The organism is Streptomyces sp. NPDC088354 (assembly GCF_044753585.1).
In the GTDB taxonomy this organism is placed as follows: domain Bacteria; phylum Actinomycetota; class Actinomycetes; order Streptomycetales; family Streptomycetaceae; genus Actinacidiphila.
Genome location: NZ_JBIVNJ010000009.1, coordinates 1 through 56,894 on the forward strand (window position 1 = coordinate 1; position 56,894 = coordinate 56,894).

The window sequence follows — 56,894 nt, forward strand, 5'->3', positions numbered from 1 at the left end:
TCCGGGTTGCGGTCGTAGCCGATGACCGTGTGGCCGGCCTGGCGGATGCGGGTGCGCATGTTCCCGCCCATCTTGCCGAGACCGATGAGACCGAGCTCCATCGTTGATCCTTCGTTCGAAGCCTGCCTGACCTAGGTCGAGCCTACGTCGGCCCCTGAGGGCCGACGTGACCGGACAGGCCTCGCATCAGCCGGACAGCCGGACCGGCATGATGAGGTACTTGTACGCGTCGTCCGCCTCGGCGTCGACCGCCGGACGGCCGCTCAGCAGCGCGGGCTTGGTGGACGTGGTGAACGACAACTGCGCCACGGGGGAGTCGATCGCGCTCAGCCCGTCCAGCAGGAAGGTCGGGTTGAAGGCGATCGAGATGTCGTCGCCGTCCAGCTTGGCGTCCACCCGCTCCACAGCCTGTGCATCGTCGCTGGACCCGGCCTCCAGGGTCAGCACGCCCTGCTCGAAGCTCAGCCGCACCGGCGTGTTGCGCTCGGCCACGAGGGCGACGCGCTTGACGGCCTCGACGAACGGGGCGGTCTCGATGACGGCGACGGAGTTGAACTCGGTCGGGAAGAGGGTGCGGTACTTCGGCAGGTCGCCCTCGAGCAGCCGGGTCGTCGTACGGCGGCCCGCGCCCTCGAAACCGATCAGGCCCTCGCCCGCGCCGGAGCCGGCCAGGGCGATGGAGACGGAGTCCCCGTTGGTGAGCGACTTGGCGGTGTCCAGCAGCGTCTTGGCGGGCACCAGGGCGACCGCGGAGATGTCCGGGGTCTCCGGCTTCCACAGGAACTCGCGGACCGCGAAGCGGTAGCGGTCGGTGGCGGCCAGGGTGACGGTGTCGCCCTCGATCTCGATGCGCACACCCGTGAGCACCGGCAGGGTGTCGTCACGGCCGGCGGCGATGGCGACCTGGGCGGCGGCCGCGGCGAAGACCTCGCCGGGGACGGTGCCGGAAGCGGTGGGCATCGCGGGCAGCGCCGGGTACTCGTCCACAGGCAGGGTGTGGAGTGTGAATCGCGAGCTGCCGCAGACGACGGTCACGCGCACACCGTCGGTGGAGATCTCCACAGGCCTGTTGGGAAGTGCCCGCGAGATGTCGGCGAGCAGCCGGCCGGAGACCAGGACCGTGCCGTCCTCCTCGACGTCGGCCTCGACGGAGACCCGGGCCGAGACCTCGTAGTCGAAGCCGGACAGGCTCAGCTGGCCCTCCTCGGCCTTCAGCAGCAGCCCTGCGAGGACCGGCACCGGGGGACGGGCCGGGAGACTGCGGGCCGCCCAGGCCACTGCCTCCGCGAGTACATCGCGCTCCACCCGGATCTTCACCGGAACCGCCTCCTGCTGTTGCTGGCTGTCTGTGGCCGAACTGTCTCTTGGCCCTGCTGGCCCTCTTGCCGGGGAACAGTCTGACAGCCGCCACCGACATGCGGTGCGCGTTGGGGTCAAGCCGGAGCGGGAGGGGTCGGGCGGTCGACGGCTCGTTTGTGCACAGGCCCCGCTTCGAAGCAGGTCTCCCGGTATCTATCCCTGGTCGTAGTAATAGGGGGTGTGGATACCGTGGATAAGTGGTCTCTGCGCAGGTCAGACCGCGTTTTTTATCCACCGCGCCTGTGGGTGGCGCCCGTGGACAAACAGCCCCGTCTGTGGACAGCCCGACGTTGTGCACACCCGATGCACAGGACAGGCCTGGTTCTCCCCAGCACTGTCCCCAGGAATACCCAGGTTCTCCCCAGCCCAACCCACCACGTTGGTGTGACGCGGTTCACTCCGACCGGTGAGAGGTCGTGTCGGGTTGCCGAACAGTGGACAGAACTGTGGAGAAGCCGGTCCCGGGTGGGGACAACCGCCCTGTTCCTGTGGGCGGCCGGTGGACAACTTCGTGGACGCCCCTGTGGGCGGTCGGCACGTCCACAGTCTGTGGATCCGGGTTGCCCACAAATCCACACGCCTCCCAGCAGGCGCGATGAGTCTCCCACAGCACCGCCTGTGGACGAGTTCTGGACAACTCGGGCATCCCCAGGCTGTGGACGGGGACAACCGGGCCGTTGCTGTGGAGAGACGTTCCTGTGGACGGCGTGCGGCCGGCGCGTTCGAACAAAGCGAAGCGCCCCGGGAGTTGGACCCGGGGCGCTGAGGACGCCTGGAGGCCGCCGAAGCGGTCGTGAGGAGGCCGCGATCAGCTCTTGATGCGGTTGGTGAGCTCGGTGACCTGGTTGTAGATGGACCGCCGCTCCGCCATGAGGGAGCGGATCTTCCGGTCGGCGTGCATCACCGTCGTGTGGTCGCGGCCGCCGAAGAGCGCGCCGATCTTCGGCAGCGACAGGTCGGTGAGCTCACGGCAGAGGTACATGGCGATCTGGCGGGCGGTGACCAGCACCCGGCTCCGGGAGGAGCCGGAGAGGTCCTCCACGTCCAGTCCGAAGTAGGAGGCCGTCTCGGCCATGATCGCCTGGCCGCTGATCTCCGGCACGGAGTCCTCGCCGCCAGGGATCAGGTCCTTCAGCACGATCTCGGTCAGCTGGAGGTCGACCGGCTGCCGGTTGAGGCTCGCGAACGCGGTCACCCGGATCAGCGCGCCCTCCAGCTCGCGGATGTTGCGCGAGATCCGGGAGGCGATGAACTCCAGCACCTCCGGCGGGGCGTTGAGCTGCTCCTGAACGGCCTTCTTGCGCAGGATCGCGATCCGGGTCTCCAGCTCCGGCGGCTGGACGTCGGTGATCAGGCCCCACTCGAAGCGGTTGCGCAGCCGGTCCTCCAGAGTGACCAGCTGCTTGGGCGGCCGGTCGGAGGACAGCACGATCTGCTTGTTCGCGTTGTGCAGGGTGTTGAAGGTGTGGAAGAACTCCTCCTGCGTCGACTCCTTGCTCGCCAGGAACTGGATGTCGTCGACGAGCAGGATGTCCATGTCGCGGTACCGCTTGCGGAACGCGTCCGCCTTGCCGTCGCGGATGGAGTTGATGAACTCGTTGGTGAACTCCTCCGAGCTCACGTACCGCACCCGGGTGCCCGGGTACAGGCTCCGCGCGTAGTGCCCGATGGCGTGCAGCAGGTGCGTCTTGCCGAGGCCGGACTCCCCGTAGATGAACAGCGGGTTGTACGCCTTGGCCGGCGCCTCGGCGACCGCCACCGCCGCGGCGTGCGCGAAGCGGTTGGAGGCGCCGATGACGAAGGTGTCGAAGAGGTACTTGGGGTTCAGCCGGGCGGTCGGCTCGGCCGGGCCGCCGGAACCGCCGGAACCCGTGCCCGCACCGCCGCCGTGACCGGACGGGCTGTGGCCGTTGTGACCGCCATGGCTGTTGTGGCTGTTGTGGCCTCCGTGCCCGACAGGACCGCCGCCGTTGTGGCCACCCGGCGTGCGGGGTGCCGGCATCGGGGGCAGCGGGGTCGTCGGGGGCTCGCGGCGGGGCGGGACCTGGTGCGCCGGTGGCATGTCGTAGCGCGACTGGGGCGACGGGTACGGCTCGCGCTCCTGGAAGTCGCCGAGCCGCTGCTGCTGCCAGTGGTCCTCGGGGTCGCGGGGCGGCCAGCCGCCGGGGGAGCCGGCCTGGTGCTCGGGGTACGCGCGGCGCATCCGCGGGCCTTCCCCGTAACCGTGCTGCGGCTCGTCGTAGGGGGAGGGCTCGGGCTCGTACGCCCCCTGCTGCGATTCGTGGAACGGCGGGGGCGGTTCGGGCGCGGACTCCTGCTCGCTGCCCGAGGCGACGGCGATGGCGATGCCCACGGGGTGACCGAACTCACGGCTGAGCACTTCGGTGATCAGTGGGAGGAGCCGTCCCTCCAGCACGCTCTTGGCGAACTCGTTGGGGGCCGAGAGCACGGCGGTGCCCGCGACCAGCGCGAGCGGCTGGGTGCGCTGGAGCCAGTCCGCGTCCTTCGGCTTCAGGTCGTCGCCGTCGACGAGAAGTTTCTGCAGGACCCTTGGCCAGACTGAGGCAAGATCGGCAGTTACGTCAGCCACAGGGCACGCTCTCTCGGTCGCTGGTCGGTGCCGATGGGTCCCACGAAGGTGTGGTTCTTGGGACGGACGGGAATGTTTTGGGGTTCTGCCACGGTAGTCAGCCGGGCCTGCCTGGTTCAAGTCGTTGTCCACAGGGTGTGCAAAACCACGTCCGGATGGCGGCGCCCGCCGGTCCCCGGACCGGCTGGTTTGACCTGATGCCTCAGCCGCGCGTACCGTAACCAGGTCGAGTTGTCGATGGCTGCTGCCGCCTGCCTACCGATGGGCGAGGATCACCGAGGTGATCGTTAAGCGGTGCACACCTGGGATGTTCCGCGAGTTTCTCGTGGGCGCACGGTGACAGCCAGGCGACGCCCCGCCAACACACGATTCATCCTGGAGCCCCCGAGTGAGCAAGCGCACCTTCCAGCCGAACAACCGTCGTCGCGCCAAGACCCACGGCTTCCGGCTGCGCATGCGTACGCGTGCCGGCCGCGCCATCCTCGCGACCCGCCGTAGCAAGGGCCGCGCCCGTCTGTCCGCCTGATCGCACCGAAGCGCGAGGTGTGATGCCGTGCTGCCCACCGAGAATCGGCTGAGGCGGCGGCAGGACTTCGCGAGCGCGGTACGTCGAGGACGCCGGGCCGGACGACCTCTCCTGGTCGTTCACCTGCGCACCGACAGTGAGACAAGGGACCCGCACGCGGCGGGGGGAAGTGCCCCCCCGGCGCGTGCGGGTTTCGTTGTCAGCAAGGCCGTCGGGGGCGCTGTCACCCGGAACCTGGTCAAGCGTCGGCTTCGTCACCTTGTTCGCGAACGTCTGTCCGTGCTGCCCCCCGGTAGCCTGGTAGTCGTACGAGCGCTGCCCGGTGCGGGTGACGCAGACCATTCACAGCTGGCCCGAGACCTGGATGCCGCCCTCGGGAGGCTCCTGGGGGTGGCGCGATGAAGTACCCGCTACTGGCGTTGATCAAGATTTACCAGTGGACCATCAGCCCGTTGCTCGGTCCGGTCTGCAAGTACTACCCCTCGTGTTCTCACTACGGGTATACGGCGATCGATCGGCATGGCGCGATCAAGGGCACCGCCCTGACCGCGTGGCGGATCCTGCGTTGCAACCCGTGGTCGCTGGGCGGCGTGGACCATGTCCCGCCGCGCAAGCGACCCCCGTGGCACGCTCGCCTGCGTGAAGCCCTTCGGGGCGACACAGCGGGCGGGTCCGTTACTCCCGAGCCCGTCGAGACCCCTAACGCCCAAGGAGCCTGACCGTGGGGATCTTGAACCCCCTCTACGACGCAGTTTCGTGGATCATCGTCCAGTTCCACTCGCTGTACAGCCTTGTCTTCGACAAGGACAGCGGCCTGGCCTGGGGTCTGTCGATCGTCTCGCTGGTGGTCCTGATCCGGATCTGCCTGATCCCGCTCTTCGTGAAGCAGATCAAGGCGACCCGGAACATGCAGGCGCTCCAGCCGAAGATGAAGGCGATCCAGGAGCGCTACAAGAACGACAAGCAGCGCCAGTCCGAAGAGATGATGAAGCTGTACAAGGAGACGGGTACCAACCCGCTCTCCTCGTGCCTTCCCATCCTGGCGCAGTCGCCCTTCTTCTTCTCGCTGTACCACGTCCTCAGCAACATCGCGAAGGGCAACCAGGTGGGCGTGCTGAACGCCGACCAGGTCGCCAGCGCCCAGAAGGCGCACATCTTCGGTGCCCCGCTCGCCGCGACGTTCCGGGACGGCGCCGACAAGGTCGCCTCGCTCGGTGCCTCGGTCACCGACGTGCGGATCGTCACGATCATCATGATCGTCCTGATGTCGGCCTCGCAGTTCTACACGCAGCGCCAGCTGATGACCAAGAACGTCGACATGACGGTGAAGACCCCGTTCATGCAGCAGCAGAAGATGCTGATGTACGTCTTCCCGATCATGTTCGCCGTCTTCGGTATCAACTTCCCGGTCGGTGTCCTCATCTACTGGCTGACCACCAACGTGTGGACCATGGGCCAGCAGATGTTCGTGATCCGCCGCAACCCGACGCCGGGCAGCATCGCCTACAAGCAGCGCCAGGAGCGCCTGAAGGCCAAGGGCCTGCTCAAGGAGGAGTCCGCGCCCGCCAAGGAGCCGCAGGACGCCGCCCCGGTCAAGCGCGCACAGCCCAAGCGGCAGACCAAGTCCCAGCGCCAGACGGGCGGCAGCGGTCAGCCGGCCGCGACCAGCGCCGGCAGCAAGCCCAAGCCCGCCGCGGTCAGCAGCAAGCCCAAGCCGGCCGGTGGTGGCGCCGGGGGAACCAAGCCCAAGCCCAGCAGCGGCGCGGACAAGCCGAACCTGTCGAAGAAGAAGTAGTAGAGGAGTCCCGCCGTGACGGACGGCAACACCACCGACGCGCTGACCCGCCTCGAGCAGGAGGGTGAGATCGCGGCTGACTACCTCGAGGGCCTGCTGGACATCGCCGACCTCGACGGTGACATCGACATGGACGTCGAGGGCGACCGCGCGTCGGTCTCCATCGTCGGCGAGTCGTCGAGCCGTGATCTCAACAAGCTGGTGGGTCGGGAGGGCGAGGTCCTGGAGGCGCTCCAGGAACTCACCCGGCTCGCGGTGCACCGGGAGACCGGTGACCGCAGCCGGTTGATGCTGGACATCGCCGGCTTCCGGGCGCGCAAGCGCACCGAGCTGACGGACCTGGGCGTCAAGGCCGTCGAGGAGGTCAAGGAGAGCGGCCAGCCGGTGAAGCTCAAGGCCATGACCCCCTTCGAGCGGAAGGTCGTGCACGACGCCGTCGCCGCGGCAGGGCTGCGCAGCGAGTCCGAGGGCGAGGAGCCCGAGCGCCGCGTGGTCGTCCTTCCGGCCTGACCGCTTTCCGGTTCCCCGCTGTGTGTACGTGGCCCCGTCTGCTCGCAGGCGGGGCCGAATGTTGTCACCCTGATGACGGTTCCCATGGTTCTCACGGTTCTGAGAGCCGAACGACGGAAGGACGGTTCTCGTGACGGAAGCAGCGGCGGAGCTCCCCCCGGCGCCGGAAGCGGCGCGGGAGGTCTTCGGAGAGCGTTTCGCGGATGCGGTCCGCTACGCGGAGCTGCTGGCCGAGGCGGGCGTGGGACGTGGGCTCATCGGGCCCCGGGAGGTGCCGCGCCTGTGGGAGCGGCATCTGCTGAACTGCGCCGTGCTCTCCGAGGTGATCCCGCACGGTGCCTCGGTCTGTGACGTCGGCTCCGGAGCGGGACTGCCCGGCATCCCCCTGGCGCTGACCCGGCCCGACCTCACGATCACCCTTCTGGAACCGCTGCTCCGCCGGACCACCTTCCTGGAGGAGGCCGTCAGGCTGCTCGGCCTCGACAACGTCGAGGTGGTGCGGGGCCGCGCCGAGGAGATGATCGGCAAGCTGCCTCCGGTGGATGTCGTGACCGCCCGCGCCGTGGCGCCGCTGGAGCGGCTGGCCGGCTGGGGGATGCCGTTGCTCCGTCCGCACGGCGAGATGGCCGTGCTGAAGGGTGACACCGCCGAGGAGGAGCTGAAGGCCGCCCGGGCGGCGCTGAGTCGGCTCGGCGCCGCGGAGACCTCCGTGGTGCAGGTCGGCGAGGGCGTGGTGGACCCGCAGTCCACAGTGGTCCGTGTGCTCGCGGGGGAGAGCCCCGGCGGTGTCCGTGCCGCGACCCGGCGAGCCAAGGCCGCGCGGGCGAACCGTCGGCGTCAGCGCTGAACATGACGTTCGCGACATCCCCTGGGTGTGCTCCATACCACCGGTCAAACCCGGACAACCCGGAGTGTCGGATAGGAAACGGATGCGCGCCTGCGCATCGTGTTTCACGTGAAACGGCGCTCTCTGCTTCCAGGAATCCTCGGTCGGGCCCGTGCGGCCGCCGAATCGCTGACCCAACGGGCCTCGGAATCGCTCGCTCCGGCGAGCCGACCGGAGGATTCATCCACAGGAGAACGGGCCTCACTGGTTCGCGACCCCGAAAGCATGGCAGGCTCTGTTCATTGCGAGCTTGTAGTCGAGGAGAGTGAATCCTTGCGGTCCGACGCCAACATCGCGGGACCGATGGCCGATCCGGTCCCCGGTCCCCGTACCGAGCTGTTCGGGGAGGATGTTTCACGTGAAACACCGCCCCCGATGGATGACACCCCCATCGGCCGAGCCGCCCAACTGGCCGTCGAGGCTCTGGGGCGGGCCGGTGAAGGACTCCCCCGCCCAGCCGAGACCAGAGTGATCGTCGTCGCCAACCAGAAGGGCGGCGTCGGCAAGACCACCACGACGGTCAACATGGCGGCTTCCCTGGCTCTCCACGGGGCCCGGGTGCTCGTCGTGGACCTCGACCCCCAGGGCAATGCCTCCACGGCACTGGGGATCGACCACCACGCCGAGGTGCCGTCCATCTATGACGTGCTGGTCGAGAGCAAGCCGCTCTCCGACGTCGTGCAGCCGGTCCCGGACGTGGAAGGGCTGTTCTGCGCCCCCGCCACGATCGACCTCGCCGGTGCGGAGATCGAACTCGTGTCACTGGTGGCACGGGAGAGCCGGCTGCAGCGGGCCATCGAGTCGTATGAGCAGCCGCTCGATTACATCCTCATCGACTGTCCGCCCTCGCTCGGTCTGCTGACCGTCAACGCCCTCGTGGCGGGTGCCGAGGTGCTCATCCCGATCCAGTGCGAGTACTACGCCCTGGAGGGTCTGGGTCAGCTGCTGCGGAACGTCGAGCTGGTGCGCGGCCATCTCAATCCCAAGCTGCACGTCTCCACCATCCTCCTCACCATGTACGACGGCCGGACCCGGCTCGCCTCACAGGTCGCGGAGGAGGTCCGTACCCACTTCGGCAAGGAAGTGCTGAGCACGAGCATCCCGCGCTCGGTCCGCATCTCGGAGGCCCCCAGCTACGGTCAGACCGTGCTGACCTACGACCCCGGGTCCAGTGGGGCGTTGTCCTATCTGGAGGCGGCGCGGGAGATGGCGATGCGCGGTCTCGGAAGCGGCAGTGAGTCGAATGAACAGAGCAGGTCGGAGGGGATCCAGTGAGTGAGCGACGCAGAGGGCTCGGCCGTGGTCTTGGCGCGCTGATTCCTGCCGCACCGAATGGTGCGGATCAGGCGGCCGCGACCGCGGTGGCGACGGCGGCGGCTGCGGCCGCTCCCGCCGTGGCGGTCCTGGCGCCGGAGCGGGGGATCGCGGCGGCGAAGGTGACCGCCCTCGCCGAGCACAGCGGGACCGTGGAGATCCCTGTTTCACGTGAAACGCAGGAGGGGTTCGGCGACCAGGGGCCGGCCCCGGTGGCGGGGGCCTACTTCGCGGAGGTGCCGCTCGACGCGATCACCCCCAACCCCCGGCAGCCTCGTGAGGTCTTCGACGAGGACGCCCTGGCCGAACTCGTCGCGTCCATCAAGGAAGTCGGCCTCCTCCAGCCGGTCGTGATCCGGCAGGTCGCTCCGGAGCGCTACGAGCTCATCATGGGTGAGCGCCGCTGGCGGGCCAGCCGTGAAGCCGGGCTGGAGCGCATTCCGGCGATCGTCCGCGCGACCGAGGACGAGAAGCTCCTCCTCGACGCGCTGCTGGAGAACCTGCACCGCGCGCAGCTGAACCCGCTGGAAGAGGCTGCCGCCTACGACCAGCTGCTGAAGGACTTCGCCTGCACGCACGAGCAGCTGGCCGACCGTATCGGCCGGTCCCGCTCCCAGGTCTCCAACACCCTCCGGCTGTTGAAGCTCTCGGCGCCCGTACAGCGTCGTGTGGCGGCCGGTGTGCTCTCCGCCGGGCACGCCCGCTCACTGCTCGCCCTGGAGGACGTGGAGGACCAGGACAAGCTCGCCAGCCGGATCGTGGCCGAGGGGCTGTCGGTGCGCGCGGTCGAGGAGATCGTGCACCTGATGAACTCCGAGACCGCTCCCCTCCGGAAGTCCGCGTCACCGCGGGCCGGGAGGCGGGTCTCCCCCGCCCTCACCGATCTGGCGCTGCGCCTGTCCGACCGGTTCGACACCCGGGTGAAGGTGGACCTCGGCCAGAAGCGCGGCAAGATCGTCGTCGAGTTCGCCTCGATAGAAGATCTGGAGCGCATCCTCGGCTCGATGGCTCCGGGCGAGAGCAACACCCTTCAGCGGTCGCTCACCGAGGAGACCGACGAAGACGAGGAGTGAGCCTGGCTCACCGCCCGGCCGGCCGCGCCGGCCCACCACGCGAAAGCGGGCCACATCCCCTTCGGGGGATGTGGCCCGCTTTTTGCTGGGCCGTTGGTGTTGTCCGGTGTCGGACATGTCCTCCCGCGGATACGATGCCTACGAGATGGAGCACTACCCCCTGAGGTGGGAGGCCCATGCGATCGGTGCGGCGCGCTGGAGTGGAGCACGATTGGCAGACGGCCGCTCTCCTGGCCGCGGGGCTGGGACTGGGGGCGGTCGGTGGCTTCGTCGGCAGTTGGGTCCACGACAGAAACGAGGGTCTGACCTCATGGGGCGTCGGCTCGTTCCGCTCACGCTGGACAACCTCCCGGATCTCCCCAACCGCTGCCGCTCGTGCGTCTTCTGGGAACTCGACCCGGTGAGCGGTGAGGCCGCGGTCCAGACTGGGAAGCCGGAGCTGGAGAAGGAGTCCTGGATATCGGCCGCCCTCCTGGAATGGGGTTCGTGCGGCCGGGTCGTCTATGTCGACGAGGTTCCCGCCGGCTTCGTGCTCTACGCACCGCCCGCGTACGTGCCGCGTTCCACGGCCTTCCCCACCAGTCCCGTCTCCGCCGACGCGGTGCAGCTGATGACGGCGCGGGTCATGCCGGGCTTCCAGGGACAGGGACTGGGTCGAGTGCTCGTGCAGACCGTCGCGAAGGACCTGGTGCGGCGCGGCTTCCGAGCGATCGAGGCCTTCGGTGACGCGCGTTGGGAGGAGCCCGCGTGCGTGCTGCCGGCGGAGCATCTGCTGGCGGTCGGCTTCAAGACGGTACGCCCCCATCCCCGATTCCCGCGGCTGAGGCTGGAGCTGCGGACGACGATCTCCTGGCGGGAGGACGTCGAGTTGGCGATCGACCGTCTGCTCGGAGCCGTGCAGAAGGAACCCGCGCTGCGGCCCCTGTGACAGCGAAAGGGCCCGCCCCCCCGGTGGGGGGGCGGGCCCTTTCGCTGTCCGTCGTCAGGTCGGCGTGTCAGTTGTCAGCCGTCAGCCGATGAAGTCGGAGAGGTCGCGCTCGATGGCGGCCTTCGGCTTGGCACCGACGATGGTCTTCACGACCTCGCCGCCCTTGTAGACGTTGAGGGTCGGGATCGACATGACGCCGTACTTGGCGGCGGTGACCGGGTTCTCGTCGATGTTCAGCTTGACGATGGTGATCTGCTCGGCGTGCTCGGCGGCGATCGCCTCGAGGGACGGGGCGATCTGACGGCACGGACCGCACCACTCGGCCCAGAAGTCGACGAGGACGGGCTTGTCGCTGGCGAGGACCTCCTCGTCGAAGGTCGCATCGGTGACGATCTTGGTGTTGCCGGCCACGGCTGTCTCCTCGGGGTGTTGTGCGGGTGCTTCGGTTGTGGTGGCGGGTAGGTCAGACTGCGGCGGTGGTCTGCTCGGGCTCGCGGGTGTGCTCCGCCTCGGCGTCGCTCAGGGCGGCGAGGAAGCGCTCCGCGTCCAGCGCGGCGGAACAGCCGGTGCCGGCCGCCGTGATGGCCTGACGGTAGGTGTGGTCCACGACGTCACCCGCGGCGAAGACGCCGGGGATCCGCGTGCGGGTGCTGGGGGACTCGACCTTGAGGTAACCCTCGCCGTCCAGGTCGAGGATGCCCTTGAAGAGGTCCGTACGCGGGTCGTGGCCGATCGCGATGAACAGGCCGGTCACCGGGAGCTCGGAGGTCTCACCGGTCTTGGTGTTGCGCAGGGTCAGACCGGCGAGCTTGCCCTCGCCGTGGATCGTGTCGACCTCGCTGTCCCAGATGAACTTGATCTTGGGGTCGGCGAAGGCACGCTCCTGCATGGCCTTGGAGGCGCGCAGGGTGTCACGGCGGTGCACCACCGTCACGGTCTTGGCGAACCGGGAGAGGAAGGTCGCCTCCTCCAGCGCGGTGTCGCCGCCGCCGATGACGGCGATCGCGTTGTCCTTGAAGAAGAAGCCGTCACACGTGGCGCACCAGGAGACTCCGCGGCCGGACAGCACGTCCTCGTTGGGGAGCCCGAGCTTGCGGTGCTGCGAGCCGGTGGCGATGATCACGGCCTTCGCGCGGTGCACGGTGCCCGCGGAGTCGGTGACGGTCTTGATGTCACCGTCGAGGCTCACCTCGATGATGTCGTCCGGGATCAGCTCGGCTCCGAAGCGCTCGGCCTGGGCGCGCATGTTGTCCATCAGGTCCGGGCCCATGATGCCGTCACGGAAACCGGGGAAGTTCTCCACCTCGGTCGTCGTCATCAGTGCACCGCCGGCGGTCACCGCTCCCTCGAAGACCAGGGGCTTCAGCGAGGCGCGTGCGGTGTACAGCGCGGCTGTGTAGCCCGCCGGCCCGGAACCGATGATGATCACGTTTCGGACGTCGCTCACGGGTTCATTCCTCGTCTCTGTCTGCCAGCTGCGCCGGTGTAGCGGCGGGACTGTTGTATCCGCCTAACGGATACTACGGGCCCGGCATTCCCAGCGCTCCGGCCCTAACGAGGGTATGTCTCCTCGCGCAGCAGAGTGCCCGTTGGGGACGGCGTGGCGGCCGAGCAGGAGGCATCCACGACGAAGGCGTCGACCAGTGACCGATCGCCGGGGTGCGGGAGGACGACGAGGTAGGCGTCCGCCCCCTCGTAGGCCCCTCGCCGGGCGGCCAGCGGTTTGCTGTCGTCCGGACGGTCGATCGCCCGCAGGACGCATGAGGGCGGCACACCGTTGACGTCCATGAGGGGGGACTGGGAGTCGGGCTTCTGCTGGACGTGGTTGCGCGCGGTGCCGGCCAGCAGCTGCTGGACCTGTGCGGCCAGGGGGTCGGCTGCTTCGCTCCGCTCGTCCGACTGGCCGGCAGTGGCCGCCGAGTCCTTGGGTCCGACAGCGGCGTCGGCGCTGCTCTGGGACTGCACGGACGAGGACTCCACCAGGGCGGCGCCGAGCCCGCCGAGGCCGAGGACGGCCATCGCGGAGACGGTCAGGACGAGTCCCTTGTGCCAGCGGCGGCGAGCTCGTGCCGGAGGCCGGCCGGGACCCGTGGCGGCGGCGGCCCGGCCGTCGGGTCCACGGCTGCCGGTGGGCGATGTTTCACGTGAAACAGGTGTCCCCGCCGTCACGGGCGATGTTTCACGTGAAACATCGGGGGCGGTGGAGGCCAGCAGGACTTCCGCGGCGAGTGCGGCGTCGATCCGGCCGGCGATGTCGGCGGGCATCCGGGGCGGGCCGGGCAGCGTCCCGAGCAGCCCGCGGATCTCTTCCAGGGAAGCCCGTACGTCCGCGCAGAGCGGGCAGTCGTCGAGATGGCCGCGGATGGAGGCGGACCGCTGGGGCGGCAGGATGCCCTCGGTGAAGTCCGAGATCTCGGAGACCTCGGGGTGCTCGTTCGTTCCCGTCGGTGACGTCATCGATGTCCACCTCCGCCCTTCGTGATCCCGTGACCCGGCCCGGACTCCGTCTCTGGGACGGATGCGTTCTCCGTCCGGTTCCTTCCCCCGCCCCGATCGGTGCTACCCCCGGTCCCTTCACGCAGATGAGTGAGCAGGGGCAACAGCCGGGCCCTGCCCCGGGCGCATCTGCTCTTGACCGTTCCCGGCGGGACGTCCAGGACGGCCGCGGCCTCCGCCACGGGGTAGCCCTGCATGTCGACCAGGACGAGGGCGGCGCGCTGTTCCGGCGGCAGCGTCGCCAGGGCCCGGAACAGCTCCCGATGGAGCTCGCCCCGCTCCGCCGGGGCCGCGGCCGACTCATGTGGTTCGAGGAGATCCTCGAACTGCTTCTCGTCGACGACCGACGAGGTCCGGCGGGAGGCCGCCTTGCGGGCGCGGTCCAGGCAGGCGTTCACGGTGATGCGGTGCAGCCACGTCGTGACGGCGGACTGGCCGCGGAAGGTGTGGGCGGAACGGAAGGCGGAGACCAGGGCGTCCTGGACGGCGTCCGCGGCCTCCTCGCGGTCCCCCAGGGTCCGCAGGGCCACCGCCCACAGCCGCTCCCGGTGGCGGCGGACCAGTTCCGCGAAGGCGTCCGGGTCCCCCGCTACATGACGGGCGAGGAGGTCGCTGTCCGCGACCTCCCCGCCCGTGTTCTGCTTCGGCACTCTCCCCCCAGTTCTTCCGCTAGCCGCTGACCTTGATCTCGGAGATCCGGCCGCGGTAGTTGCCCTGATCGGTGCGGGGGAGTTGGGTCAGCCAGACCAGGAGGTAGCGGGTCTTGACCGCCTTGCCCGGCGTGAAGCTCACCTCGCCGCCGGAGCCGGAGGCCACCTTGGTGAAGTCGTCGAGACCGGTCGGCATGGAGTCGGCGGTCGCGCTCGCGGCCATCAGGTCGGCGCTGGTGTCATCCCCTATGAAGTCGACCTTCACCTTGCCGACCTGCTGGACGCTGCCCAGATCGACGATGACGCCGACACCGGACTTCAGGCCGCCGAGGTTGGCCTGGGTGTACCAACTGGTCTCCCAGAAGGTGGACGGCTTGCCGTCGTAGGCGTTCGCCACGTCCCGCGGGTTCTCCGAACCGTCGGTGCCCAGCGGGTCGAAGTCCTTGGCGCCGGTGATGGCGATGGGCTTGCCGGACGTCAGCTGTGCGGTGCCGCTGGGGTCGTCGTCGCCCGTGGGCGGGGCGGTGCTCGTGCCGCCGTTCTTGGACTGGTTCTCGCGGTCCATCAGCGTCTCCGCGACCTGCCAGCTGCCGAGACCGATGGCGGCGATCAGGAGGGCCGACACGGACCACTTGAGGGCTCTGCCGGTACGGCCGGTGAGGGCCGGGGGCGGACTGGCCGGCAGGACCGTGGCGACGAGTGACGAGGGATGGGGGGTGGACTGGCGGTAGGCGCCCTGCTGGTAGGTCGTCCGCGAGTACGGGGCGGTGGACGGCTCGGGCGGCCGGATCTTGGGCGTCGCGGCGACCGCCTTCGCCAGCTCCTCCGGGGTGGCGCACGGACCCGGCTCGCGGGACGCGGTGGCGCCGTCGTTGACCAGGGCGCGCATGGCGAGCTCCGACAGCCCCCGGTGGATTCCCGCCCGTACCTTGTCCGGGGCGACGAGACCGACGTCCTTGGGCAGGCCGCTGAGCCCGTACGCGTCCTCCGCGTAGGGCCAGCGCTGGGTCAGGCACGCGTACAGCAGGGCGCCGATCGCCTCGGTGTCCTCGCGCTGCGGACGCTCGGAGCTGATGCCGCGCAGCGCGGCCGCGACGGCCAGACCGCGGATGCGGTACTGGCCGGCCTCGGTACGGAGCACGGCGTCCGGGTTGAGCCGCAGATGCGCCAGGCCTTCGCGGTGGGCGGCGGCCATGGCCTGGGCGACCTGGCTGACCATCTGGTAGGCCTCGTGCGGTTCCAGGGGGTCGGCCGCGATGAGCTCCGTCAGCTCGCGGGCGTCGGGGAGCCACTCATGGATGACGTAGACGAGGTCGTTCTCCTCGACGGCGTCGAGGACCTGGACGAAACGGGGGTCCCCGAGCAGCGCCGCGGAGCGCGCCGCGGCCAGCACCGGGCGGGCGCGGCTGTGGTCGGCGGGCAGGATGTGGATGCCCACAGCGCGGCGGAGCTTCTCGTCGAAGGCCTTCCAGCTGCTGAAGCCGTCGACACGGGTGAGGCAGTCCTCCAGGCGGTACCGCCTGGCGAGCTTGTGGCCGCTGTGGAGCTCCGGCGGCGCGTTCCTGGTCGGTGCTGTCTCCTCGGGGAGGGTCTGTTGCGGTGCGTCCTGCTCTTCGCTCAGGTCGGTCGCCTCGTCGGCAGTGGCATCGTCCGCGTGAGCGGTGAGCGGCTTGTCGCCGCTCTCGTTGGCCACTCCGACGGCAGCCGGGCTCCGTTCCGCCACCGTCGTTCCTGCCTCCCCATCCGTTGCAAGATCTGACAACACAGCCAAGGACAATTGTGCCAACAGTCCACCGCTGTGCACGACACGCGGGGGCGGGTGATGGTTGCCCCCGCGGCTTGAATCAGCGGCCCAGCCGGCCGCGGACCATGCCGACCATGGCCGTCATCTCCTCGATGCGCATGCGCTTGGCGGCGATGAAGAAGACTCCGCCGAGCACCACGCCGCCGAGGACCAGTGACAGCAGTGAGACGGCGGCGCCGTGGCCCAGCGAGTGCGAGACACCGTAGACGACCGCCCCGGCGGCAGCCGCGGCGGGGATGCTCGCGCCGAACAGGCGGGCGTAGGTGCGCACCACGCGCTTGCCGTCGATGTCGCCGCCGAGCCGGTGGCGCAGCCGCTTCACCGCGACGCCCACGCCGATCGTGTAGGCCAGGCCGTAGCCGGCCGCCATGCCGACGACCGCCCAGCGGGCGGGCAGCAGGAAGTAGCAGAGCGCCGCCGCCACCGCGTTGCACGCGGCCACGATCACCGTGTTGTAGAAGGGGGTGCGGGTGTCCTCGTACGCGTAGAAGCCGCGCAGGACGATGTACTGCACGGAGAAGGGGATCAGCCCGAGGCCGAAGGCCATCAGGATGAAGCCGATGTTCAGCGCGCCGCTGCCGGAGCCGCTGTACAGCAGGGTGGTCATCGGGACGCCGAGGGCCAGGAAGGCGAAGGCGCACGGCACGATGGCCACGCCCGAGGTGCGCAGGCCGTAGGAGAGGTCGTCGCGGACCGCCGCGGCGTCGCCGTCGGCGGCGGCGCGGGAGATCCGCGGGAGCACGGCGGTCATGACGGAGACCGTGATGATCGCCTGGGGCATCTGCCACAGCAGGAGCGCGTAGTTGAAGCCGGTGATGCCGGTACCCTCCTGGCCCGCCTTCTCCGCCGCCGCACCGGCCGCCGTCGCGAACTGGGTCAGCACGATCATGCCGATCTGGTTGGCGAGGACGAAGAAGAACGTCCACTTGGCCAGCCGGGCGGCGTGCCCGAGGCCGTGGCCGCGCCAGTCGAAGCGGGGGCGGATGCGGAAGCCGGCGTCGCGCAGGTACGGAAGCATCGACAGCGCCTGCACGGCCAGGCCGAGCAGGGTGCCGATGCCGAGCAGCCGGGCGCCGTCGGGAGTGATCGTCGCCGAGCTGACCCCGGTCGTGGTGAAGGAACCGAAGGCCCAGATGAAGGCACCGAAGGTGGCGATGGTGACGATGTTGTTGAGGACCGGGGTCCACATCATCGCGCCGAAGCGGCCGCGGGCGTTGAGGATCTGGCCGAGCACGACGTGCACGCCCATGAAGAACATCGTGGGGATGCAGTAGCGGGCGAAGGTGACCGCGACCTCGAACCTGACCGGGTCGGAGGCGATGTCGTGGGACATCGCCTGGATGAAGACCGGGGCCGCGACCACGCAGATCGCGGTGACGACCGCGAGGCCCGTGACGACCAGGGTGAGCAGGCGGTTGGCGTAGGCCTCGCCGCCGTCCTCGTCGTTCTTCATGGCACGGACCAGCTGCGGGATGAAGACGGCGTTGAGCGCGCCGCCGCCGACCAGGATGTAGATCATCGTGGGCAGCGTGTTGGCGACCTGGTAGCCGTCGTTCAGGGTGCCGACGCCGATGGCGGCGGCCATCACCAGGGTTCGCAGGAAGCCGGTCAGGCGGGAGACCAGGGTGCCGGCCGCCATGACGGCGCTGGACTTCAGCAGGCTGCTGCCGCGGCTGCCCGCGGAAGCCTGGACCGGCTCCACCACCGGCTCCGGTTCGGGAGCAGGAGGCTCCGGCTCGTCCCGGAACAGGTGCGCGTAGGCGTCCGGCGCGGGCGCCTGGGCGCCGTTCTCGTCAGGGGCGTACGAGACGAGCTCGTCCACGCCCACGTACCGCGTGGCGGCGTCGTCGGCGTAGGGCATCCGGTAGGGCTGGTGGCCGTAGGGCGGCTGACCGTAGCCCTGGGCCGGGTGCGCGGTGCGGTCGTACAGCGCCTCGTCCACCGGGTCCTGCGCGGTGGGGTCCTGGCGCTGGTACGGATCGCGGGCATACGTGTCCTGCAGATACGGGTCGGGCACGGCGGGGGGCTGCCCGGGCTGGGCGGGGAACCGCTCCGCCGCTTCCCGTTCGCGTTCACCGTCGTACGGCGCGTTCATCACTGCCCCACCTCATCGGCCCCTGACTCGCTGACTATCGGTCCACCTTCTCACCCGTCCCGGACGGGTCCTTACTTTGCGCGGCGGTGTCCGCCGCCGGGTCACCCGGCTGCCCGGGCCCGGCGCCGTCCTGGGTACCACCGGTGCCCTCAGCGGTGCCGCCGGCGGTGTCCTCCTCCGCGTCTTCCCCGTCCTCGGCCGCTTCCGCGCCCTCGTCATCCGGGTCTTCCCCGTCGCCCTCGTCGTCGCCGTCCTCGACAGCGGCACGGCGCTTGCGCTGGTGATACATCCGTACGCCGGCGAGGACAAGCAGCAGCAGACCGGCGGCGATCACCACCATGACGGTGGAGGTGATCGAGGTGACGTCCACCGTGAAGGTGATCGGCTTGCCGTAGGCGACGTGGTCCTTGGTGTAGAGCTGCGCGGTGATGGTGTTGAGGCCGTTCCGCGCCGCCGTCGCCGCGAACTTCAGGGACCGGGTGTGTCCGCCCTCCACCGTGACCGGCTGCGGGTCACCCGGGTCCATGCTGTTGCCCTGGCTGGAGCTGAGCTCCAGCTGCAGGCCCTCGATGGTCTGGCCGAGCTCGTTCTTCACCGTCACCGGGATGGTGCCGCTGCGGCCGGAGAGGGTGAGGGTACCGGTCTTGGGGAGGATCTGGACGAGCCCCATGAGATCGGAGAGGTACGCGCCGATCGCCGACCGGTACGAGGCCGCGCCTCCGGGGTTGCCGCGCCACTCGGTGGACATCGACCGCAGCAGCGCCGTCGTGAAGGGGGTGGTCACCCGGTCCTTGCGGCTGAGGATGACCAGGAAGCCGTTGAGCCTGGCTTGGGTGGCCTGGATCTGGCGGAAGGCGTCGGTGCTCAGCTCCCGCTTGCGCAGGTTCGCCGGGTAGGCGCTGCCGCGGGGCACCGTGCGGTTGGCATGCGGATCCGGGGTCGCCTTGGCGGCGTCGGCGAAGTCGGCCGTCTCGGCCCACGCGCTGGACTCGACGGAAGTGATGGCCTGCGCCATCGCCTGCGCCTGCGAGGCGCTGGGCATGCGCTGCGGGGCGACGACGATGCTCCGCTGCCGGTCGGGCGCCTGCATCGTGACCATCAGCGTCTGGGAGACGAACTTCTGGATCGCCAGGGTGGCGTTCTCGGCCCGCATCATGTCGCCGTCGAAGCCCTCGGAGAGCCCCGCGTCGGCCACCACGGCGGTTGTGCCGCCCCCGATGGGACGGGCCGAGGTGGGTGTGTAGACGGGCTTGCCGGGCTCGCCCAGGCTGTCGCTGCGGGCGATGATCTTGTCCGCGCCCGCCGAGGTGGCGACGTCGACGATGGAGGGGTCGACCGCGCCCTGCACCGGCCAGGCCACGTCCGTGGCCGGCGTGATGTGCAGGACGGTCTCGAAGGTGGTGGTCGCCAGTTCGGTGGCGGTGTTGAGGTGGGCCAGGGTTCCGGCGACGTTCTTGCCGTGGTGCGCGATCGAGGCGATGTCCGGGTCGGAGAACGGCAGGGCCACCACGTCGTCGCCCGTCAGGGCGGTCTTGAGGTCGGTCAGCCAGCGCTTGGCGTCGTCGGTCCCGGTGCCGGAGGTGGTGTGATCGAGATCACCGCCGGGACCGGCCACCTGGTAGCGGCGGGTCATCGCGTCGACGGTGGCGATCAGGTCCGGGTCGACCACCCAGGTGACCGGGAGGTTCCGGCCGAGCGTCACGAGCTGCTGGAGCCGCCCGCCGGGAGCCAGGTCCTGGGCGAGGTTGTCGTCCAGGAAGATGGGGCTCTGCTGGTCGTCGCCCTCGCTGCGCACGGCCAGGTGGGGACGGTCGATCAGCGGCCACAGAAAGGTGTAGCGGGTGCTCTTGGCGGCCGCGGTCCTGTACCAGGGCAGGAAGGTCCGCTCCACGCCGAGGATCTGCCGGTAGCCGGCCGCCCGGGTCTGCCCGGCGAGGGAGATCCCGAGCTGGTAGACGCCGTCGGCGCCCAGCTGCAGGTCCTTGACGGGGATCGTGAGGGTGAAGGGCCGGCTCATACCGGCCTTCAGGTCCTTCAGGGCGGCGGTGTGGCCGGAGATCTCGTAGCCGTCGACGCCGGGACTGTAGGTGCCGCGCCCGGCGGCGGTGCCGATGGCGCTGCGGCTGGTGAGCGGGCCGCCGGGGGCCACCTCCACCCCCACCTCGGCCTCGGTGACCGTCTGCTTCCCCTTGTTGGTGACCGTTCCGGTCACCGTGAGGGTGTCGCCCTTGGTGGGGACGGTGGGGGACAGCGTGTTCACCGACACGTCGACGTCGTGGCCCGAGGAGTCCGCGTACGCCGCGGGGGCCGTCTGGACCTGGAGCAGACCCGCGAACATCGCGGCGCCGGCGAGCAGCGCCGCCGTTCGACGCAGCCTCGTACGGGCCGGAGCTGTCCCGGGGTGCTGTGCCGCCTCGCCCACGCGCTGGCCGTCCCTCGTCGTCATCGGATGTGCGTCCTGGAATGGTAACGATGCTCGATGAGTCGAAGTGCTGCGGTCAGGCCACAAGATCGGCACAATGACGGCCGCGGACCGGTCCGTGGCGATCATGGGACGACACTAAACCGGTCCGCCGTAGGGCGCACGGGCACGTACCCTGTTCTGTTGTGCCGAATGCCAACAACGCCCCCCAGACCCTGAAGCCGGCGCCCGCCATCGCGCCGGTGGCCGAGGACCTCGGCCGCCGCTTCCAGGACGCCGGATTCCGGCTTGCCCTCGTCGGCGGTTCGGTCCGCGACACCCTGCTCGGCAGGCTCGGCAACGATCTGGACTTCACCACTGACGCCCGGCCCGACCATGTGCTCAGGATCATCCGCGGCTGGGCCGAGGCGGTCTGGGAGGTCGGCATCGCCTTCGGCACGGTCGGTTGCCGCAAGGACGGTTTCCAGATCGAGATCACGACCTACCGCTCCGAAGCGTACGACCGCACGTCCCGGAAACCGGAGGTCTCCTACGGCGACACCATTGAGGAAGACCTGGTACGCCGGGACTTCACCGTCAACGCGATGGCGGTCGCCCTGCCCGACCCCGAGTTCGTCGACCCGCACGACGGCCTGAGTGATCTGGCCCAGCGGGTGCTGCGCACACCGGGCACCCCGGAGGAGTCCTTCTCCGACGACCCGCTGCGGATGCTGCGGGCGGCCCGCTTCGCGGCGCAGCTGGACTTCGAGGTGGCGCCCGAGGTGGTGACCGCGATGACGGAGATGGCCGACCGTATCGAGATCGTCTCCGCGGAGCGGGTCAGGGACGAGCTGAACAAGCTGATCCTCTCCGACCACCCGCGCAAGGGCCTGAGTCTGCTGGTCGAGACCGGCCTGGCCGCCCGCGTGCTGCCGGAGCTGCCGGCCCTGAAGCTGGAGCGGGACGAGCACCACCGGCACAAGGACGTCTACGAGCACACACTGACGGTGCTCGACCAGGCGATGGCCCTGGAGACCGAGGGGCCGGACCTCGTGCTGCGTCTGGCGGCGCTGCTGCACGACATCGGCAAGCCCCGGACCCGGCGGTTCGAGTCCGACGGCCGGGTCTCCTTCCACCACCACGAGATGGTGGGCGCGAAGATGACCAAGACCCGGCTGACGAAGCTCAAGTACCCGAACGAGACGATCAAGGACGTCGCCCGGCTGGTCGAGCTGCACCTGCGGTTCCACGGCTACGGCACCGGCGAGTGGACCGACTCCGCGGTGCGCCGCTACGTCCGGGACGCGGGCTCGCAGCTCGAGCGACTGCACAAGCTGACCCGCTCGGACTGCACCACGCGCAACAAGCGCAAGGCCGCGGCGCTGTCCCGCACGTACGACGGGCTCGAGGAGCGCATCGAGCGGCTGCGGGAGCAGGAGGAGCTGGACTCGATCCGCCCCGACCTGGACGGCAACCAGATCATGGGGATCCTGGGCATCGCCCCGGGTCCGGAGGTCGGCAAGGCCTACGCGCATCTGCTGGAGCTGCGGATGGAGCACGGACCGCTCGGCGAGGAGGCCGCGGTGGGGGCCCTCAAGGAATGGTGGGCGGCACAGAACGGCTGAGTCGTGCGGGCCGTGAGACGGTCACGGCATGGGAGGGGGTCGTGTTTCACGTGAAACACGACCCCCTTCGGCATGACCGGGTCGGATGTTTCACGTGAAACATGGCAATGCCGCCGTGTTTCACGTGAAACGGAGCGGAGTGCGCGCGGTGCCCACCGCCACCCCGGCGTAGATCAGGGCGAGGGCGATCACCAGCGGGGCGGACCTGCCGTCGGGGGGCAGGATCAGGGCGCAGACGGCCGCCGCGCCGACGAAGGCCACATTGAAGAGGACGTCGTAGAGGGAGAAGACCCGACCGCGGTAGGCGTCGTCGATCGAGGACTGGACCACCGTGTCGGTGGCGATCTTGGCTCCCTGGGTGGCGACTCCGAGGACGAAGGCGGCCACGAGCACCGGCACCGGACGGAAGGGCAGCCCCAGCCCCGGCAGCAGGACGGCCGCCGAGGCCGCGCAGACGGTGATCCAGCCGAAGGTGCCGAAGCGGCTCGCCGACCACGGAGTGATCACCGCCGCGACGAAGAACCCCGCCCCGGACGCGGCGACCGCGAGGCCCAGCAGCGCCAGTCCGTCCCCGCCTGACCGGTCGCCGGTTCCCCCGTCGGCCCAGGCGTACCGGCACAGCATGAGCACCGTCACCGTCAGCCCGCCGTAGCAGAAGCGCATCGCCGTCATCGCGGCCATCGCACGCGCCGCCCGCGGACGCTCCCGCAGGTGCCGCAGTCCGTGCAGAAGTCCGCTGAGCGTGCTCCGCAGCGCCTCGCCGACCCGCGGCTGGACCCGGGCGGGATCGGGGCCCAGCAAGTCCTTGCCCAACAGCAGTGAGGTCAGCCCGGCCGACAGATAGACCACCGCGGCCAGGAGCACGACCAGGGCGTCGGACGCCCGGCCCTCGGCGACCCCGAGGTGGATGAGGAACGCCACGCCACCGCCCGCGGTCGCCGCAAGGGTGCCCGCGGTCGGGGAGAGCGAGTTCGCCATCACGAGGCGATCGCCGTCCACCACGCGGGGCAGTGCGGCCGACAGGCCGGCCAGGACGAAGCGGTTGATGCCGGTGACCGAGAGGGCCGACAGGTAGAACAGCCAGTCCGGGACGCTCAGCAGCATCAGGGCGGCGGTGCCGGCCGAGAGCAGTGCCCGCAGGAGGTTGCAGTAGAGCAGCACCTGCCGCCGGCGCCAGCGGTCGAGCAGGACGCCCGTGAACGGCCCCAGGAGTGAGTACGGCAGCAGCAGCACCGCCATGGCGGAGGCGATGGCCGCCGGTGAGGTCTGCTTCTCCGGGGAGAAGACCACGTAGGCCGCCAGTGCCACCTGGAACACCCCGTCGGACAGCTGCGACAACAGCCGCACTGCCAGCAGACGCCGGAAGTCACGGAAGCGCAGCAGCAGACGGAGATCGCGTACGACGGCCATGCGCACAGCCTCACACGACGCACAGGCCCCCGGGTGTCATACCCGGGGGCCTGATGGGTCGCGTCGTGCGACGGGCGGTGAACGGTGGTTGTACCGCCGATCAGCGGTCGACCTCGCCGCGGATGAACTTCTCCACGTTCTCGCGGGCCTCGTCGTCGAAGTACTGCACCGGCGGGGACTTCATGAAGTAGGAGGAGGCCGAGAGGATCGGGCCGCCGATGCCGCGGTCCTTGGCGATCTTCGCGGCGCGCAGCGCGTCGATGATGACGCCGGCGGAGTTCGGGGAGTCCCAGACCTCGAGCTTGTACTCCAGGTTCAGCGGGACGTCGCCGAACGCACGGCCCTCCAGGCGGACGTATGCCCACTTGCGGTCGTCCAGCCAGGCCACGTAGTCCGAGGGGCCGATGTGGACGTTCTTCTCGCCCAGTTCGCGGTCCGGGATCTGCGAGGTGACGGCCTGCGTCTTGGAGATCTTCTTGGACTCCAGGCGCTCGCGCTCGAGCATGTTCTTGAAGTCCATGTTGCCGCCGACGTTCAGCTGCATGGTGCGCTCGACGACGACACCGCGGTCCTCGAAGAGCTTGGTCAGCACGCGGTGCGTGATGGTGGCACCGACCTGGGACTTGATGTCGTCGCCGACGATCGGCACGCCGGCCGCGGTGAACTTGTCCGCCCACTCCTTGGTGCCGGCGATGAACACCGGCAGGGCGTTGACGAACGCGACCTTGGCGTCGATGGCGCACTGCGCGTAGAACTTGGCGGCGGCCTCGGAACCGACCGGCAGGTAGCAGACGAGCACGTCGACCTGGCGGTCCTTGAGGATCTGGACGATGTCCACCGGCTCCTCGCCGGACTCCTCGATGGTCTGGCGGTAGTACTTGCCCAGACCGTCCAGGGTGTGGCCGCGCTGAACGGTCACGCCCGTCTGCGGCACGTCGCAGATCTTGATGGTGTTGTTCTCACTGGCACCGATGGCGTCGGCCAGGTCGAGGCCGACCTTCTTGGCGTCCACGTCGAAGGCCGCCACGAACTCGACGTCACGCACGTGGTACTCGCCGAACTGCACGTGCATGAGGCCGGGCACGCGGCCGGCCGGGTCGGCGTCCTTGTAGTACTCGACACCCTGCACCAGCGACGCGGCGCAGTTGCCCACGCCAACGATGGCTACGCGAACCGAACCCATTCCGGTTGCTCCCTGTGTGATCGTCACGCGGATCCCCGGTCGCTGCCGGGTCCCTCGTCGTTTTCCTGTTGGTTGTCCTGCTCGGCGTCGGAGGACGGAGCGGACAGGGGCGGCCTGCCGCGCCCCGCCCGCTCGGTCTCGATCAGCTCGTTCAGCCAGCGGACCTCGCGCTCCACCGACTCCATGCCGTGCCGCTGCAACTCGAGCGTGTAGTCGTCGAGCCGCTCACGGGTGCGCGCGAGGGACGCGCGCATCTTCTCCAGCCGTTCCTCGAGGCGGCTGCGCCGCCCTTCGAGGACGCGCATCCGTACGTCCCTGGACGTCTGGCCGAAGAAGGCGAAACGAGCAGCGAAGTGCTCGTCCTCCCATGCGTCCGGTCCGGAGTGGGCGAGCAGTTCCTCGAAGTGCTCCTTGCCGGCCGCCGTCAACCGGTACACGATCTTCGCCCGCCGGCCGGCCAGCGGCGCGGTGAGCGGATCGGACTCGGGGCCGGTCTCCTCGACCAGGTAGCCCTGAGCGACCAGTGTCTTGAGGCAGGGGTAGAGGCTCCCGTAGCTGAACGCGCGGAACACACCGAGCGAGGTGTTGAGCCGTTTCCGCAGCTCATAACCGTGCATCGGGGATTCGCGCAGCAAGCCCAGGACGGCGAACTCGAGGATGCCCGAGCGTTTGCTCATGCCCTCGTCACGCCTCCGTCCTTGCCGTCGTCGCCTCTTATCTCGCCGCGATGTATCGGCTCGATACATCGTGACGATAGAACGCCCGACCGGGCCCCGCAAGATGGCGCACGGTGACCGACGTCACATCGGGAAATCTGCACAGCGTCAACCGCCCCTTATGTGATGAAGATCGCGCTAGCGCGTCTTTTGACCCTGCGTACTCTGTTCGCCATGCAGAGCACCGGGAACCGTGAGGCGCAAGTGAGCGTCCTTGTCCGTGGTGCAGTGCGGCCAACGCACGCCGGGGGGACCGGAAAACCACTGCCGCTTTCAGGCGATCCCGCCTGTCCTAGGAGTAGCTGTTCATGAGCGAGCACCGTCGCAAGCCGCCGCAGACGCCGCCCGGCGGCGGCCGCGCAGCCGCCCGGCGCGGCGCGCAGCAGCAACCGCCGCCAGGAGGCCGGCGGGAAGCGCCGCCATCGCAGTCGTACGGCACACGCGGAGCCGGTCCGGCCCAGGGGGCGGGCGGCGGTCCGCGCCAGCAGCCTCGCCGGGACGGCGCCGTCCCGGGTCAGGGCCAGGGCGGACGTCCGCCCGGCGCCGGACAGGGCGCACGGGGAAGCGCCGGCCACGGCGCGGTCCCGGGTGCGGGTCAGGGCGGACGCCGGGGCGGGGGCGAGCCCCCGTACCAGGGCCGCGCAGCCGCACGCCGCGCGGCCCAGTCCACACAGAAGGGCGGCCGTCGCCGCACCGCGGGAGCAGGGGCGGGTGCCGGGGGCGGGCGCGGCGGCGGCCAGCCGCCGAAGAAGCGCATCCTCGACTACCCCCGCTGGGGCAGGGACGGCTGGCAGCGCTGGGTGCCGTCCTGGAAGCTCGTGTCGGGCCTGTGCGTCTTCTTCTTCGGCAGTCTGGTGGCCGCCGCGGGCATCGGTTACGCGATGGTCGGCATCCCCAATGAGAACGACGCCGCCAAGTCGCAGAACAACGTCTTCTACTGGGCCAACGGCGACCGCATGGTGGCGACCGGCACCGGTGCCAACCGGCAGAACGTCACGCTCGCCGAGATCCCGAAGTCCATGCAGTACGCGGTCATCTCGGCGGAGAACAAGACCTTCGAGAAGGACTCCGGCGTCGACCCCATGGGCATCGGCCGGGCCCTGTTCAACATGGCCAAGGGCGGTGACGCGCAGGGTGGTTCGACGATCACCCAGCAGTACGTCAAGAACACCTACCTGAGCCAGGACCAGACGGTCAGCCGGAAGTTCAAGGAGCTCTTCATCTCCATAAAGGTGGGGACGAAGCTCAAAAAGGACCAGATCCTTCAGGGCTACCTGAACACCTCGTACTACGGACGCGGTGCCTACGGCATCCAGGCGGCGGCCCAGACCTACTACGGCAGGGACGCCGAGAAGCTGACGGACAGCCAGTGCGCCTTCCTCGCCGCGTTGCTCAAGGGCCCCACGTACTACGACCCGGCCGGCAACGTGAGCATCGACAAGATCGCGACGCCCGAGGCGAACCGGAAGAACTCCGAGGACCGCTGGCGCTGGATCCTCGGTGAGATGTACAAGGACGGCCACCTGACCAAGGACCAGTACGACAAGGCCGTCGCCAAGTACCCGATGCCGCAGGGCCTGAAGGCCACCAAGGGCATGACCGGCCAGATCAGCTACCTGGTGGACACCGCCAAGAACTACGTGCTCAGCCACTCCAAGATCAGCCGGGCGGAGCTCGACCAGGGCGGCTACCAGATCTACACGACCTTCGAGAAGCCGAAGGTGGACGCGCTGGCCAAGGCGGTCAAGAAGGTCGAGGACGCCAACCTCAAGCCGAAGAAGCGCGAGAAGGACAAGTACGTCCAGTTCGGCGCGGCGTCGGTGAAGCCGAACGACGGCGCGATCGTCGCGATCTACGGCGGCCCCGGCTTCGAGAACAACCACTTCACCAACAACGCCAACACCTCGGGTGTGCCCGTCGGTTCGACGTGGAAGCCGTTCGTGCTCGCCGCCGCCATGGAGTACGGCACGTACCGGAGCCACGGCGAGGGGATCTCGCCGCTGAGCAAGTACAACGGCAACGACCACCTGAGGGTCAAGAACAACGACGGCACCGACGTCCTGAAGAAGGACAACACGCCCTTCTACCAGGAGAACGAGAGCGACTACCCCTGGGGCTACATCACGCTGCGCAAGGCGATGGAGCAGTCGATCAACACCCCCTTCGTGCAGCTCGGCATGGACGTCGGCATGGACAAGGTGGCCTCGGTCGCCGAGAAGGCCGGCATCCTCAAGGAGTCGCTGGCCGGCCGGAACGCCTCGTTCGCCCTGGGTACCTCGACGCCGAGCGCCGTCCGCATGGCCGACGCCTACGCGACCTTCGCCGCCTCGGGCAAGCACACCGAGCCGTACTCGGTGACCTCGGTCAAGCAAGGCGGTGTGGAGGTGCCCGGCTTCGACAAGCCCAAGGCCACCGAGGCCATGCCGTCGGAGGTGGCGGACAACGTCACCGACGTGCTGCAGAACGTGATCCAGAAGGGTACGGGTATGAAGGCCCTGGCGCTGGGCCGGACGGCGGCCGGCAAGACCGGTACCACCGACAGCAACAAGTCGGCCTGGTTCGTCGGCTACACCCAGCAGCTGTCGACCTCGATCGCGATGTTCCGCGAGAACCCGAAGACGCACAGCCTGCTCTCGATGAACGGCACGGCGGGCGTCGAGTCCATCCACGGTGGTGACATCCCGACCCAGGTTTGGACCGAGTACATGAAGTCGGCGCTCGAGGGCTCGCAGGACACCGGCTTCCCGAAGCCGGTCAAGATCGGCGACATCCACGACGAGCTGGGCGCCCCCGCGTCGCCGAGCCCGTCCGTCTCGGCCTCGCCCACCCAGAGCGCGAGCTCGACGCCCACCCCGACGTTCACCAAGCCGACCCCGACGCTGACGCCCACGCCGACGGACACCTGCAAGGCCTGGCTGGGCTGCCAGGACCCCGGCAACGGCGGCAACAACAACGGTGGCGGCGGCAACAACGGCGGCGGCGACAACGGCGGTGGCCCGGGCGGCGGCCTGCCCTCGGACTCCTCGAGTCCGTCCGTCTCCTCCAGCAGTACCAAGGGCACCGGTCTTTTCCAGGGGCCCAACGGCTGAGACCGCCGCGGCCCCGCCCGAGGACCGCACCCGCACCGATCCGCGGCCGCGGAGGGCATCACGCCCTCCGCGGCCGCGGCCGTTCGCGGCGGCGTCAGGAACGGGACGGCCGCGCTCAGCCGCGTAGGGCAGGATGTCCGCATGACGAGCGTGCGCGAAGACCACCACCGGGAGGCCGGGGCGGCCGACGAGGCCCGGGAGGCGGAGGAGGTCGTTCCCCCGACGGGGGAGGACCCGGTCGCCCGGGCCGGGAGCGAGGTCATCGGGGGGCCGCTGGGGCGGTTCGCCGCCGTGGGGCGCGGCGGGTGGTGGAACCCGCTGCGGGTCATCGTGCTCGTGGCGATCGGGATGTTCGCGCTCGGCATGGTGCAGAAGCTGCCCTGCTACGACAGCGGCTGGTTCTTCGGGGCGAACGCCCAGTACAGCCACGCCTGCTACTCCGACATCCCGCACCTGTACTACGGCCGCGGCTTCGCCGACGACCTGGTGCCGTACTTCGACCACATCCCCGACAAGGTCTCCGGCGGCATGGGCTACCTGGAGTACCCGGTCCTGACCGGCGTCTTCATGGAGGTCGCCTCCTGGCTGACCCCGCACGGCGGCACGATCCAGCACCGCGAGCAGATCTACTGGCTGGTCAACGCGGGGATGCTGATGGCGTGCGCCGCGGTCATCGCGGTCTGCGTGGCCCGCACCAACCGCCGCCGTCCCTGGGACGCGCTGCTGGTCGCGCTGGCACCCGCGTTCGCGCTGAACGCGACGATCAACTGGGACCTGTTCGCGGTGGCCCTCGCCGCGGTCGGGATGATGCTGTGGTCCCGCAGCCGGCCGCTGGCGGCGGGCATCCTGATCGGCCTGGCGACGGCCGCGAAGCTGTACCCGGTGTTCCTGCTGTGGCCGCTGCTGGTGCTGGCCCTGCGGGCGGGCAGGCTCAAGGCGTGGGGCGTCGCCGCGGGCGGTGCGGCGGGCGCCTGGCTGGTGGTGAATCTGCCGGTGGCGCTCCTCGCCCCGGACGGCTGGTGGCGGTTCTACGGCTTCAGCCAGGAACGCGGCGTCGACTACGGCTCCTTCTGGCTGATCATCACCCAGGAGACCGGCATCTCGCTCGACCGGACCGTGGTCAACTTCTATGCCGCGGTGCTGTTCGCGCTGCTGGCGGTCGGCATCGGCCTGCTGGCGCTGTGGGCGCCCAGGCGGCCGCGCTTCGCACAGCTGGCCTTCCTCGTCGTCGCGGCCTTCATCCTGACCAACAAGGTCTACTCACCGCAGTACGTGCTGTGGCTGGTGCCGCTGGCCGCGCTCGCCAGGCCGCGCTGGCGCGACTTCCTGATCTGGCAGGCAGCCGAGGTCATGTACTTCCTCGGCATCTGGCTCTACCTGGCCTACACCACGGGCGGCGGCAACAAGGGGCTGCCGATGTACGGCTACCACCTCGCCATCGGGGCGCACCTGCTGGGAACGCTCTACCTGTGCGCGGTCGTCGTGCGCGACGTGCTCTTCCCCGAGCGCGACCCGGTCCGCCGGGACGGCTCGGACGACCCCTCGGGCGGTGTGCTGGACGAGGCGGAGGACAAGGTCACCCTGGGCCGCTCGGGCCACCATGCGCGCCACGCCGTCCCGTTCGCCGGCCCGGAGGGCGCGTACGGGCCCGGGAGGCCGGTCCAGCAGCCCGTGCAGTGGGGCGTGGACCCGAACCCGCCGGCCTGACCTCCACGGCGCTCCTGAGGCCCCCGCAGCCCTGTGGCTCGGGGGCCTCACCGTGCGCGGAGCGCGGCGTCAGCGGTCGACGACGCGGTCGAACTGGGTCGTGGTGTGCCGCAGATGGGCCACCAGCTCGTCCCCGACGGCGGGCGGGGCGACGTCGCCCGGCAGGAAGAGGATCGACACCTGCATGTGCGGGGGCTCGGCGAACCAGCGCTGCTTGCCCGCCCACACGAAGGGCGACAGGTTGCGGTTGATGGTGGCCAGGCCTGCCCGGGCGACGCCCTTGGCGCGGGGCATGACGCCGTGCATGGCCTTGGGGGCCTCCAGGCCCACGCCGTGGGAGGTGCCGCCCGCCACGACCACCAGGTGGCCGTCCTCGCCCGCCCTCTGCTGGCGGTAGCCGAAGCGCTCGCCCTTGGCGACGCGGGTGACGTCCAGGACGGCGCCCCGGTACTCGGTCGCCTCGTGGTCGCCGAGCCAGAGCCGGGTGCCGATCCGGGCCCGGAAGCGGGTCTGCGGGAACTGGGTGCGCAGCCGCTCCAGCTCGCCCGCCTTGAGGTGGCTGACGAACAGCGTGTGCAGCGGCAGCCGGGCCGCGCGCAGCCGCTCCATCCAGTGGAAGACCTCCTCCACCGCGTCGGAGCCGTCGGTGCGGTCCAGCGGCAGGTGGATGGCGAAGCCCTCCAGACGGACGTCGTCGATGGCCGAGTGCAGCTTCACGAGGTCGTCCTCGCTCACGCCGTGGCGCTTCATGCTGCTCATGACCTCGATGACGACCCGCGCGCCGACCAGGCCGCGCACGCCCTCCACCGACGAGACGGACCTTATGGCCCGGTCCGGCAGCGGGACCGGCTCCTCGCCCAGCCGGTACGGGGTGAGGACGAGCAGGTCGCCGCCGAACAAGTCCTTGATCCTCGCGGCCTCGTACGTCGTGCCGACGGCCAGGATGTCCGCGCCCAGGCGGATGGCCTCCTCCGTCAGGCGCTCGTGGCCGAAGCCGTATCCGTTGCCCTTGCAGACCGGGATCAGCCCCGGGAACTGCTCCGCCACGGACTGCTGGTGCGCGCGCCAGCGCACGGTGTCGACGTACAGGGAGAGCGCCATGGCGGGTGGGGTGGCCTTTCGTGGTGTCGGCGGTCGGGCGGGCGGGTCAGCGGCGCGACATGTAGATGTCGAGCGCCTTGTGCAGCAGCTTGTTGAGCGGGAAGTCCCACTCGCCCAGGTATTCGGCAGCCTGCCCGCCGGTGCCCACCTTGAACTGGATGAGCCCGAAGAGGTGGTCGCTCTCGTCCAGGGAGTCGCTGATGCCGCGCAGGTCGTACACGCTCGCGCCGAGCGCGTAGGCGTCCCGCAGCATGCGCCACTGCATGGCGTTGCTGGGCCGCACCTCGCGCTTGTGGTTGGCGGAGGCGCCGTAGGAGTACCAGACGTGCCGGCCGACGACGAGCATCGTCGCGGCGGCGACCGCCTCGCCCTCGTGCGTGGCGAAGTACAGGCGCATGCGGTTGGGGTCCTCGGTGTTGAGCACCTTCCACATGCGCTGGAAGTACGACAGCGGGCGGGGCCGGAAGTGGTCGCGCTCGGCGGTGACCTCGTACAGCTGCTGCCACACGGCCAGGTCGTCGTAGCCGCCCTGGACGACCTCGACGCCGGCCTTCTCGGCCTTCTTGATGTTGCGCCGCCACAGCTGGTTGAAGCCCTTCTGGACGTCGTCCAGGCTGCGGTCCTCCAGCGGGACCTGGAAGACGTAGCGCGGCTGCACGTCGCCGAAGCCGGCGCCGCCGTCCTCGCCCTGCTGCCAGCCCATGCGGCGCAGGCGGTCCGCCACCTCGAAGGCGCGGGGCTCGATGAAGGTCGCCTCGACGTCGCGCAGGCGCTTGACGTCCGGGTCCGCGATGCCCGCCTTGATGGCGTTCGCGTCCCAGCGGCGGATCACCACGGGCGGGCCCATCTTCACGGAGAAGGCGCCCTGCTGCTTCAGATGCGCGAGCATCGGGCGCAGCCAGTCCTCCAGGTTGGGCGCGTACCAGTTGATCACCGGGCCCTCGGGCAGGTACGCCAGGTACCGCTTCACCTTGGGCAGCTGCCGGTACAGGACCAGGCCCGCGCCGACCAGTTCACCGGTCCTGTCGTCGAACCAGCCCAGGTTCTCCGAGCGCCATTCGGTCTTGACGTCCGCCCAGGCGGGGACCTGGCAGTGGCTCGCCGAGGGCAGGCTCTGGATGTACGCCAGGTGCTGTTCCCGACTGATGGTCCTCAGGGTCAAGCTCATGCGGGGCGCTCCCCATCGCTGCTGCGGCTAAGGCGTCTCTGTCTGCACTACTACTGCACTACTACTGCGCCGAAGCCTACTGCGAACGGCGAACGCCCCCGCGAGGGCTGTGGACAACCGGAGGCGACCGCTCAGGCCCGGACGGCCCCGAGCCGGTTCCGTCCGCCGCCGGCTATCCCCCCAGCACTCCGCCGAAGAGGCCGCCGTGGGCCATGCCGATGTAGAAGCCGACGCCGGCCAGACCCATCCCGATGATGAAGACGAAGCGCTCCGCGGTGGTGACCGAGCGGTACTGCCCGTAGGCGCCGACGAGCAGGCCGATCAGTCCGGCCCAGGAGCTGAGCAGGTGCAGTCCGCTCCAGAAGGCGGCGATGGAGGCGAGCAGGCCCAGCACGAGCGTCGCGACAGCGAGGCCGTTCTCCACCGGGTGGGGCCGGCCGTCGCTGTTGAAGGTGAAGAACCGGAAGCGGTGGTGGTGACGGGCGTCGGTGGTGGGTCGTACTGCCTGTGCCATGGGGCACCTCCGTGATGGAGAAGTGGCGCATCGTAGCGCCGGACACACCCGATGTGTACAGATTGCGGTCTTCCACGGGCGGATTTCAACCGGAAGCACAGGGCCGGGTAGTGTGTACCGTCTGCACCGGTGTCTGTGCAGGCCCACACAACGGTCCGCAAGGCCTCCGGGGAGCGATCCGCGGAACGCCCAGGGCGTTGTCGGTGGCCCGCGATACCGTTGCGACGCGATGCAAACCCTCCTGCCATGGAAACGCCATGGCCGCTGAGTCCGAAGGAGGTGGGTTCCACATGCGTCACTACGAGGTGATGGTGATCCTCGACCCCGATCTCGAGGAGCGTGCTGTCTCCCCGCTGATCGAGAACTTCCTTGGTGTCGTCCGTACGGGCGGCGGCAAGGTCGAGAAGATCGACACCTGGGGCCGTCGTCGTCTCTCTTACGAGATCAAGAAGAAGCCCGAGGGCATCTACTCGGTCATCGACCTCAACGCCACACCCGAGGTCGTCAAGGAGCTCGACCGTCAGATGAACCTGAACGAGTCGGTCCTCCGGACCAAGGTCCTCCGCCCCGAAACCCACTGAGCCTGACGGCTCACGGCATTTCGGGATACCGAGCAGCCAAGAAAAGCCGAGAGGTCACCCACCATGGCAGGCGAGACCGTCATCACGGTCGTCGGCAATCTCGTCGACGACCCCGAGCTGCGCTTCACCCCCTCCGGTGCGGCGGTCGCGAAGTTCCGTGTCGCGTCCACCCCCCGCACCTTCGACCGGCAGACCAACGAGTGGAAGGACGGCGAGAGCCTCTTCCTCACGTGCTCGGTCTGGCGGCAGGCGGCGGAGAACGTGGCGGAGTCCCTTCAGAAGGGCATGCGCGTCATCGTGCAGGGCCGGCTGAAGCAGCGGACCTACGACGACCGTGAGGGCGTCAAGCGGACGGTCTACGAGCTGGACGTCGACGAGGTCGGCGCCAGCCTGCGCAGCGCGACCGCGAAGATCACCCGGGCGAGCGGCGGCGGTGCCGGCGGCGCCCGCGGCGGTCAGGGCGGTTACGGCGGCGGCGGTCAGGGTGGTGGCGGCAACTGGGGCGGTGGCTCCGGTGGCGGCCAGGGCGGCGCTCCCGCCGACGACCCCTGGGCGACCAGTGCTCCGGCCGGTGGCGGCCAGGGTGGTGGCGGGAACTGGGGCGGTGGCTCCGGTTCCGGCGGCGGCTACTCGGACGAGCCTCCCTTCTAAGGGCGGCGCACCACACTTCTTGATCACACTGGAGAGAGACAATGGCGAAGCCGCCTGCTCGCAAGCCGAAGAAGAAGGTTTGCGTGTTCTGCAAGGACAAGATCACGTACGTCGACTACAAGGACACGAACCTGCTGCGGAAGTTCATTTCCGACCGCGGCAAGATCCGTGCCCGCCGGGTCACCGGCAACTGCACCCAGCACCAGCGCGACGTCGCCACGGCCGTGAAGAACAGCCGTGAGATGGCGCTGCTGCCCTACACCTCGACCGCTCGCTAAGGAAGGGTGACTGAGCAATGGCGAAGATCATCCTCACCAATGAGGTCAGCGGCCTCGGCGCCGCAGGCGACGTCGTCGAGGTCAAGAGCGGCTACGCCCGCAACTACCTGATCCCCCGCGGTTTCGCGATCGCGTGGACCAAGGGTGGCGAGAAGGACGTCGAGCAGATCCGCCGCGCGCGCCGGATCCGTGAGATCGCGACCATCGAGCAGGCCAACGCCGTCAAGGCGCAGCTCGCCGGTGTCAAGGTCAAGCTGGCGACCCGCGCGGGTGAAGCCGGCCGTCTGTTCGGCTCGGTGACCCCGGCCGACATCGCCGTGGCCATCAAGGCCGCGGGCGGTCCGGACGTCGACAAGCGCCGGGTCGAGATCGGTTCGCCGATCAAGACGCTGGGCTCGCACAAGGTGTCGGTGCGCCTGCACCCCGAGGTCGAGGCCGGTCTCGACGTCGAGGTCGTCGCGAGCTGACCCGCACCGCGTGAGCGAAGGGCCCGGAACCACTGGTTCCGGGCCCTTCGTCCGTGCCGGTGTTCCGATCGGGCGGACCGGGCCGGTCAGGCGCGGACCGCCCCGGTGACGGCCCACTTGCCGGAACGGGCGCGCAGTCGCAGGGTGACCAGCCGGGTCAGCATCATCAGGTCCATCGCCCACCACAGTGCCGTCAGGCCGCCCCCGAGGGCGGGCACGGCCAGCGCGACCGGGGCGAAGACCACCAGGGTGACGATCGTGGAGCCGGCGAGGTAGGCGCCGTCCCCCGCGCCGATCAGTACGCCGTCCAGCACGAAGACGGCCCCGCAGACCGGCTGCGCCAGTGCCGCGACCAGCAGCACCGGCACGAGGGCGGAGTGCACCGCCGGGTCGGAGGTGAACAGCGGCGCGATCAGCGGCCGGCCCACCGCCGTCAGCAGCCCGATCAGGACACCGGCGGCGACACCCCACTGGACCATGCGGCGGCAGGCGGCCCTTGCTGCCTCGGCGTCACCGGCGCCCAGGTGGCGGCCGATGATCGCCTGCCCCGCGATGGCGAGGGCGTCGAGGGCGTAGGCGGCGAGTGTCCACAGGGCGAAGGTGATCTGGTGGGCGGCGATCGACACGTCCCCGAGCCGGGCCGCGACGGCCGTGGCGATCATGAGCACGGCGCGCAGGCTCAGTGTGCGGATCAGCAGCGGCGTTCCGGCCTGGGCGCTGGCCCGGACACCCGCCGGATCGGGCCGGAGGGAGGCGCCGTGCCGCCGGGCGCCGCGGACCACGACCGTGAGGTAGACGGCCGCCATGGCGTTCTGGGCGATCACCGTTCCCCAGGCGGAGCCGGCGATGCCGAACCCGGCGCCGTAGACCAGCAGCACATTGAGCGCGGCGTTGGCGGCGAAGCCGCCGACGGCCACGTGAAGGGGGGTCCTGGTGTTCTGCAGGCCCCGCAGGACGCCGGTCGCCGCGAGGACGACGAGCATCGCGGGGATGCCGAGCGCGCTGATCCGCAGATAGGTGACGGCGTACGGGGCCGCGGTGCCCGACGCGCCGAACAGGCCGGTGAGGGCGGGCGCCGCGGGGACGGTCACGGCCACGGCGGCGACGCTGATCAGGAGGGCGAGCCAGATGCCGTCCATGCCCTGGCGTATCGCGGCGGGCAGGTCGCCGGCGCCGACCCGGCGGGCCACGGCGGCCGTGGTGGCGTAGGCGAGGAAGACGAAGACGCCGACGACGGTGGTGAGGAGCGCGCCGGCCACGCCGAGGCCGGCGAGCTGCGCGGTGCCGAGGTGGCCGACGATGGCGCTGTCGGCCAGGAGGAAGAGCGGTTCGGCGACCAGGGCGCCGAAGGCGGGCAGGGCGAGGCCGAAGATCTCGCGGTCGTGGCGGCGGGCGGACTGCTGACGGGAGAACTCGGCGGTCTGAGGCACGCGGCCAGCGTAATCATCCACATGTAATAGCTGCAAGCGGTCTTCGTCCATTACCTGTCGCTGCACAGGGTGATCTGCTCCGCGTCGTTTGTCGCGATCTTGAGCCGAAGGGGGAAGTTTTTCTTGTCCACAGCGGGTGGATGAAGAAAGTGCAGGTCAGAGCCGTGATCATTGGGTGATTGTGTGCTTGTCCACGTCGCTGTCCCCCGGCCTGTACACAGCTTGGGCGGGCTTCTCCACAGGCGAAGCGGTTTCTTCAACAGGTCGTCCCCAGCCCCTGTGGATAACCGTCTTGGCTCCGGGCCCCGAGGACCCCTACCGTGGGGCGTCGCCCGACGCGCCACAGGCGTGCGCGGGCGTCTCGAATTCGTCAGAACTGTCAGAGCGATGGCGTAGGAAAGTACAGCCACGCCGCGGTAGCGGTGCGCGTCCACGGGAGGAGGTGGCAGGGGGTGAGCCAGCCAGAACCCGCGGAGGACCACTGGGGAGGAGAGCCGCCCTTCCCGCCGGACGGTCCCGGCGACCGGCTGCCCGTCGCCCGGTTCCGCCGCAAGGACGACCGCGACCGTGACCGCGACCGCGACGAGGACCGCGGTGGCGGCGGCTTCGAGCGCGTCCCCCCGCAGGACCTGGACGCGGAGATGTCGGTACTGGGCGGCATGCTGCTGTCCAAGGACGCCATCGCCGACGTCGTCGAGGTGCTCAAGGGCGCCGACTTCTACCGTCCCGCGCACGAGACGGTCTACGCGGCGATCCTCGACCTGTACGCGCGCGGCGAGCCCGCCGACCCGATCACGGTGGCCGCCGAGCTCACCAAGCGCGGCGAGCTCACCCGTGTCGGCGGCTCCCCCTATCTGCACAGCCTCGTCAACGCGGTGCCCACCGCGGCGAACGCCGAGTACTACGCCGAGATCGTGCACGAACGCGCGGTCCTGCGGCGGCTGGTCGAGGCCGGCACCCGCATCACGCAGATGGGGTACGCCGCCGACGGCGACGTGGACGAGATCGTCAACTCCGCCCAGGCCGAGATCTACGCCGTCACCGAGCAGCGCACCAGTGAGGACTACCTGCCGCTCTCCGAGATCATGGAGGGCGCCCTCGACGAGATCGAGGCCATCGGCTCCCGCAGCGGCCAGATGTCCGGCGTGCCCACCGGTTTCGCCGACCTGGACTCGCTCACCAACGGCCTGCACCCCGGCCAGATGATCGTCATCGCCGCCCGTCCCGCGATGGGCAAGTCCACGCTCGCGCTGGACTTCGCCCGCGCCTGCTCGGTCGGCAGCGGCATGCCCAGCGTCTTCTTCTCCCTCGAAATGGGCCGCAACGAGATCGCGATGCGGCTGCTGTCCGCCGAGGCCCGCGTGGCGCTGCACCACATGCGCTCGGGCAACATGACCGACGACGACTGGACCCGGCTCGCCCGCCGGATGCCCGACGTCTCCGCGGCCCCCCTCTACATCGACGACTCCCCGAACCTGTCGATGATGGAGATCCGCGCCAAGTGCCGCCGCCTGAAGCAGCGCAACGACCTGCGGCTGGTCGTCATCGACTACCTCCAGCTGATGCAGGCGGGCGGCTCGCGCCGCCCCGAGAGCCGCCAGCAGGAGGTCTCCGACATGTCCCGTAACCTCAAGCTCCTCGCCAAGGAGCTCGAGGTGCCGGTCATCGCGCTCTCCCAGCTGAACCGTGGCCCCGAACAGCGCACGGACAAACGGCCGATGGTCAGCGACCTGCGTGAGTCCGGCTCCATCGAGCAGGACGCCGACATGGTGATCCTGCTCCACCGCGAGGACGCCTACGAGAAGGAGTCCCCCCGCGCGGGCGAGGCCGACCTGATCGTGGCCAAGCACCGCAACGGCCCCACGGCGACGATCACCGTGGCCTTCCAGGGCCACTACTCCCGCTTCGTGGACATGGCCCAGACCTGACCGGCCGGTGCCGCCCGCCCGGACCCGGGCACGTCCCGCTCCTCCCCGTACGGCGTGCGGAGCCGCGGGGAGTCAGCCCAGGGCCAGCATGAGCGGGGTGTGGCGCCGGGCGTCGTCGCCGGGAAGGTCGCGGTCGCCCAGCACCATCAGGGTGTTGGGGAAGGCGGGCAGGACGCCGTGTGCGGCCGCCCAGGCGGGGAGGGTGTGGCGCAGGGGGTCCTCGGTGCGCAGGTCGAGGCGGACGGGGCCCTCGGCGTCGCGGGCGATCGCCGTGACGAGCCGCCGGGCGGCGGCCGTGGTGTCCGCGACGATCGGGCCGAGGACGAGGGTGCCGTCGTTGCGCCAGGCGGAGGCGTAGCCGGTGAGCCTGCCGTCCTCTTCGGTCACCAGGGTGCGTTCGGCGAACCGGGGGAGATCCTGCAGCAGCGGCGAGCGGTCGGCGCCGAACACCTCGGCGTCCAGGGCGAGCAGGGCCGGCAGGTCGGCCTCCCCGGCGGGCCGGGGCGCGGCTGGGTCCGGTTCGTCGGCGGCCGGCGGGCGGAAGCCGCCGCGGTGGGTGACGACGGTGCCGACGGTGCGGAAGCCGAGCTTCTCGTACAGCGGCCGGCCGCGGTCCGTGGCGTGCAGGGTGACGGTGTCGTCGCCCGCTTCGCCGAGGACGTGCGTCATGATGCGCCGGCCGACGCCGCGCCCCTCGTAGCGCGCGGCGACGAGCACCATGCTCACGGCGGCGAGGCCGCCCGCGTAGCGGGTGAGGACGGTGGTGGCGGCCAGGCCGCGGCCGTCGGGGGCGTCGATGCCCCAGCCGGTGCCGTGGGTGAGCAGGAAGCGCCACTTGCGCTCCTCGGCGCCCCAGTCACGGCTGACGGCGAGCTCCGAGCAGGCGGCGAGGTCGCCGGGGCCGAGGCGGCGGACGGGCAGTGGCGGCAAGGGGGATGTCATGCGGGAAGCGTGGCCGGGGGTGGCTGGGCGGCGGGCATAGTTTTCCCCTATGGGCATCGGCCGGGCCGGATGTCCTCCGCCCGTTGCACCCGGGACCTGCCGCGGGCCGCGGAGGCGACGGCTCTCCGGGCAGTCCGACCGGCCGTCGTGTGGCTGCCGTTGCACGCGTCGGGGCCGGGGACGGTGACGCATCACGGCCGACCGGCGCTGCGCCCCCGTCGGTACGTCCACCGCCGAGCACTGCGCGCGCTCCCACGTGCTGGTCGTGCCGTTCGCCGGGGACGTGCGCGAGCCGGCGGAAGAGGCGATGCGGCTGTTCGGCGCCGGCCGGGTGGTCGCGTACCGTCGCGGAGGGACCGGCGAGGGAGAGGGAACGTGGGACGGCTGCACATCTTCGACATGGACGGGACGCTGATGCACGGCTCCTCGGCGAGCATGGAACTCGCCCGGGAGCTGGGCCTGGTGGCCGAGTTCCGCGAGCTGGAGACGGCGCTGGCGGGCGGCCTCCTCGACCCGCCCGGCTTTGCCGAGCGGGCCTGGGGGATGTACGGCCTGCTGACCGACGCGCACCTTGCGGCGGCCTTCGAGGGCGCCCCGTGGCTCACCGGGATACGCGAGGTGTGGGCGGACATCGCCTCCCGCGGCGAGCACTGCGCCGTGATCTCGCTCTCGCCGGACTTCTTCGTCCGGCGGCTGCTGGCCTGGGGTGTGCACGAGGTGCGGGCGTCGGTCTTCCCCGAGGTGCCGTTCGCGCCGGACGCGCTGCTGGACCGGTCGGGGATCCTGCTCCCGCAGTCCAAGGTGACGGCGGCGGACGAGCTGTGCGCCCGGTTCGGGGTGAGCCGGCGGGAGTGCGTGGCGTACGGGGACTCGATGTCGGACACCGCGCTCTTCGCCGCGGTGCCGGTCTCGGTGGCCGTCAACGGCGACCACCACGTGAGCGGCCTGGCGACCCACGCCTACGCGGGACGTGATCTGCGCGAGGCGTATGCACTCGTCACCGGGTGACGGTGAATTCCCCGCCGGGAAGGGTGCCGCGGCGCTGGGGAATGCATAACTCCGGGTAATGCCCGCAGCGTACGCGGCGTTCCGTGTCGCATGGGGGCGGGCCCCGTAGGCAACCGAGCCTAACGGGATTCGTATCCGCGTTTCCCGTTCTTCCGGCTATTTGTCCATTCGGCGTGATGCGCCTGGCAGGCTCTCCGTGCAGAACGTGTGCCGACGACGGACACCGACCGGGAGAAGCTCGAGGCGAACCTGATCATGGACGCTCTGACCACGAACGTTACCGGGCCCGGCAAGGGGGCCGACGCCGACGCCGACGGATGGTTCAGTCCCCGCCGGCCCCCGGACGGACCGCGGACGCAGCACGACGGGACGGTGGGCGGCACGGGCGCGAGGGGCCTCGCGAACGGGACGCCCAGCAGACCGGTGCGGCCGATCCGGCCGGTGGGGACGGGTGCCCACCGGATATCCGCGCGGCCGGACGCCGGCGACGGCGGCACCGCGGTGCCGCGGCCGGTCCCGGACCCGCCGCCCCCGCCCCCGCCCCCCTCCCCGCCCTCACCGGTCCCGGACCCGCCGGCGCGGTCCGGGCCGCGTACCGCGGAACACGGGCCGAGCCCGGACGCGGTACTGATCCGCAGGACCATGGAAACCGTCGCCCCCGTCGCTGACAAAACGACGTCGTATTTCTATGCGCTTTTGTTCATACGGCACCCGGAATTGCGCGAACTCTTCCCGGCGGCGATGGACAGCCAGCGCGACCGATTGCTGAAAGCGCTTCTCACCGCCGCAGAACACATCGACGACGCCGAGACGCTGACCGAATACCTCGCCCATCTGGGCCGCGGGCACCGCAAGTACGGCACCCGCCCCGAGCACTACCCGGCCGTCGGCGAATGCCTGATCGGCGCCCTGACCCGCTACGCCGCCGACATCTGGGACGACGAGGTCGAGGCCGCCTGGGTGCGCGCCTACACGGCGATCTCGCAGATCATGATCGACGCCGCGGCCGCCGACGAGAAGCACGCTCCGCCCTGGTGGCACGCCGAGATCGTCTCGCACGACCTGCGCACCCCGGACATAGCCGTGGTCACCGTGCGGCCCGACCAGCCCTACCCCTTCCTCGCCGGGCAGTACACGACACTGGAGACCCCCTGGTGGCCGCGCGTGTGGCGGCACTACTCCTTCGCGTCGGCCCCCCGCGGCGACGGCCTGCTCGTCTTCCACGTCAAGGCCGTCCCGGCCGGATGGGTCAGCGGGGCGCTGGTGCACCGCGCCCGGCCGGGCGACATCGTCCGGCTCGGCCCCCCGTCCGGCTCCATGGTCGTGGACCACAGCGCCGACAACGGTCTGCTCTGCCTCGGCGGCGGCACCGGCATCGCCCCCATCAAGGCGCTGGTGGAGGACGTCGCCGAGCACGGCCGGCGGCGCGCCATGGAGGTCTTCTACGGCGCCCGCAGCGACCACGACCTGTACGACCTCGACACCCTGCTGCGGCTGGACCGCACGCACCCATGGCTGTCCGTCCGCCCGGTGGTCTCCGAGGGCGGCCCCGGCAGTCTGCACGGTCAACTGCCGGAGATCGTGCACCAGTACGGCCCCTGGCCGGAGTTCGACGCGTATCTGAGCGGTCCGCCCGGGATGATCCGCCGGGGCGTGGACAGTCTGCTGCGCAGCGGCATCCCCTCGCAGCGCATCCGCCACGACCTGATCGAGGAACTGGTCGCGGCAGGCGACTGACACCCTCCGGCCCCGCCCCCGCCTCACGAGGAAAAACGTTGCCGCACCACCGCCCGGCCCGGATCAGCCCAGATCGGAGGAGAGCAGCCCCAGCACGCCCTCGATGTTGCCGTCCAGGTAGTGCCGCAGGGTGAGCGGGACGACCTCCACCGAGGCGAGCCCCACCCGGCTGAAGGGGACGCGCACGATCTCGTACGTCCCCGAGGGCTCGTCCACCTCGGGGCCGTGCCGCCGGGCCGGGTCCATGGACGCCAGCCGGCAGACGAAGAAGTGCTGCACCTTCACGCCGTGCGAGCCGTCGCCGGAGATGTGCTCGACGGTGTCGACGAAGGCGGGGACGACGTCGGTGACCTTGGCCCCGAGCTCCTCGTCGAGCTCACGGTGGAGGGCCTCCACCACGGTGGCGTCCTCGGCCTCCACGCCGCCGCCGGGGGTGACCCAGTACGGGTTGAGACCGGGCTTGGTGCGCTTGATGAGCACGAGGGAGTCGCCGTCCAGCAGGATGGCGCGGGCGGTGCGCTTGACCACGGGACGGGTGGCCGGGGCGGTCGGCGGAGCGGGTGGGGCAGGTGTTCCGGTGTCCGGGGGCATGCCTGAGATCTGCCGCGGCGCGGGAGGGCGCAAACGCCTCCGGGACGGCGAATCGGAACGCGCAGTTCCCCCGGACGTCACCCGCCGGCCGCCCGGCGCCCGCTCACCAGCCGGCCGCCGCCCGGATGAGCCGCTCGTGCACCCGCGCGATGTGCGGCAGGGCGAGCGTCCCGGCGCGCACGGAGACGAAGTAGGTGCGCAGCGGGGGCACCGGCGGCTCCAGCAGCGCCGCGGCGGCCCCTCCGGTCAGCGCCTCGCAGCACAGGTAGCGCGGCAGTACGGCCATGCCGACGCCGGCCAGTACGCACTCCAGCACCGCCCGCAGGTCCGGCACCACGATCGCCGGCACGATCGCGGGGCTGCTGTCGAAGACCGCCGACCAGTAGTGGTCGAGCAGCGGCATGCCCTCGTCGTAGGAGATCACCGGGACGTCGTCCAGGGCCCGAACGCCGTGGGTGTGCACGGCCTGCGGCCCGCCGATGCGCTCCTGCCAGGCGGGGGCCGCGACCAGGATCTGCTCCTCGTCCCACAGCGGGGTGGCGGCCAGCAGGCGGTCCCGCGGGCGGATGGTGCCCAGGGACACGTCGTGGTGCCCGGCGGCGAGACCGGCCAGCGCCTCGTCCTCGCCCGCGAGCGCTATGCGCAGTTGCAGGCCCTCGGCGACCAGCGGCGCCAGCGCGGGCAGGGCGCGCAGCGAGGTGAAGGTGGGGGGTCCGGCGAGGTGGAGGGTGCGGTGGCCGGAGTCCTCGGCGATGTCCCCCTCGGTGATCTCCAGGAGGGCGTCGAGGTGCGGGGCGACCCGGTGGGCCAGGTCGTCGCCGACCGGCGTGGGGCTGACCCCGCGCGGCAGCCGCAGGAACAGCGGGCGGCCGACCTGCCGTTCGAGGCTGCGGATCTGGCTGGTGACCGCGGGCTGGGACAGGCCCAGCAACTGGGCGGCCCTGGTGAAGGATCCGGCTCGGTGCACCGTGACGAACGTGCGCAGCAGAGCCAGATCCATGGAACCGCTCCCTTGAAGCGTCTGTCGTGCCCGCAACTATAAATATATCGATAGGTCTGCATCGCAACTGTGATTGGACACTGACGCAGAGTCAACTAGCCTTGTTCGAGCGGATCTCCGCGCGTAAAGCCAGGGTGGTCCGAGCCACGAGGGGGGAGGCTCGGGCCACCCATTCTGCGTAGCGCCGCCTACGTAGATATATCTGTTCTGCGTGAACAGCGGGCCCTACTTGGCGGCGTCGAGCGCGTGCAGCACGTCCCGCACGATGTCGGCCGCGTCCTCCACACCCACCGAGAAGCGGACAAAGCCCTCGGGCACCGCGTCCCCGCCCCAGCGCGCCCGGCGCTCGGCCGTGCTCGTCACGCTGCCGAAACTGGTCGCCTCGGTCGTCAGCAGCAGCGCGGACAGGAAGCGTTCGGCGTGCGCCTTGTCCGGGAGCGTGAAGGAGACGACGCTGCCGAAGCGGGCCATCTGCGCTGCCGCCACGGCGTGCGCGCTGTCCTCGGGGTGGCCGGGGTGGCGCACATCGGTGACCTCGGGGCGCTCCAGCAACGCGGCGGTCAGCGCCAGCGCGTTGGCGGCCTGCCGGTCCACGCGCAGCGCGAGCGTGGACAGCGAGCGGTGCGCCAGCCAGGCCTCCATCGGGCCCGGAATGGCGCCCACCGTCTTGCGCCACAGCCGTACCTGGGCGGCGAGTTCGGGGCGGCGGGTGGTCACGTAGCCCAGCAGCAGGTCACCGTGGCCGGACAGCGCCTTGGTGCCGCTGGCCACCGAGAAGTCCGCGCCGAGGTCGAGCGGGCGCTGACCGAGCGGCGTGGCCAGGGTGTTGTCCACGGCGACCAGCGCCCCGGCGGCGTGGGCCGCGTCGGCCAGGCGCCGGATGTCGCACACGTCCAGGCCCGGGTTGGACGGGGTCTCGATCCACAGCAGCTTCGCGCCGTGGAGCATCTCCGCCTGTGCGTCGCCCGCGGTCGGGGCGAGCCGTACCTCCACCCCGTACTCCTCCAGACGCCCCCGCAGGGAGCGGGTGGCCTGGTAGCAGTCCGAGGGGAGCACCACGGTGTCCCCGGTGCGCACCTGGGAGAGCAGCACGGAGGAGATCGCGCCCATGCCGGAGGAGAAGACCAGTGTCTCGGCGTCGGCGTCCGGGGACTCCAGGGCGGAGATGGCCTCCTCCAGCCGGGTCCACGTGGGGTTCTCGTCACGTCCGTAGGTGTACGGACCGGAGACGTCGCCCGGCAGGTGGAAATGCGCGGCGAAGACCGGGCCGGGCAGCGCGGGCTCGTGCGGCCGGGCTTCCGGGCGCCCGGCGTGCACGCTGCGCGTGCTGTCCCCGGGCGCGTTCTCGTACTCCGTCATCGCGCTCTCCTCGCTCTCCCCGCGACGTCGGACGTCACGGCGGACCATGTCGGTGTACGGCCCATCCAACCCGATCGGCCCTCAGGCCCGCGACAGGGCCTCCCGGGCGGCGCGGCCGGCGGCGGCGCCGTAGTGGCCGCCGAAGAGCGCCGCGTGCACCAGCAGCGGGTGCAACTGGTGCAGCGCCACCCGCTCCCGCCGCCCCGGAACCGGGCGCACCTCCTCGTACGCCGCGAGGATCCGCGGCATCTGCGGGCAGCCGAACAGCTCCAGCATCGCCAGGTCCGCCTCGGGGTCGCCGCCCTGCGCGGCGGGGTCGACCAGCCGGGCGCGGCCGTCGGCGGCGAACAGGACGTTGCCGGACCACAGGTCGCCGTGGATCAGCGCGGGCGGCCGCGGGGCTCCCGCGATCCGCGGCAGCAGCTCGCAGACCCGCTCCACCGACCGCACATCGGCCGGGGCCATCGCCCCGTCGCCGGCGGCCTGCCGCAGGAAGGGCAGCAGCCGGTGCTCGGCGTGGAAGGCCGCCCAGTCCTCCGGGGCGGCCGGCGGCGGCCCGGTGGGGGACGGCAGCGGGAGCCGGCCGAGGAAACCGGGGCCGGCGGGGCCCCAGGCCGCGGCCCGCACGTCGTGCAGTGCGGCCAGTTCACGGCCCAGCCGCTCGGCCTGGGAGGGCGTGGCGGGTCCGGGCTCGATCCACTCCAGGACCAGGGTGTTCCGGTCGGCCGCCAGCACCCGCGGCACCGCGACCGTGCCGGTGGAGCCGAGCAACCGCAGTCCCGCGGCCTCCGCGGCGAAGAAACCGTCCGGGGCGTCGTGGAGCGTCTTGGCGAAGACCGCGCCGGGTCCGCCGGGCCCGTCCAGCCGGGCCGCCGTGCAGATGGAACCGCCGCCCACCGGGACGGGATCGCCGGCGTCCCGGCCCAGCAGGGCCGACACGTCGGCAGCGAGGCCGGCGAGGCCGCCCCCGCCGGCGACGGCGGGCGGGTTCATGGCGCCGGGGCGGGCTCGCCGAGGGCGTCGCGCACGGTGTCCAGCAGGCCGTCGGCGGCGGCCTCGCACATCTCCAGGCACAGCGCGAAGCCGTCCATGTCCCCGTAGTAGGGGTCCGGCACGTCGAGTGCGCCGGCGTCCGCCGAGCCCGCGACCGCCGGGTCCCAGCTGCGCAGCAGCCGTACCTTGGCGGCGTCCTGCGGGGTCGGCGCGAGGCGCCGCAGGGCCCGCAGGTGCCCGGCGTCCAGGGCGACGACCAGGTCCAGCCCGGCGAACCACTCGGGCTGGAACTGCCGGGCGACGTGCTCGTGCCCGTACCCCGCGGCACGGAGCACGGAGACCGTGCGGTGGTCGGCGCCGTCCCCCTCGTGCCAGGAGCCGGTGCCCGCGCTGTCGATCACGACGCGGCCGTCGAGCCCGGCCTCCTCGACGCGGGCGCGGAAGACGTGCTCGGCCATGGGCGACCGGCAGATGTTCCCGGTGCAGACGAAGCACACCCGAAACGGTGTGCGGGACGACGACGCAGCGCTCATGGCCTCCATGATGCAGCTCTCGCGCTCAGTCCTCGTCGGGCAGGAGCATGTTGAGCGCCCAGGACACGATGCTGATGATCAGCCCGCCGAGCACGGCGGCCCAGAAGCCCTCGACGTGGAAGTCCAGGCTCAGTTTGCCGGACAGCCAGGAGGTCAGCAGCAGCATCAGGGCGTTCACCACCAGGGTGAACAGTCCCAGGGTGAGGATCAGCAGGGGGAAAGAGAGCAGCTTCACCAACGGCTTCACCAGCCAGTTGACCAGGCCGAAGACCAGGGCGACCAGGATCAGGGTGAGAGCCTTGTGCGCCGTGTCGTCACCGGTGAGCGTGATGTTGCCCACGAGCCAGATGGCCACGAGCAGGGCCCCGGCGTTCGCGAGCGTCTTGACGACGAAGTTCATCATGGCTGAGATCGTCGCAGAAGTGATCGCGCAGGCACAGGGGTGCAAGGGAGCGGGCAAGTGAAGGTGTTCCGGCTGGACGACCTGGAGGCCGAACGCGCCGCCAACAACGGCGCGTATCTGAGCTTCCTGCGGGAGCGGAACATGTCCGCCGGGCTGTACGCGCTGGCGGCGGGCGAGCTCGACCCGCAGAAGCCGCACGACCAGGACGAGATCTACCTCGTGGTGAGCGGCCGCGCGCTGATCACCGTGGGGGAGGAGACGACGCAGGTCGCGCGGGGCAGCGTGGTCCACGTGCCGGCCCGGGTGCCGCACCGCTTCCACCACATCAGCGAGGACCTGCGGGTCCTGGTGGTCTTCTCACCGCCGGAGGGATGAGGGCCGCCGTCCGGGTCCCGTAGGGGGACGGTCAGGGACGGATGGGGTCCGCCGGGCCTCCGCGCCGGCCCCTCGCGGCCCTAGCCTTGGGAGCAAGGACGATACGGAGGAGGAAACGGTGAAGCTGTTCGAGGGCGTTCCCTGGTGGGTCAAGTGGATCGCGGTGCCGGTGATCGCGATCGTGGTCTTCGGCGGCATGATCGCCAGCGCGGTCGGCTTCCTGTTCTGGCTGCTGTTCAAGGTGCTGATCTTCGTGGCGCTCGTCGGCGGCCTGGTGTTCGTCGTGAAGAAGGTCACCTCGTCGTCCTCGTCGTCGGACTCCCACGACCGGTGGTGACCCGGCGGGGCCCGGCGACGGACCGGACCCCGCGGGTGCGCGCCGCTCAGTCCTTGAGCGGGACGCGTTCGGGGCGTTGCGGCGCCGAGCCATTGGACGACGGCTCGGCCCCACCGTTCATCTGGGCGAGCAGCTGACGGGCCAGCCCCAGGCCCGTGCCGCCCATGGTGAGCGCCTTGGCGAACATCTCGGACATGCCGTCCGCGCCGTTGAGCAGCACCATGTGGTCGACGTTGCCGAAGGCGGACGCGCCGGCCCGGACGATCTCCGGCCAGTTCTCGGCCAGTTGCTGGGCGACGACCGCCTCCTGGTTCTCCGCCAGCGCGGCGGCCCGCGCCTTGATCGCCTCGGCCTCCGCCAGACCCCTCGCCTTCGCGGACTCGGCCTCCGCCAGACCGCGGGCCTGGGTGGCCGCGGCCTCGGCCTCGCCCGTGGCCCGGGTGGCCGCGGCGCTCGCCAGACCGCTGAGCTTCGTCTGCTCCGCCTGCGCGGCGGCGGCCGACTTCACCCGGTTCGCCTCGGCGATCGCGGCCAGCTCCGTCTCCTTGGCCTTCGCCTCGGCCGCCGAGATCCGCGCGTCGCGCTCGGCCTCGGCCAGTGTCCGCTTCTCGTACGCGGAGGCGTCCGCCGGCTTGCGGACGTCCGCCTGGAGCTGCTGCTCGCGCCGCTGCGCCTCCAGTTCGGCGACCCGGGTCTCCTGCACCACGACCTCCTGCCGGGCCGCGGCCTCGGCGAGCGGACCCGCCTGCTGCGCGGCCGCGGTGGCCTTGTCCCGTTCGGCCATGTAACCGGCCTGCAGGATCTGGCTGTCCCGGGTGGCCTCCGCCATCCGGGCCGCGGCCTGCTGCTCGGCCTCGGTGGCCATCCGGTCCGCCTCCGCCTGCGCGATACGGGCGTCACGGTGGACGGCGGCCGCGTGCGGGGCGGAGAGGTTCTTGATGTAGCCGGTCGGGTCGACGATCTCGTGGATCTGCAACGAGTCGATGATCAGGCCGAGCTTCTCCATCTCCGAGCCCGACGCCGCCCGGGTCTCGGCGGTCAGCCGCTCCCGGTCGCGGATCATCTGCTCCACCGTCAACCCGCCGACGATGGACCGCAGATGACCGGCGAAGACGTTGTGCACCCGCTCGGCCATGAACTTCTGCTGGTCCAGGAAACGCCGCGCGGCGTTGGCGATCGACACGAAGTCGTCGCCGACCTTGAAGATCACCACGCCGTGCACCTTGAGCGGGATGCCCTGCTGCGTGACGCAGTCCACGTTCAGCTCGGCCTCGTTGAGGTCGAGCGACAGCTTCCGCACCACCTGGACACCGGGCATCACCAGCGTTCCGCGACCGGTGACGACGCGGAATCCCATGCCCTCCCCGACACCGTCGGTACGGTGCTTGGAACCCGAGATGACCAGTGCCTCGTTCGGCTCGGCAACCCGCCACATGAGCCGGAACAGCACGACCACCACAATGAGAGCGACGAGCACCGCGCCCGCCGCGACGCCGATCACCATCGGCATACGCCCCCTTACGATTGGCCCCGATCGGGGCCGCGTACGGGAGTGTGCGCCTGCGCAAGACGCACCGGAAGATCCTGGCGCATCCTTGTCGCGTTCTTGATACGAACGGCTCCGTCCCCGTCAGCCGCCCCGTCGACTGCCCCTTCGGACGCCCCGTCAGCCGTACGCCGGCGCGACGTACACGGTCCGCGGCGGCAGGTACTCGACGACCACCACGACCGTGCCCTTCGCGATGCGCTCCCCCGCGGTCGCCGGGTACGCCAGGAAGGCCTCCGCACCCCCGCGGACCTGCACGATCACCTCGCCGACCAGCTCCGGGCCGACCGTGCCGGTCACCCTCCCCTGAAGCCCGATCACCTCGCCCACCCCCCCCGTACTCGCGCAGCTCAGCGCGCCCGCCGCCGGCGGCGCCCGCCGCCCGTGGGGACAGTGTCCCTCCCCGGGCGGTCCGCCGACACCACCAGCGCGGCCAGCGCGGTCGTCAGCGGCACGGCCACCACCAGCCCGATGCTGCCGACCAGGGTCCGGACGATCTCCTCGGCGACCAGCTCGCTGCCGGCCACCGCCAGCACGCCGCGCTGCGCGACGGAGAAGAGCAGCAGCAGGGGGAGCGCGGCGCCCGCGTACGCCAGCACCAGGGTGTTGACCACCGAGGCGATGTGGTCGCGCCCGATGCGCATCGCCGCCCGGTACAGCTTCCGCGGGCCGGCGCCCGGATCGGCCTCCCGCAGCTCCCACACGGCCGAGGTCTGGGTGACCGTCACGTCGTCCAGGACACCGAGCGAGCCGATGACGATGCCCGCCAGCAGCAGGCCGTGGATCTCGATGCCCGGGTAGAGGTCGTGGATCAGCCCGGTCTCGTCCGAGGTGTTGCCGCTCAGCACCGCCCAGTCGATGAACACCGAGCCCAGCAGCGCGATCAGCAGCAGCGAGCAGAGCGTGCCGAGCACGGCCACCGAGGTACGGGCGTTGAGACCGTGGCACATGTAGAGCGCGATCAGCATGATGGCGCTGCCGCCGATGACCGCCACCAGCAGCGGATCGCTGCCGTGCAGGATCGCCGGGAGGATGAACAGCGTCAGCACCGCGAAGCTGATGATCAGCGCCACCAGCGCCAGGATCCCGCGCAGCCGTCCGACCAGGACCACCGCCGCCGCGAAGAGCCCGGCCAGCAGCCACAGCGGCAGCGACCGGTCCACGTCGGCGACCGAGTACTGCAACTCCTTGGGCGCGGCGGGCGCGTAGGTCAGCAGGACCTTCTGCCCCTGCGTGTAGTGCCGGGTCTGGCTCGGCTGCACGATCTCGGTGAAGGTACGGCCGGTGTCCTTGCCGGAGGTGACCTTGATGGTCGCCCGCTCGCAGATCGACGGGGCCGCCGACGGGGCGGGCGAGGGGCCGCCGGACGGCGTCGCGCCGGGCCCGCCCGGGCTGTTCGGCACCGCGTTGACGTCCGCGCACTTGACGTTCTCGACCCGCACCACGCGGCCCGACTGGGTCTGCTGGTCGAACCCGACGCCCGTGCGCTTGTGGGCCGGCACCCCGTTGGGCCAGAGCACCACCAGGCCGACCACCACCGCGGCGACGAACGGGATCAGCACCGCGGCGATGACCTTCCGCAGGTGCCGGGAGACCGGCGGCACGGGCCCGTGGCCATGGCTGTGCCCGTGACCGTGCCCGTGCCCGTGGTCACGACCGTGCCCGTTGCCGTGCTCGGGGGGCTGGGGTTGCGCATGAGGGGAGTCCACGCGCCGATCATCCCAAGGCCCACTGGTGTGCGCCGGAGAAGACCCGCTAGCGTGGTCGCACCTTTGCACACCGCGGGAGCTCGGAGCACCGGGCTGAGAGGGCGCTGAACGGCCGAGGGCCACCAGCTGCGCCGACCGCTGAACCTGTTACCGGGTAATGCCGGCGTAGGGAGTGGGTCTCATGACCATGCGCGATGCGAACGCGCGCGAAATCGGCTGGCACAAGGGCTATGTGACCGGGTCGCGCCCGGACATCGAGGTCCCCGTCCGCCGGGTGCACCTCACCAATGGCCGCGACGTGACGCTGTACGACACCTCCGGTCCGTACACCGACCCCACCGTCACCACCGATGTGCGCCGCGGCCTGGAGCCGCTGCGCGAGAACTGGATCGTCGCCCGCGGCGACACCGACGCGTACCCCGGCCGTCCCGTCCGCCCCGAGGACGACGGCATCAAGCACACCGCACCCCGCGGCGGGCTGCGCAATCTGGACGCCGTCTTCCCCGGCCGCCCGCGCCTGCCCCGGCGCGGACGGGAGGGGCGGGCGGTCACCCAGCTCGCGTACGCCCGGCGCGGCGAGATCACCCCGGAGATGGAGTTCGTCGCGATCCGCGAGGACGTCGCCCCCGAGGTCGTCCGCGAGGAGATCGCGGCGGGCCGGGCGGTGCTGCCGGCGAACGTCAACCACCCGGAGACCGAGCCGATGATCATCGGCAAGCGGTTCCTGGTGAAGGTCAACGCCAACATCGGCAACTCCGCCGTCACCTCCTCCATCGAGGAGGAGGTGGAGAAGATGACCTGGGCCACCCGCTGGGGCGCCGACACGGTGATGGACCTGTCCACCGGCCGCAACATCCACACCACCCGCGAATGGGTGCTGCGCAACTCCCCCGTCCCCATCGGCACCGTCCCCCTCTACCAGGCCCTGGAGAAGGTCGACGGCAGGGCCGAGGAGCTGACCTGGGAGATCTACAAGGACACGGTCGTCGAGCAGGCCGAACAGGGCGTCGACTACATGACCGTCCACGCGGGCGTCCTGCTGCGGTACGTCCCGCTGACCGCCCGCCGCAAGACCGGCATCGTCTCCCGCGGCGGCTCGATCATGGCGGCGTGGTGCCTGGCGCACCACAAGGAGAGCTTCCTCTACGAGAACTTCGAGGAGCTCTGCGAGATCCTCGCCGCCTACGACGTCACGTACTCCCTGGGCGACGGCCTGCGGCCCGGCTCCATCGCCGACGCCAACGACGAGGCCCAGTTCGCCGAACTGCGCACGCTCGGCGAACTCAACACCGTCGCGAAGCGGCACGGCGTGCAGACCATGATCGAGGGGCCTGGGCACGTCCCGATGCACAAGATCGCCGACAACGTGAGACTGCAGCAGGAGATCTGCGAGGAGGCGCCGTTCTACACCCTCGGTCCGCTGACCACCGACATCGCGCCCGCCTACGACCACATCACCTCCGGTATCGGCGCCGCGATGATCGCCTGGTGGGGCACGGCCATGCTCTGCTACGTCACCCCCAAGGAGCACCTCGGCCTGCCCGACCGCGACGACGTCAAGACCGGCGTGATCACCTACAAGATCGCCGCCCACGCCGCCGACCTCGCCAAGGGCCACCCCGGCGCGCAGGACTGGGACGACGCGCTGTCCGACGCCCGCTTCGAGTTCCGCTGGGAGGACCAGTTCAACCTGGCCCTCGACCCGGACACGGCACGGGCCTTCCACGACGAGACGCTGCCGGCAGAGCCGGCGAAGACGGCGCACTTCTGCTCCATGTGCGGCCCGAAGTTCTGCTCGATGAAGATCTCCCAGGACATCCGGAGGCAGCACGGCGGCACGGCCGAGGAGATCGAGGCCGGTATGGCGGGGAAGTCCAGGGAGTTCGCGGCGGCGGGCAACCGGGTGTACCTGCCGATCGCGGAGACGGGCGGCGGGTCGGCCGGCTGACCCGGCCGCATCAGCGGAGGCGGGCCCGCCAGGCGACCAGTCCCGGCGGGCCCGCCTCCGCGAAACCCACCGCGAACGGCTTGCCGCCGTCGTCCGACGGTCAGTTGGGCGCGTGGTCTGGGCCGCCGTAGTCCGGGCTGGAGAAGTCGGGACTGGAGAAGTCGGGACTGGTGAACCGGTGCCCGGGTTCCGGGGAGGACTCGGGGCCGGGGCTGGAGAAGTCGGGGCTGGAGTAACCCAGGCGCGGCATGCGGTGGTTGCCGTCGCCGCCCGGGCGGTCCGGAGGGGGCGGGGCGGAGTCGGCGGCCTTGGCCAGGGCCGCGTTCAAGAAGGGCTGGAGGCCGCGTTCCAGCAGGGCCCGGCGCCAGATCTCGCGCGCCGCTGCGATCTCGGGCGGTTCGTCGGGTGGGCGGTCGCTCTCGGCGGTGGGGTCGTTGCGCAGGGCCGTGAGGAGCAGGCCGATCATGCCGACGACGATGCCGCAGGCGGCGACCGCCGCGAAGAGCCAGCCGGCCTGGCGCAGCGGACCGGCGATGTTCGGCTCGGGGTGGCCGAGCGCCAGGGCGTAGCCCAGGACCAGGAAGATCACGGCGGCGGTGCCGGCGAGGACGGGTGTGAGGACGGCGACGATCGCGAACAGCCCGGCGCCCGAGCCGTCGGCGACGCCCGGTGCGGCGGCGGCGTACCCGATGCCGGAGACGGCGGCGACCCGCTGTTCGCGGCGTTGCTCGGACAGCGCCTCGCGGGCCTTGACGTAACTCTCGTACTCCGGGGCCGCGCAGGCGGAGATGGGCGCGGCGGCGCTGAGCGCCATGGTGCGCAACTGCTCGGTGTTGAGCGGGTTCCGGGCGTCCGCGAGGGCGGCCCGGGTGCTCTCCGAGTGCAGAGCCGTGTCGAGGACGCGCTCGAACTCCGGGCGGTCCTCGGTCAGCAGATGTGGAGCGCTGTTCATGTGCATCCCCCGATGCTCCGTCTCCGGTGCCGCCCCGAAGTCCGCGCTGGAGTTCCGGACCGGCTGGGCGGAAGCGGAGGAGAAGCTGCCTACGGATAACCCGATGGTAGAGCGCGGAGGTGACGGGGTGACAGAGTGTTTCCGGAAAATGGGGGTTTCGGGGGCTACAACGGCAGGCGTGCGACCAGGAGTTTGCCGTCCATGGTCACCCCGCCGTCCATCGCCACCGCGAGGTCGTCGGCGTAGACGTGCGGTCCCTCGATGACGGTGGTCCGGTCGGGGGAGTCCGCGGTGTACTCCCCGCCGACCTCGCCGAGCAGGTACGGGATGGGGCTGTGGCCGTGCACGACGCGCCGGCCGCCGTAGGTGTCCAGCAGTTCCCGTGCCGCCTGCGCCCCGGTCTCGCCGCGGAAGGCGAAGCGCCGGGTGAACTTGCGGAACAGCTCCCAGCACTCGTCGGCGTCGCCGCGCTGCAGGATGCCGGTGACCGTGTCGTTCATGGCGTCGATGGTGTCGCCGTACTCCAGGTACGCCGTGGTGTCGGAGTGCAGCAGGAGGTGGCCGTCGGCGAGGGCGGCCGCGTCCAGCCGGGACATCCAGGCGATGTGGTGGTCCTCGAGCCGCTCCATGTCGCTGGTCTGGCCGCCGTTGAGGCGCCAGGCGGCCAGGAAGGTGGCGGTGCCGGCGGCGGAGTTCACGGGTGTGTCACCGAAGCGGTGGGCGCCGTAGAGCAGCAGCTCGTGGTTGCCCATGAGGGCGCGGGTGTAGCCGCCGGCGGCGGCGGCCTCGGCGGACAGCTGCATGACCAGATCGATCACGCCGACGCCGTCCGGGCCGCGGTCGGTGAAGTCGCCGAGGAACCACAGCCGGGCGTTGCCGGCCGCCCAGTGGCCCTCGGAGTCGATCAGCCCGATCGCGTACAGGGCGTCGCAGAGCTCGCCGAGGTAGCCGTGGACGTCGCCGACCACGTAGAGCGGGCCGAGCGGCGGTTCGTCGGCGGCGCTGATGACCGGGAGGTCGCGCTGGGTGGGCGTGTACTCCTCGGGGAGCGGCGCCTCGTCGACGAGCGTGGGCTCGTAGCCGGACTGCGGGCCGGGAGGCGCCGGTGGCGCGCTCTGGGCCGCGGCCTGAGCACCCTGTGGACGCCCGCCGAACCCCGTGCCGAGCATGGGTCCCTGACCTGCCCCCTGAGTCATCGAACCCTCCACCGTCGCGCCGCCATCCGCCCATCATAGGAATGACGATGTCGCGACGTGACACACCTGGTGATAGCGATTTCATCTGGTCCGGACAAAACCCCCCGGGGCGGGCCCATCGTGCCCTGGAGGATACGGCTCCGCATCGGTGGGTCCGGGTGCGCGCCGCGGTGCCCCCGCTCCCCGCCGCTCGCGCGGCTCATCCCCCGGAGGGGCCCCGCGGCGGGTTCACCGTGGTGCGGGGGGAGCGCGGTTGGGAGGAGGTGCGGACGATGAGGTCCGTCGGCATGACCTGCTGCACCGGCCGGCCGTCGTCGACGCCTTCGATGGCGTCGATGAGCAGTTGGACGACCGCGGTGCCGATGCGTCCCGGTTTGAGGGAGAGCGTGGTGATGGGCGGCTCGGTTGCCGCGTAGACCATGCTCTCGCTGCAGCACACCAGCAGCAGGTCCTCCGGGACGCGCAGCCCGTAGCGGCGGGCGGCGGCCAGCAGGTCGGTGCCGTTGGGGTCGAAGAGGCCGTAGACCGCGTCGGGCCGGTCGGGGCGGGCGAGCAGCCGGTCGGCGGCGACGGCCCCGGCGCAGGGGTCGTGGGCCGGGTAGGACTCGACCACCGGTTCCTGCCCGATCCGCTCGCACCAGCTCAGATAGGCGCTGGTGGACAGCCGGGTGTAGGTGTCCGTGCTGGTGCCGGTGAGCAGGCCGATCCGGCGCGCGCCGGACTCGGCGAGATGGTCCAGGATGCCGAGCACGGCGGCCTCGTGGTCGTTGTCGACCCAGGCCTGGACGGGCAGGCTGCCGGCCGGGCGGCCGTCGCTGACCACGGGGATGCCCTGCCGGACCAGTTCGGTGACCATCGGGTCGTGGTCGGAGGGGTCGATCACGACGGTGCCGTCGAGCGCCACGTTGCTCCACACGTCGTGGCGGGACGAGGCGGGCAGGATGACCAGGGCGTAGCCGCGCGCGAGCGCGGCCGAGGTGGCGGCCCTGGCCATCTCGGCGAAGTACGCGAACTCGGTGAAGGTGAAAGGTTCTTCCCCGTAGGTGGTCACGGTCAGCCCGATGAGCCCCGACCGGCCGGTGCGCAGCGTTCGGGCGGCGGCCGAGGGCCGGTAGCCCAGCCGTTCGGCGACCTCACGGACGTGGCGGCGGGTGGCGTCGGGCAGCCGGCCCTTGCCGTTGAGCGCGTCGGAGACAGTGGTGATCGAGACACCGGCCGCGGCGGCCACGTCCCTGATGCCCGCCCGCTCCAGCCGGCGTCCGACGGGCCGGTTCGCCTGGTGGTTCCCTGCTGCTGTCATGGCGTGGTGATAGTAGGGCTCGGGTGGTCCGTTCGCGGGGGGCCCGCGTGGCGCATTGACAGAGACGTTTCTTCGTCCCGCGATCCGGGACGAGGCCTTGAATGCGCAGGTCGCATGAGGTTTCGACCGCTGGTTGCGCGACCGGCCGCCGGGATCCCAGGGGCATGTGCCCCTGGTCGGGAGCCGTATCAACTCACCCCTACGAGGGATGCGCGCCACCGCGCGCGCCACCGGCGCGCATGGCTTTCTCCAGCACGCCGCGGCGGCCGGGCGCCCCTCGGTGCCCGCATGCCTCAGGGCCTCCCCAGAGAGCAGGGCCGCTCATAGGGTGTGGGCATGAACCCCCGACTGCGCCGCGAACTGGACGGTATCCCCACCTACAAGCCGGGTCGACCCCCGGCGGTGGCGGACGGCGTGACGGCTTACAAGCTGTCCTCCAACGAGAATCCCTACCCGCCGCTGCCCGGTGTCCTCGAGGCGGTCACGGCCGCCGCGGGGAGCTTCAACCGCTATCCCGACATGGCCTGCACCGCCCTCCAGTCCGAACTGGCGGACCGGTTCGGCGTTCCCCCCGAGCACATCGCGACCGGCACCGGATCGGTCGGCGTGGCCCAGCAGTTGCTCCAGATCACCTCGGGCCCCGGCGACGAGGTCGTCTACGCCTGGCGGTCCTTCGAGGCGTATCCGATC

At 70.7% G+C, this 56,894-nt stretch carries 53 protein-coding genes and 1 riboswitch (1 of these 54 running past the window's edge); of the genes, 23 read left to right on the top strand and 30 right to left on the bottom strand.

Annotated elements, in window-relative coordinates; genetic code table 11:
* The 3 genes from ACIP98_RS15850 to dnaA form a co-directional block, all read right to left on the bottom strand.
* A partial coding sequence (locus ACIP98_RS15850) for an NAD(P)-binding domain-containing protein (RefSeq protein WP_401976570.1) occupies positions 1–101 on the bottom strand: 101 nt, incomplete at its 3' end.
* An 85-nt stretch (positions 102–186) separates the two neighbouring features.
* Positions 187–1,317: a DNA polymerase III subunit beta gene (dnaN, locus tag ACIP98_RS15855; protein WP_319663346.1), complete on the bottom strand. Its 1,131-nt coding sequence runs from the start codon at positions 1,315–1,317 to the stop codon at positions 187–189.
* A gap of 850 nt (positions 1,318–2,167) precedes the next feature.
* Positions 2,168–3,949, bottom strand: a complete 1,782-nt coding sequence (gene dnaA, locus ACIP98_RS15860; protein WP_319663347.1) for a chromosomal replication initiator protein DnaA — start codon at positions 3,947–3,949, stop codon at positions 2,168–2,170.
* Positions 3,950–4,337: 388 nt separating this feature from the next.
* On the opposite strand from dnaA, the gene rpmH reads away from it, so the two are divergent.
* The 9 genes from rpmH to ACIP98_RS15905 all read left to right on the top strand — a co-directional run bounded on the left by rpmH (position 4,338) and on the right by ACIP98_RS15905 (position 10,981).
* Positions 4,338–4,475, top strand: a complete 138-nt coding sequence (rpmH, locus tag ACIP98_RS15865) for a 50S ribosomal protein L34 (protein ID WP_003975051.1) — start codon at positions 4,338–4,340, stop codon at positions 4,473–4,475.
* A 27-nt stretch (positions 4,476–4,502) separates the two neighbouring features.
* The gene (rnpA, locus tag ACIP98_RS15870; protein ID WP_389252943.1) at positions 4,503–4,877 is read left to right on the top strand and encodes a ribonuclease P protein component; all 375 of its coding nucleotides are present in this window, start codon (positions 4,503–4,505) and stop codon (positions 4,875–4,877) included.
* The gene (gene yidD, locus ACIP98_RS15875) at positions 4,874–5,194 is read left to right on the top strand and encodes a membrane protein insertion efficiency factor YidD (RefSeq protein ID WP_389252945.1); all 321 of its coding nucleotides are present in this window, start codon (positions 4,874–4,876) and stop codon (positions 5,192–5,194) included. The genes rnpA and yidD overlap by 4 nt, the downstream gene beginning before the upstream one ends.
* Positions 5,195–5,196: 2 nt before the next feature.
* Positions 5,197–6,270: a membrane protein insertase YidC gene (gene yidC / locus ACIP98_RS15880; protein ID WP_401976311.1), complete on the top strand. Its 1,074-nt coding sequence runs from the start codon at positions 5,197–5,199 to the stop codon at positions 6,268–6,270.
* A 15-nt stretch (positions 6,271–6,285) separates the two neighbouring features.
* Positions 6,286–6,780: a R3H domain-containing nucleic acid-binding protein gene (locus ACIP98_RS15885; RefSeq protein ID WP_319663352.1), complete on the top strand. Its 495-nt coding sequence runs from the start codon at positions 6,286–6,288 to the stop codon at positions 6,778–6,780.
* 130 nt (positions 6,781–6,910) lie between these two features.
* Complete coding sequence (rsmG, locus tag ACIP98_RS15890; protein ID WP_319663353.1) at positions 6,911–7,627, top strand: 16S rRNA (guanine(527)-N(7))-methyltransferase RsmG; 717 nt, start codon at positions 6,911–6,913, stop codon at positions 7,625–7,627.
* A gap of 264 nt (positions 7,628–7,891) precedes the next feature.
* Entirely contained in the window at positions 7,892–8,941 is a 1,050-nt protein-coding gene (locus tag ACIP98_RS15895) for a ParA family protein (RefSeq protein WP_319663354.1), read from the top strand.
* Positions 8,938–10,053 carry a ParB/RepB/Spo0J family partition protein gene (locus tag ACIP98_RS15900; protein ID WP_401976314.1) on the top strand — a complete coding sequence of 372 codons (1,116 nt, stop codon included), beginning with the start codon at positions 8,938–8,940 and terminating at the stop codon, positions 10,051–10,053. The genes ACIP98_RS15895 and ACIP98_RS15900 overlap by 4 nt, the downstream gene beginning before the upstream one ends.
* Positions 10,054–10,363: 310 nt before the next feature.
* Positions 10,364–10,981, top strand: a complete 618-nt coding sequence (locus ACIP98_RS15905; RefSeq protein WP_319663356.1) for a GNAT family N-acetyltransferase — start codon at positions 10,364–10,366, stop codon at positions 10,979–10,981.
* 81 nt (positions 10,982–11,062) lie between these two features.
* On the opposite strand, the gene trxA is transcribed toward ACIP98_RS15905, so the two are convergent.
* The 7 genes from trxA to ACIP98_RS15940 form a co-directional block, all read right to left on the bottom strand.
* On the bottom strand, positions 11,063–11,392 hold the full coding sequence (gene trxA, locus ACIP98_RS15910; RefSeq protein WP_319663357.1) for a thioredoxin: 330 nt from the start codon (positions 11,390–11,392) through the stop codon (positions 11,063–11,065).
* A gap of 52 nt (positions 11,393–11,444) precedes the next feature.
* Positions 11,445–12,428, bottom strand: a complete 984-nt coding sequence (gene trxB / locus ACIP98_RS15915; RefSeq protein ID WP_401976317.1) for a thioredoxin-disulfide reductase — start codon at positions 12,426–12,428, stop codon at positions 11,445–11,447.
* Between the two features lie 104 nt (positions 12,429–12,532).
* On the bottom strand, positions 12,533–13,438 hold the full coding sequence (locus tag ACIP98_RS15920; protein WP_401976319.1) for a hypothetical protein: 906 nt from the start codon (positions 13,436–13,438) through the stop codon (positions 12,533–12,535).
* The gene (sigM, locus tag ACIP98_RS15925; RefSeq protein WP_401976322.1) at positions 13,435–14,127 is read right to left on the bottom strand and encodes an RNA polymerase sigma factor SigM; all 693 of its coding nucleotides are present in this window, start codon (positions 14,125–14,127) and stop codon (positions 13,435–13,437) included. The genes ACIP98_RS15920 and sigM overlap by 4 nt, the downstream gene beginning before the upstream one ends.
* Before the next feature lie 19 nt (positions 14,128–14,146).
* The gene (locus tag ACIP98_RS15930) at positions 14,147–15,850 is read right to left on the bottom strand and encodes a serine/threonine protein kinase (RefSeq protein ID WP_401976324.1); all 1,704 of its coding nucleotides are present in this window, start codon (positions 15,848–15,850) and stop codon (positions 14,147–14,149) included.
* Between the two features lie 121 nt (positions 15,851–15,971).
* On the bottom strand, positions 15,972–18,026 hold the full coding sequence (gene murJ / locus ACIP98_RS15935) for a murein biosynthesis integral membrane protein MurJ (RefSeq protein WP_319663362.1): 2,055 nt from the start codon (positions 18,024–18,026) through the stop codon (positions 15,972–15,974).
* Positions 18,027–18,060: 34 nt separating this feature from the next.
* Positions 18,061–20,472 carry a DUF6049 family protein gene (locus ACIP98_RS15940; RefSeq protein WP_401976327.1) on the bottom strand — a complete coding sequence of 804 codons (2,412 nt, stop codon included), beginning with the start codon at positions 20,470–20,472 and terminating at the stop codon, positions 18,061–18,063.
* A 161-nt stretch (positions 20,473–20,633) separates the two neighbouring features.
* On the opposite strand from ACIP98_RS15940, the gene ACIP98_RS15945 reads away from it, so the two are divergent.
* Entirely contained in the window at positions 20,634–22,052 is a 1,419-nt protein-coding gene (locus ACIP98_RS15945) for a CCA tRNA nucleotidyltransferase (protein ID WP_319663365.1), read from the top strand.
* Positions 22,053–22,172: 120 nt separating this feature from the next.
* Here the strand turns inward: ACIP98_RS15945 and ACIP98_RS15950 are convergent, their stop codons facing one another.
* From ACIP98_RS15950 to ACIP98_RS15960, 3 genes are all read right to left on the bottom strand, one after another.
* Positions 22,173–23,462 carry an MFS transporter gene (locus ACIP98_RS15950; RefSeq protein ID WP_401976329.1) on the bottom strand — a complete coding sequence of 430 codons (1,290 nt, stop codon included), beginning with the start codon at positions 23,460–23,462 and terminating at the stop codon, positions 22,173–22,175.
* A gap of 100 nt (positions 23,463–23,562) precedes the next feature.
* A complete protein-coding gene (locus ACIP98_RS15955; protein WP_319663367.1) occupies positions 23,563–24,645 on the bottom strand; it encodes an inositol-3-phosphate synthase in 1,083 nt (360 codons plus the stop codon).
* Positions 24,646–24,668: 23 nt separating this feature from the next.
* Positions 24,669–25,322, bottom strand: coding sequence for a helix-turn-helix transcriptional regulator (locus tag ACIP98_RS15960; protein ID WP_319663368.1), 654 nt, complete (start codon positions 25,320–25,322; stop codon positions 24,669–24,671).
* A 347-nt stretch (positions 25,323–25,669) separates the two neighbouring features.
* Between ACIP98_RS15960 and ACIP98_RS15965 the strand changes: the two genes are divergently transcribed.
* Positions 25,670–28,450 (top strand): transglycosylase domain-containing protein, encoded by a 2,781-nt coding sequence (locus ACIP98_RS15965; protein ID WP_401976333.1) that lies wholly within the window; start codon positions 25,670–25,672, stop codon positions 28,448–28,450.
* Between the two features lie 141 nt (positions 28,451–28,591).
* Positions 28,592–30,157 carry a glycosyltransferase family 87 protein gene (locus tag ACIP98_RS15970; RefSeq protein ID WP_401976336.1) on the top strand — a complete coding sequence of 522 codons (1,566 nt, stop codon included), beginning with the start codon at positions 28,592–28,594 and terminating at the stop codon, positions 30,155–30,157.
* Positions 30,158–30,226: 69 nt separating this feature from the next.
* Here ACIP98_RS15970 and ACIP98_RS15975 read toward each other — a convergent pair whose 3' ends face one another.
* The 3 genes from ACIP98_RS15975 to ACIP98_RS15985 all read right to left on the bottom strand — a co-directional run bounded on the left by ACIP98_RS15975 (position 30,227) and on the right by ACIP98_RS15985 (position 32,940).
* Positions 30,227–31,258, bottom strand: coding sequence for an alanine racemase (locus ACIP98_RS15975; RefSeq protein ID WP_401976338.1), 1,032 nt, complete (start codon positions 31,256–31,258; stop codon positions 30,227–30,229).
* Between the two features lie 46 nt (positions 31,259–31,304).
* Positions 31,305–32,426: a peptidoglycan bridge formation glycyltransferase FemA/FemB family protein gene (locus ACIP98_RS15980; protein WP_319663373.1), complete on the bottom strand. Its 1,122-nt coding sequence runs from the start codon at positions 32,424–32,426 to the stop codon at positions 31,305–31,307.
* Positions 32,427–32,598: 172 nt separating this feature from the next.
* Positions 32,599–32,940 (bottom strand): hypothetical protein, encoded by a 342-nt coding sequence (locus ACIP98_RS15985; protein ID WP_319663374.1) that lies wholly within the window; start codon positions 32,938–32,940, stop codon positions 32,599–32,601.
* A 290-nt stretch (positions 32,941–33,230) separates the two neighbouring features.
* On the opposite strand from ACIP98_RS15985, the gene rpsF reads away from it, so the two are divergent.
* From rpsF to rplI, 4 genes are all read left to right on the top strand, one after another.
* Entirely contained in the window at positions 33,231–33,521 is a 291-nt protein-coding gene (rpsF, locus tag ACIP98_RS15990) for a 30S ribosomal protein S6 (RefSeq protein WP_319663375.1), read from the top strand.
* 63 nt (positions 33,522–33,584) lie between these two features.
* Positions 33,585–34,172, top strand: a complete 588-nt coding sequence (locus ACIP98_RS15995; protein ID WP_319663376.1) for a single-stranded DNA-binding protein — start codon at positions 33,585–33,587, stop codon at positions 34,170–34,172.
* Positions 34,173–34,213: 41 nt separating this feature from the next.
* Positions 34,214–34,450: a 30S ribosomal protein S18 gene (gene rpsR / locus ACIP98_RS16000; protein ID WP_026250812.1), complete on the top strand. Its 237-nt coding sequence runs from the start codon at positions 34,214–34,216 to the stop codon at positions 34,448–34,450.
* A gap of 17 nt (positions 34,451–34,467) precedes the next feature.
* Complete coding sequence (gene rplI, locus ACIP98_RS16005) at positions 34,468–34,917, top strand: 50S ribosomal protein L9 (RefSeq protein ID WP_319663377.1); 450 nt, start codon at positions 34,468–34,470, stop codon at positions 34,915–34,917.
* An 86-nt stretch (positions 34,918–35,003) separates the two neighbouring features.
* Here rplI and ACIP98_RS16010 read toward each other — a convergent pair whose 3' ends face one another.
* Entirely contained in the window at positions 35,004–36,347 is a 1,344-nt protein-coding gene (locus tag ACIP98_RS16010; RefSeq protein ID WP_319663379.1) for an MATE family efflux transporter, read from the bottom strand.
* A 452-nt stretch (positions 36,348–36,799) separates the two neighbouring features.
* On the opposite strand from ACIP98_RS16010, the gene dnaB reads away from it, so the two are divergent.
* On the top strand, positions 36,800–38,275 hold the full coding sequence (dnaB, locus tag ACIP98_RS16015; protein ID WP_319663381.1) for a replicative DNA helicase: 1,476 nt from the start codon (positions 36,800–36,802) through the stop codon (positions 38,273–38,275).
* Between the two features lie 72 nt (positions 38,276–38,347).
* Here dnaB and ACIP98_RS16020 read toward each other — a convergent pair whose 3' ends face one another.
* Positions 38,348–39,217, bottom strand: coding sequence for a GNAT family N-acetyltransferase (locus ACIP98_RS16020; protein ID WP_401976343.1), 870 nt, complete (start codon positions 39,215–39,217; stop codon positions 38,348–38,350).
* Positions 39,218–39,592: 375 nt separating this feature from the next.
* On the opposite strand from ACIP98_RS16020, the gene ACIP98_RS16025 reads away from it, so the two are divergent.
* A complete protein-coding gene (locus tag ACIP98_RS16025) occupies positions 39,593–40,225 on the top strand; it encodes an HAD-IB family phosphatase (protein ID WP_319663384.1) in 633 nt (210 codons plus the stop codon).
* 255 nt (positions 40,226–40,480) lie between these two features.
* Entirely contained in the window at positions 40,481–41,962 is a 1,482-nt protein-coding gene (locus ACIP98_RS16030) for a globin domain-containing protein (protein ID WP_401976573.1), read from the top strand.
* Between the two features lie 63 nt (positions 41,963–42,025).
* Here the strand turns inward: ACIP98_RS16030 and ACIP98_RS16035 are convergent, their stop codons facing one another.
* From ACIP98_RS16035 to ACIP98_RS16060, 6 genes are all read right to left on the bottom strand, one after another.
* A complete protein-coding gene (locus tag ACIP98_RS16035) occupies positions 42,026–42,553 on the bottom strand; it encodes an NUDIX hydrolase (RefSeq protein ID WP_319663385.1) in 528 nt (175 codons plus the stop codon).
* A gap of 103 nt (positions 42,554–42,656) precedes the next feature.
* Entirely contained in the window at positions 42,657–43,553 is an 897-nt protein-coding gene (locus ACIP98_RS16040) for a LysR family transcriptional regulator (RefSeq protein ID WP_319663386.1), read from the bottom strand.
* 225 nt (positions 43,554–43,778) lie between these two features.
* Positions 43,779–44,912 carry a cystathionine gamma-lyase gene (locus ACIP98_RS16045; RefSeq protein ID WP_401976346.1) on the bottom strand — a complete coding sequence of 378 codons (1,134 nt, stop codon included), beginning with the start codon at positions 44,910–44,912 and terminating at the stop codon, positions 43,779–43,781.
* 81 nt (positions 44,913–44,993) lie between these two features.
* Positions 44,994–45,905, bottom strand: a complete 912-nt coding sequence (locus ACIP98_RS16050) for a fructosamine kinase family protein (protein ID WP_401976349.1) — start codon at positions 45,903–45,905, stop codon at positions 44,994–44,996.
* Positions 45,902–46,438 (bottom strand): low molecular weight protein-tyrosine-phosphatase, encoded by a 537-nt coding sequence (locus tag ACIP98_RS16055; protein WP_319663390.1) that lies wholly within the window; start codon positions 46,436–46,438, stop codon positions 45,902–45,904. The genes ACIP98_RS16050 and ACIP98_RS16055 overlap by 4 nt, the downstream gene beginning before the upstream one ends.
* 25 nt (positions 46,439–46,463) lie before the next feature.
* Positions 46,464–46,841, bottom strand: a complete 378-nt coding sequence (locus ACIP98_RS16060; protein WP_319663391.1) for a phage holin family protein — start codon at positions 46,839–46,841, stop codon at positions 46,464–46,466.
* 57 nt (positions 46,842–46,898) lie between these two features.
* Between ACIP98_RS16060 and ACIP98_RS16065 the strand changes: the two genes are divergently transcribed.
* Together ACIP98_RS16065 and ACIP98_RS16070 are read left to right on the top strand one after the other, a co-directional pair.
* Entirely contained in the window at positions 46,899–47,216 is a 318-nt protein-coding gene (locus ACIP98_RS16065; protein ID WP_319663392.1) for a cupin domain-containing protein, read from the top strand.
* 118 nt (positions 47,217–47,334) lie between these two features.
* On the top strand, positions 47,335–47,553 hold the full coding sequence (locus ACIP98_RS16070; protein ID WP_319663393.1) for a DUF5326 family protein: 219 nt from the start codon (positions 47,335–47,337) through the stop codon (positions 47,551–47,553).
* A gap of 46 nt (positions 47,554–47,599) precedes the next feature.
* On the opposite strand, the gene ACIP98_RS16075 is transcribed toward ACIP98_RS16070, so the two are convergent.
* The 3 genes from ACIP98_RS16075 to ACIP98_RS16085 form a co-directional block, all read right to left on the bottom strand.
* On the bottom strand, positions 47,600–49,063 hold the full coding sequence (locus ACIP98_RS16075) for an SPFH domain-containing protein (protein WP_319663394.1): 1,464 nt from the start codon (positions 49,061–49,063) through the stop codon (positions 47,600–47,602).
* A 156-nt stretch (positions 49,064–49,219) separates the two neighbouring features.
* Positions 49,220–49,420: a hypothetical protein gene (locus ACIP98_RS16080; RefSeq protein ID WP_319663396.1), complete on the bottom strand. Its 201-nt coding sequence runs from the start codon at positions 49,418–49,420 to the stop codon at positions 49,220–49,222.
* A gap of 29 nt (positions 49,421–49,449) precedes the next feature.
* Positions 49,450–50,808, bottom strand: a complete 1,359-nt coding sequence (locus ACIP98_RS16085; RefSeq protein WP_319663397.1) for a YibE/F family protein — start codon at positions 50,806–50,808, stop codon at positions 49,450–49,452.
* Positions 50,809–50,870: 62 nt separating this feature from the next.
* Positions 50,871–50,998, top strand: a riboswitch (TPP riboswitch).
* Between ACIP98_RS16085 and thiC the strand changes: the two genes are divergently transcribed.
* Entirely contained in the window at positions 50,990–52,756 is a 1,767-nt protein-coding gene (gene thiC, locus ACIP98_RS16090; RefSeq protein WP_401976354.1) for a phosphomethylpyrimidine synthase ThiC, read from the top strand. (Overlaps the previous riboswitch by 9 nt.)
* Positions 52,757–52,856: 100 nt before the next feature.
* Here the strand turns inward: thiC and ACIP98_RS16095 are convergent, their stop codons facing one another.
* The 3 genes from ACIP98_RS16095 to ACIP98_RS16105 all read right to left on the bottom strand — a co-directional run bounded on the left by ACIP98_RS16095 (position 52,857) and on the right by ACIP98_RS16105 (position 56,204).
* On the bottom strand, positions 52,857–53,714 hold the full coding sequence (locus ACIP98_RS16095; RefSeq protein ID WP_319663400.1) for a hypothetical protein: 858 nt from the start codon (positions 53,712–53,714) through the stop codon (positions 52,857–52,859).
* Positions 53,715–53,872: 158 nt separating this feature from the next.
* Positions 53,873–54,877, bottom strand: coding sequence for a metallophosphoesterase (locus ACIP98_RS16100; protein WP_319663401.1), 1,005 nt, complete (start codon positions 54,875–54,877; stop codon positions 53,873–53,875).
* A 226-nt stretch (positions 54,878–55,103) separates the two neighbouring features.
* Positions 55,104–56,204: a LacI family DNA-binding transcriptional regulator gene (locus ACIP98_RS16105; RefSeq protein ID WP_401976357.1), complete on the bottom strand. Its 1,101-nt coding sequence runs from the start codon at positions 56,202–56,204 to the stop codon at positions 55,104–55,106.
* A gap of 336 nt (positions 56,205–56,540) precedes the next feature.
* Here ACIP98_RS16105 and hisC point away from each other — a divergent pair, with 336 nt between their 5' ends.
* Positions 56,541–56,894: the 5' end (the start) of a histidinol-phosphate transaminase gene (gene hisC / locus ACIP98_RS16110; RefSeq protein WP_319663403.1), read on the top strand. 720 nt of this gene lie beyond the right edge of the window; 354 of the gene's 1,074 nt are visible here — the first part of the coding sequence; the start codon lies at positions 56,541–56,543; its stop codon lies off the right edge, out of view.

Coding starts and splice junctions, on each gene's coding strand:
- ACIP98_RS15965 (WP_401976333.1), top strand. CDS start 25,670: ATGAGCGAGCACCGTCGCAAGCCGCCGCAGACGCCGCCCGGCGGCGGC.
- murJ (WP_319663362.1), bottom strand. CDS start 18,026: ATGAACGCGCCGTACGACGGTGAACGCGAACGGGAAGCGGCGGAGCGG.
- ACIP98_RS16035 (WP_319663385.1), bottom strand. CDS start 42,553: ATGCCCCCGGACACCGGAACACCTGCCCCACCCGCTCCGCCGACCGCC.
- rplI (WP_319663377.1), top strand. CDS start 34,468: ATGGCGAAGATCATCCTCACCAATGAGGTCAGCGGCCTCGGCGCCGCA.
- ACIP98_RS15955 (WP_319663367.1), bottom strand. CDS start 24,645: ATGGGTTCGGTTCGCGTAGCCATCGTTGGCGTGGGCAACTGCGCCGCG.
- ACIP98_RS16050 (WP_401976349.1), bottom strand. CDS start 45,905: ATGAACCCGCCCGCCGTCGCCGGCGGGGGCGGCCTCGCCGGCCTCGCT.
- ACIP98_RS16105 (WP_401976357.1), bottom strand. CDS start 56,204: ATGACAGCAGCAGGGAACCACCAGGCGAACCGGCCCGTCGGACGCCGG.
- ACIP98_RS15950 (WP_401976329.1), bottom strand. CDS start 23,462: ATGGCCGTCGTACGCGATCTCCGTCTGCTGCTGCGCTTCCGTGACTTC.
- ACIP98_RS16045 (WP_401976346.1), bottom strand. CDS start 44,912: ATGACGGAGTACGAGAACGCGCCCGGGGACAGCACGCGCAGCGTGCAC.
- ACIP98_RS15985 (WP_319663374.1), bottom strand. CDS start 32,940: ATGGCACAGGCAGTACGACCCACCACCGACGCCCGTCACCACCACCGC.
- ACIP98_RS15995 (WP_319663376.1), top strand. CDS start 33,585: ATGGCAGGCGAGACCGTCATCACGGTCGTCGGCAATCTCGTCGACGAC.
- ACIP98_RS16095 (WP_319663400.1), bottom strand. CDS start 53,714: ATGCACATGAACAGCGCTCCACATCTGCTGACCGAGGACCGCCCGGAG.
- ACIP98_RS15940 (WP_401976327.1), bottom strand. CDS start 20,472: ATGACGACGAGGGACGGCCAGCGCGTGGGCGAGGCGGCACAGCACCCC.
- rpsR (WP_026250812.1), top strand. CDS start 34,214: ATGGCGAAGCCGCCTGCTCGCAAGCCGAAGAAGAAGGTTTGCGTGTTC.
- thiC (WP_401976354.1), top strand. CDS start 50,990: ATGACCATGCGCGATGCGAACGCGCGCGAAATCGGCTGGCACAAGGGC.
- ACIP98_RS16020 (WP_401976343.1), bottom strand. CDS start 39,217: ATGACATCCCCCTTGCCGCCACTGCCCGTCCGCCGCCTCGGCCCCGGC.
- ACIP98_RS15980 (WP_319663373.1), bottom strand. CDS start 32,426: ATGAGCTTGACCCTGAGGACCATCAGTCGGGAACAGCACCTGGCGTAC.
- ACIP98_RS15975 (WP_401976338.1), bottom strand. CDS start 31,258: ATGGCGCTCTCCCTGTACGTCGACACCGTGCGCTGGCGCGCGCACCAG.
- ACIP98_RS16040 (WP_319663386.1), bottom strand. CDS start 43,553: ATGGATCTGGCTCTGCTGCGCACGTTCGTCACGGTGCACCGAGCCGGA.
- ACIP98_RS15970 (WP_401976336.1), top strand. CDS start 28,592: ATGACGAGCGTGCGCGAAGACCACCACCGGGAGGCCGGGGCGGCCGAC.
- ACIP98_RS16055 (WP_319663390.1), bottom strand. CDS start 46,438: ATGAGCGCTGCGTCGTCGTCCCGCACACCGTTTCGGGTGTGCTTCGTC.
- yidD (WP_389252945.1), top strand. CDS start 4,874: ATGAAGTACCCGCTACTGGCGTTGATCAAGATTTACCAGTGGACCATC.
- ACIP98_RS15895 (WP_319663354.1), top strand. CDS start 7,892: ATGGCAGGCTCTGTTCATTGCGAGCTTGTAGTCGAGGAGAGTGAATCC.
- ACIP98_RS16100 (WP_319663401.1), bottom strand. CDS start 54,877: ATGCTCGGCACGGGGTTCGGCGGGCGTCCACAGGGTGCTCAGGCCGCG.
- ACIP98_RS15905 (WP_319663356.1), top strand. CDS start 10,364: ATGGGGCGTCGGCTCGTTCCGCTCACGCTGGACAACCTCCCGGATCTC.
- ACIP98_RS16060 (WP_319663391.1), bottom strand. CDS start 46,841: ATGATGAACTTCGTCGTCAAGACGCTCGCGAACGCCGGGGCCCTGCTC.
- ACIP98_RS16030 (WP_401976573.1), top strand. CDS start 40,481: ATGGACGCTCTGACCACGAACGTTACCGGGCCCGGCAAGGGGGCCGAC.
- ACIP98_RS15960 (WP_319663368.1), bottom strand. CDS start 25,322: ATGAGCAAACGCTCGGGCATCCTCGAGTTCGCCGTCCTGGGCTTGCTG.
- rpsF (WP_319663375.1), top strand. CDS start 33,231: ATGCGTCACTACGAGGTGATGGTGATCCTCGACCCCGATCTCGAGGAG.
- ACIP98_RS16075 (WP_319663394.1), bottom strand. CDS start 49,063: ATGCCGATGGTGATCGGCGTCGCGGCGGGCGCGGTGCTCGTCGCTCTC.
- ACIP98_RS15920 (WP_401976319.1), bottom strand. CDS start 13,438: ATGACGTCACCGACGGGAACGAACGAGCACCCCGAGGTCTCCGAGATC.